Here is a 57,671-nt window from a genome sequence, read left to right as displayed (position 1 = left end):
CGGCCCTTCGCACGACGGCGCTTGACAATACGACGTCCAGCGGGAGTGGACATACGATTCATGAATCCGTGCTTTCTGGATCGTTTAAGGTTGCTTGGCTGAAAAGTTCGTTTCATATGTGAATACCCCTATTTTACGTTTGATTTCACACTTTTGTGACGTTAAAATAAACCCGGTAACTTAATCATAAATTGCGACACGTGTCAACAGCCATATTTTACTTGAATTTCTCGGTGAGTTCAAACTCTTCCCGATGAAAACGGCGGATGGGGTAGATTTCGATTTTCTTCCCCAGCCGGTACTCTATGGCGCTGATGGTGCTGATCTCATCCCGATGCAGATAATCGGCCATCTCTTCACTCACCTTGAGGGTAAAAATATCCCCCATCATGTCCCGGGCGTGACGATGAATCTCCCGATATATTTTTTGGGAGATGGTGGTTTTCGAAATGGTGTATCCGTCGCCGTAACAGATGGGACACTCCTCGCAGAGCATCCGTGTCAGCGATTTTCTCACCCGTTTCCGGGTCATCTGCACCAGACCGATTTCGCTCATGGGCAGAATGTTCGTGCGGCATTTGTCCTGTTTAAACGACTCTTTCAAGGTCTCAAAGACCCGCTCCCGGTTCTCCAGGTTCTCCATGTCGATAAAATCGAGGATGATGATCCCCCCGATATTCCGGAGGCGCACCTGGGCGGAAATTTCCCGGATCGCCTCCAGGTTGGTTTTGAAGATGGTCTCTTCAAAATTGTGCTTGCCCACGTAGCGACCGGTGTTGACATCAATGGAGGTCAGGGCCTCGGTCTGCTCGATGACGATGTACCCGCCGCACTTGAGCCACACCTTCTTTTTCAGGGCCCGGGAGATGTCCCCTTCCAGGCTGAAGGCCTCAAAGATCGGCTCGGAGCGGTCGTAATACTCCACCTTCACCTTGAGCTCCGGCATGATCTTCCGGATAAAGTTGTTCACCGAATCAAAGCCGAACTTGTTGTCGATGGTAAGGCGATCCGCCTCATGGGTCAACAGGTCCCGGATGGCCCGGAAGGTCACCGTCAGGTCCCGGTGGAGCCGGTACGGGGCGGAAAAACTCCGGTACCGTTTCTTGATGTTTTCCCAGGAGTTGACCAGAAGGTCCATCTCCCGCTTGAGCTGTTCTTCGGCGATCCCCTCCCCTGCGGTACGGAAGATATACCCGTAAGGGATCTCCCGCTTGTCGCTGATCAGGTCCCGCAGGCGGGTGCGCTCGTCCTCACTGGCGATGCGCTTGGAGATGCCGATGTGATCCACGTTGGGCATGAGCACCAGGTAGCGGCCCGGCAGGGAGATATAGGTGGTGATGCGGGCCCCCTTGGTGCCGATGGGGGACTTGACCACCTGGACCATGATCTCCTGGCCTTCGCGAAGCAGCTCTTCGATGGGAATCTGGCGACCGGTGTTGTCCGGGGCAAACTCCTTGTTGCCGTTTTCGCTGTAAGGGGCCTCGTTTTCCCCGATATTCTGCTTCTTCTGGACGTCGTCCACATAGATGAAGGCCGCCTGGTTGAGGCCGATATCCACAAACGCAGCCTGCATGCCCGGAAGGACACGCTGCACACGGCCTTTGTAAATATTGCCGTTGATATTGGTATCATCGCCTCGCTCCACAAAGAGTTCAACAATGTTCCCATCTTCCAGGAGGGCCACACGGGTCTCCTGTTCTGTTACGTTAACAACCAGTTCCTTGTACATATATTAGGGACCACGATTCGTTTATCGGGTTAAGAGACTTCGTCAATCCGGCAGGTTTTTACCAGACCCAGGTGAGCAGCGGCGTCATCGGTAAGGGAGAAAATATGCTTCACTGCGAGATCAGGACGGATGACCACGCCATCAATCCCTTTCAGATCGATGGTCAACTGAGAGGGTGAGTGAATCTCCACCCCTCTGACAAACAGCTTTAAATCAACCTCTTTTATATTTCCTTTTTTGCCCTTTTTTTCAATTATAAAATTATTTAATTCCATAAATTTACTTAAACAATGGGCATCAAAGAGATCGGATCGAGCTTGAACCTTGTATCTGAACGTATCGTCTTTCGGGCCTTTTATTTTAACAAAAGGCTTGATGTCACGAATTTCTATTCCTTCAACAAGATGTTGGTTCAGTTTATCTTTTATCTCACCGGCAGACAGTTCCGACGCCACGGAGACCACGAACTGCTCCTCCATACTCTCCATGCCCAGGGGCATGGGATCGGAAAAGGTAAGACGGGGCCGGGGATTGTAACCATGGGATTTTTCGATGGTCAGCCCCGCACGCCGAAAGGCTTTGGTGACGATGTTAACCAACTCCAGGTGACCAAAATAGCGAGCATTCCCCAGCTTGGTGTAGGCCAGGCTGTACTTGATAAAGGGGCCCGGTGCGGGGGGCTGCGGCTTTGCCGCCAGGGCGTCCCCGGCAAGGGAATCGCAGATCACGGGCCGAATGGTTTTAAAATCGCAAATCCCGCACCCGGAGCAGTCTCCGTAACGGCAATCGGGCGTCAGAGACGCGGCTAGGGCTCTGGCCCGCTCTTTTTTCAGGTACCCCTTGGAGACCCCGGAGTCGATATGATCCCAGGCCAAAGGCTCGTCCAGACCGCGCTCGCGGCGACACAGAAGATCCCAGTCGAGTCCTTCTTCTTCCACGGCCTCGCGCCAGAGGGGAAGGTTCATGTATTCGCTCCAGCCGTCGAGGCGACACCCTTTTTCCCAGGCCCGGATTAACAGGGAGGTCAGGCGACGATCGCCCCGGGACCAGATCCCCTCAAGCCAGCTGATGTCCGTGCTTCCCCACTTCAGGGTCACACCGCGCATGCGCAGGCTCTCTTTGAGCCAGCAGATCTTCTCCCACGCCTCGTCCTTCGTGATCTGTCCCTCCCACTGAAATACCGAGTGGGGCTTAGGGATAAAGGTGGAGACACTCACGTTGATGGCCGCCCGCTTGTTTCGGGAGAGGCCGCGCAAGGTCTTCACCAGGTCCACAATGCCCTGGAGGTCTTCGTCGGTCTCCGTGGGAAGCCCGATCATGAAATAGAGCTTGATGGTGGTCCAGCCCAGCTCAAAGGCGCTCTTCACCGTGCCGATGATATCCTCTTCGGTGATCCCCTTGTTGATCACGTCCCGAAGGCGCTGGGTCCCCGCTTCAGGGGCAATGGTAAAACCGGTCTTGCGGACGTTCTTGATGATCTCCATGAGCTCGCCCGTCAGGCGCCCGGCACGGATGGAGGGAAGGGAAACCGCCACCTTCTCCCCGTCGGCGCAGCACCCCGAGGTGATGCCCCGCATGAGCTCGGCCAGCTGCTCGTAATCCCCTGTACTTAACGAGAGAAGGGAGATATCGTTATACCCGGTGGTGATGAGGGATTCGGTGCTTAACGAGAGAAGATCGTCCACGCTGCGCTCCCTCACCGGCCGATAGATCATGCTGGCCTGGCAGAAACGGCAGCCCCGGGTGCAGCCCCTTGAGATCTCAAGGCGCAGCCGGTCGTGGACGGGTTTGCCAAAGGGGATCACGGGCTTTTCCGGAAAAGAGTCCCTGGAAAGCTCCGGGACGATGGCCCGCTTCACCCGCGGGGCCGACGGGTTCTTTGCCGTGACAACCGGCACGGTGGCACCGCTGTCAGAAAGGGCCTCGTAGCTCACGTCAAATCGGGAGGGCACATAAACCCCCGCGATTTTTTCCACCTCACAGAACAACGCCTCTTTGTCCCCCCCGCCCTTGCGCCAGGCCGCGATGGCCTCAGCCACCTCTACCAGGGCCTCTTCCCCGTCACCGATAATCAGAAAATCAAAAATATCGGCCACGGGCTCGGGGTTGAAGGCACACGGTCCGCCTGCGATGACAAGGGGATGGGAGTCATCCCTGTCCTTGGCAAGAAAGGGGATACCGGACAAATCCAGCATGGTAAGGACGCTGGTGTAGTTCAGCTCATAGAGCAGGCTGAATCCCACCACATGAAAATCGGAAAGGGGGGTCCGCGTCTCAAGGGAGAAAAGGGGCTCCCCTTTCTCTTTCAGCAGGGCTTCCATGTCCGGAGCCGGGGCAAAAACACGCTCGGCATAAATGCCATCCCGCTTGTTAAGAAGGGCGTAAAGAATCTGTATCCCGAAATGGGAGGTGCCGATGTCGTACAGATCCGGAAAAGCCAGCACCATATGCAGATCCACGGTTGCCGGGTCCTTTACCACGCGGTTCACTTCAGTCCCCAGGTAACGGCTCGGCTGGGCCACCTCGGTGAGGAGGTCTTGAATCGTCGTATTGTCCATGATACTTTATTTTATAACCTTCTGAAATCTTAAGGATTTTATTCTTTATCACGTTGTAAACATTTCATAATAGACCACATTCGTATAAAACACCAAAGGTAAATCACCCCTGGTTGGGAAATATCCCCTCACCCGAACCCCGGGTTGTCACCTTTGCTTCCCTTGGCCCCGCAATCCGCCAAGCCATAGAAACGGTGGCTGCACAGATTTTAAACGCGATATTGAATGATTTAAACAGGTTTATCCTCCCACGGATTCGTCTTTCCGGATAAACAGGGGTCTTTCCTGTTGTCCCCCGGGAGCCAGGGTACTACACTGCAGTGTCAAAGCAGGTGCCATACCGATATCGCGTTGAAATGATCCAAAAAAAAGGTCACGGCAAGGTGTGCCACCTTGAAAACAGGTTGCGAATGCGATTTGGATTAAATTTAATCTGTTTTTTAAAACCTGTTTGTCAAACTTTTTAAAAGTTTGGCCCCCGGCAGGGCCGCCGGAGGCTGTTTTTTAAAAATTAAATCGTTACCCTTGATTTTAATATACCCCGGGATGGTCTGTGTATACCTGTCCCGACCCATTACACGAACCCTCCAACACACAGGTGTGTCATGAAACGAACCAAAATTAAGGCACTTCTGGCAAGAACTGCCCCCCTTGAAAAGGTCCTCATAAAAGGCTGGGTCCGAACCCGGCGAGACACCAAAGAGTTCTCGTTTATGGAAGTCAGCGACGGCTCCTGCCTCGCCTCCATCCAGGTGATCGTGGACGCTGGCAGCCCCGGATCCGAGCATCTTCCCGCCCTCTCCACGGGTGCCGCCGTCTCTGTCACCGGTGAGATGGTCCCCTCCCCCGGCAAGGGCCAGGCCTTTGAGATCCGCTCCCACACCCTTGAACTCGTGGGCACCGCAGGGGAGACCTATCCTCTGCAGAAAAAGCGGCACAGCGACGAGTTCCTGCGCACCATCGCCCACCTGCGTCCCCGCACCAACAAATACGGGGCCATCATGCGTATCCGCTCGCGCACCAGCCACCTGATCCACCGGTTCTTTGAAGAGGAGGGATTTTTTCTCATCCACACCCCTGTCATCACCGGATCGGACTGCGAAGGCGCAGGGGAGATGTTCCGCGTCACCACCGTGTCGGGCACCACCCCCGCCTCCGAGGATTTTTTCGGCCAGGAAACCAACCTCACCGTCTCCGGCCAGCTCTCCGCCGAGATGATGGCCCTGGCCCTGGGCGATGTGTACACCTTCGGCCCCACCTTCCGGGCGGAGAACTCCCATACCAGCCGCCACGCCGCCGAGTTCTGGATGCTGGAGCCGGAAATGGCCTTCTGCGACCTTACCGGCAACATGGACCTGGCCGAGGCCCTCATCAAATACGTGGTGGCAGGGGTCCTTGACACCTGCAGCGACGACATCGCCCTGTTTGCCAACTTTGTGGATAAATCCCTGATGAAAACCCTCACCTCCTTAAGGGACGACACCTACCTGCGCCTGCCCTACAGAGAGGCCGTGGAGATCCTTCAAAAAACAAAGAAAAAATTCGAATACCCCGTCTCCTTCGGAACGGACCTCCAGTCGGAACACGAACGCTACCTGGCCGAAGAGCACTTTAAAAAACCGGTCTTCCTCTACGACTACCCCAAAGGCATCAAGCCTTTTTACATGCGGGTCAACGATGACGGCGAGACAGTAGCCGCCATGGACCTTCTGGTCCCGCGCATCGGGGAACTGGTGGGTGGCAGCCAAAGGGAGGAGCGGGAAGACGTCCTGCACCAACGCATGACCGAGATGAACCTGCCTGACAAGGAGTACTGGTGGTATATGGACTCCCGACGCTTCGGCTCAGTCCCCCACAGCGGCTTCGGCCTGGGCTTTGAACGCCTGCTCATGCTTTTGACCGGCATCACGAACATCCGCGACGTCATCGCCTTCCCCCGAACCCCGGGAAGCATTGATTTTTAAAAAGATATGCCTCCGGCGGCCCTGCCGGGGGCTAAACTTTAAAAAAGTTTAATAAACAGATTTTAGAGTACAGATTCAGGCCAATAAAAATAAAAGTCGAATGTGATTTTTCTCGAGAAACGGAGGGAAAGCGCGTTTGCAACCTGCTTTCAAGGTGGCACACCTTTTTGGATCTGAATCATTACAAAAAGTGACTCTTGTGAGGCTATCCCACGGTATATGGACTTGTGTCACACTCCGCACATCGGTATGCCCCGGGCGAATGCGGACGCATTTCAGCCCCAAAGGACGATATCCAAAGCGCATTCGCAAACCCGCTTTCGAGGTGGCACACCTCGCCGCCGGAGGCACAACTTAAAATGAGGAGAGTTATGGACGCCAGGAAACGGATTGCCCTTGTGGCACATGATGAGATGAAACCCAAGATGATGGCCTGGGCCACAACCCACAAGGCGGAATTGGAAAAGCATGAGCTCATCGGCACCGGGACCACCGGGGGGCTGTTGGCCTCGGAGGTGGGCCTTGAGGTGACCTGCCTGAAGAGCGGGCCCCTGGGCGGGGACCTGGAGCTTGGCAACCTCATCGTCAACGACGGCCTGGACATGCTCATCTTTTTCTGGGACCCCATGACCGCCCAGCCCCACGACGTGGACGTGAAAGCCCTTTTGCGGATCTCCGCCGTCCATAACATCCCCATCGCCTGCAACCAGGCCTCGGCTGATTTTTTTGTCACCAGCCGCTGGTTCAGCGCGCCCTATGAAACAGCCCAGCCCGATTATACCGCCCACATCAACCGGGCCGTCCAGGCCGACACATAATAAGCTAAAATAAGCCTCCGGCGGCCCTGCCGGGGGCTAACCTTTTAAAAAGGTTAATAAACAGCTTTTAAAAACAGATTCAGTAGAATCTGAATCCATAGCGAATGTGATTTTCCCTGAGAAACGAAGGGGAAAACGCATTCGGAACCTGCTTTCGAGGTGGCACACCTCACCGCCGGAGGCAGCCAGGTTAAAGATGCCTCCGTCGGCCCTTCCGGGAGCCAAACTTTTGAAAAGTTTGAAAAAACAGATTCAATTTAATCTAAACCAAAGGCGAATGTGATTTTCCCTGAGGAACGAAGGGGAAAGCGCATTCGCAACTGCTTTCGAGGTGGCTCACCTCGCCGCCGGAGGCAGGCTTTTCCATGCACTTTAACCATAGAAGGCTGCTGGTTACTGCCGTGCCTAAGAGGGACTCCGCAGGAGTTTGCGGACTTCATCGGAGAGGTGGGCGAGGCTGAAGGGTTTTTTGATAAACCCGGTGTTGGGTTCGGTAAGGAAGGTCTCCACCCGCTGGTCTTTTCGAAAACCGCTGGAGATAAGCACCTTGACCCCGGGGTCGATATCTTTGAGCAGGTGGTAGGTATCGATGCCGTCGATGCCCGGCATGATGAGATCCAGGATGACCAGATCGATGGTCCCCTTCTCTCGCTTGTAGAGTTCCACGGCGCTGGCCCCGTTCTCCGCGGTGATCACATCCAGGCCGATCTTGGCCAGCATCTGTCCCCCCACATCAAGGATCAGCGTCTCATCGTCCACAAGAAGGACCCGGTACTTCTCAGGGGAAGCCTGCCGGTAGATATCCATGCCGCGGCGCGCGCTGTTGGGTGGAATCGAGGGTTCCCTTTCCTCTGCAGGCGGTCCCAGGGAGAAGGATTTTCCTTCGGGCTCCACATTTTTCTCGACAAAATTGAGGAGTTTTTCGGTCAGGCGGGTCCCGCTTTTGATGTAGCGCTCCATGTTTTTGAGGCGCTCATGGGAGGGATCGTCCCGGTCTGTGTCGTGGAGCATGATGGAGATGTTGCCCTGGATGACCATCATGAGGTTGTTAAACTCATGGGCCACGCGACCGAAGATCCGGTTGCGCTCCTGGGAGATCTCTTTTTCGCGCAGGTCGTCAAGCTCCGCTTCCAGGGCGGCAATTTTCTTTTCAAGCTCTCGGTATGTGGGGGTCTCAGCCATGCTTGATCTCTTTGGTTAAAAAGTCCAATCCCACGCTGTGCCCAAAACACAAAAGGGCTCGAACAAAGCCAACCGTACAATAAAGAGACATCCCTTCATCATCGTACCCTGGTAAACTTGCGCGAGCCCTTTGCCTTATTTACCCTTTAGATATCCAAGGAGGATACTTCAAGGGCATTCTTCTGGATAAACGCCCGCCTGGGTTCCACCTCTTCTCCCATGAGGAGCGAGAAAATATCGTCTGCATTTTCCGCATCGTCAATGGTTACCTGAAGCAGGGTACGCCGCTCGGGGTCCATGGTGGTCTCCCAGAGCTGGTCGGGGTTCATCTCACCCAAGCCCTTGTAGCGCTGGATGTTGATCCCTCTCTTGCCCTCTTTCATGACGGCTTCAAAGAGATCGAAGGGATTCGAGGCGGTGTGAACCGTCTCGCCGCTTTCGCTGTTGGCAACCACCACATCGCCTTCCATGAGCATCTGGATCTTGGCAAGACTCGTCATGGCGGCGATGTACTCGGAAGAATAGAAGAGCACACGCCCCACCTCCATGGTGCCGCCCAGGTGCAGGGTCACCTCGTCGTCGTCGGCCTTGCTCTTTTTCTCCACATAGAAGCGGTAACGTTCCCGCTCCGGATTGTAGGCAAGATCGCCCACATCAAAGCCGCTTTCAACAATGCGCTGGCGAAATGCCTCCATCTTCTCCTGATCGGTGAGGTAGGCCTTGTCGATCATCCCCTCTTTGAGGATTTCCATCAAGAGCCTGCGATCGTAGCCCCGACGCTCCATGGTGCCCATGGCCTGGATAAAGGTGGAGAGGTCCACGAGGGTATTGAACAGGGCTTCTCCGGAAATCTTCGTATCCCCTGCGGTCAGGCTGCGATTTTCAAAGATACGCTTGAAGATGAAATCCCGGTACCCGGTTTCGTCCTTCAAGTAGACGCTGCTCTTGCCTTTGCCCACCTTGTAGAGGGGGGGCTGGGCGATATAGAGGTAGCCTCGTTCAATAAGGGCGGGCATCTGCCGGTAAAAGAAGGTCAGCAGAAGGGTCCGGATGTGGGACCCGTCCACGTCGGCATCGGTCATGATAACGACTTTGTGGTACTTGATCTTCTCGATGTCGTACTCTTCACTGCCCACGCCGGTGCCAAGAACGGTGATGATGTTCTTGATCTCATCGCTTCGAAGGATTTTATCGAAACGGGCCTTTTCCACGTTGAGGATCTTCCCCTTCAAGGGAAGGATGGCCTGGGAGCGTCGATCCCTGCCCATTTTGGCAGAGCCCCCTGCGGAGTCGCCCTCCACGAGAAACAGTTCGCGGAACTGGGGCTCCGAGTACTGGCATTCGGCCAGCTTACCCGGCAGGGTGGAATCGATAAGGGCGCCTTTGCTTCGGGCCAAATCGCGGGCTCGCTTGGCCGCATCCCGGGCACGGGCCGCTTCCACCGCCTTGGTGATCAGTTTTTTGGCCACCCCGGGATTCTCCTGGAGGAAGTCGGCAAACTTTTCATTGACCAGGGACTCCACGATGCCCTTGACCTCGCTGTTGCCCAGCTTGGTCTTGGTCTGCCCCTCAAACTGGGGCTCGGGCACCTTGACGCTGACAATGGCGGTGAGACCTTCCCGGGTGTCGTCCCCGGAGATTTTGCCCTGCATGTTCTTGGGCACGTTGTCGCTGGTGGCGTAGGTGTTCACCGTACGGGTCAGGGCCCCTTTGAACCCGGAGAGGTGAAATCCCCCCTCGTGGGTGTGGATGTTGTTGGCAAAGGAGTAGATCTTCTCGTTGAAGGTGTCGTTGTACTGAACCGCCACCTCCACCTGGATCCCGTCCCGATCACCTTTAAAATAAATGGGTTCGTGAAGGGCTGTCTGGGAACGGTTGAGGTACTCGACAAAGCTCCTCAGGCCCCCTTCGTAATGGAAGGCCTTTTTCTCATCGGTGCGTTCGTCTTCGATGGTAATACGGATCCCGCTGTTCAAAAACGCGAGTTCCCGAAGGCGCTTGGTGAGGATATCGAGGTTGAAGTTGTCGTCATTCATCACCTCGGTGTCGGCTTTAAAGTGGACCCGGGTTCCTTGTTTTTCCGTTTCCCCCACAACCTTGAGGTCGCTGGTCTTGTCCCCTTTGGCAAAGGCCATCTGGTAGATCTTGCCGTTCTGGTAAATCTCCAGGTTCAGGAAGACGGACAGGGCGTTGACCACAGAAATACCCACCCCGTGGAGGCCGCCGGAGACTTTGTAGGACTTGTCGTCAAACTTGCCCCCTGCATGAAGTTTGGTGAGAACCACCTCAGCCGCACTCATGTTCTCGGTCTCGTGCATGCCCGTGGGAATTCCACGCCCGTTGTCTTCAATGCTGATGGAGTTGTCCGGGTGGATCAGGATGGAAATGGTATCGCAGTAGCCGGCCATGGCTTCGTCGATGCTGTTGTCCACCACCTCGTAGACCAGGTGATGGAGCCCCTGGATATCCACGTTGCCGATATACATGGACGGTCTTTTCCGGACCGCTTCGAGTCCTTTCAAAACCGTGATACTGTCTTGGTTGTAGCTGTTGGTCTGTTCTTCTGTCATGCGTCTCTATAGCCTTTGACCCGATGTTGAGTTGATCCCTTTGCCCTCGCCATGAAGTTGCCGGGGGTCGGGATCAGATCTTCATGGGCATGATAATGCTCAAAAAGCGCTTTTCTTCCACCCCTTCCACAAGGCAGGGGTGGTGGTTGTCCCTGAGGTTTACCAGAATACGCTCATCGTTTATCACATTCAATGTATCGATTAAATATTTGGGGTTGAATGCTACCTCCACCTCATCGCGTTCAAAGGCGATGGCCATGTCCTCCTTGGACTCCCCGAGGTCGGGGTTGGTGGCGGTCACCTCAAGCCGGTTGTCGGCAAAATTGAAGATGACGCTGTTGTAGCTGTCGGAGGAGAGGATGGACATGCGCTTGAGCATCATGGAAAAGAGCTTTCTGTCCACCTCGATGTCATAGGTGTCGTCTTTTTCGATGACCTGCTCGTATTCAGGGAAATCCCCTTCCAGGAGGCCGATGATCACGGTCTCTTTCGTCATCTTGAAGATAAGGTAGTTGTCCTTGACCCCCACCTCCACATGTTCCTCTTCCTTGTCGAGGATCTTGGCCGCTTCCATCAGCCCCTTTTTGGGAACGATGACGCTCTCCCCGGGAACGAAGTTGGCGTCTTCCCCGATCTCCACATCCACTTTGCACAAACGCCTTCCGTCCGTGGAGACCATGCGCATCAGGTTCTGACCGTCTTTTTGGATCCGTTCAAAACAGACCCCGGTGATGTGGGCGCGTTTCTCGTCGGAGGGAGCCTGGATCATCACCGTCTTTTCGATCATTTCACGCACGCCGCCTGTGGCAACGCGGGTAAAGGTCACCTCGTCCACCCTGGGGACATCGGGGAAGTCGTCCGGGCTCATGCCGACGATGTGGTAGACGATGTTGTTGTTCTTGATTTCGATCCACTGGCGCTCGATCTCTTCGATGAGGACCTCTTCTCCCGGAAAATTCTGGACAATCTCAAAAAGCTTTTTGGCGTTGATGGTGATGGCGCCTTCCCGTTCCACATCCGCCGTATAGTGTCCTTCAAACCCTGTCTCAAGGTCCGTAGCCACAAAGGAGATACCTTGGCCTTCGCCTTTGATCAGAACATTGGCGGTAATGGCCAGGTTGCTTTTACGTCCTGTAATCCCCTGTACCCGTCCCAGAATGGTGGAGATATCTTTTTTGGCTATTTTGAATTTCATGAGGTTTTCCATGTTCCATGCTGAATCCGTGGTTCGATGGTCGGTGCAACCGGAGCGCGTCGCCCTGGTGTACAACCCGGGGTGTGGTCGAGATTTGGATCAGGCCGTTCAATCAAGCGCTTTGGATTCAACAATTCGGTTTGTCAATGAAGGGGGCCAGGACCTGATCATCCCCTATGTCATAGTAAGTTATACCGAAATTATCAATATAAAAAAAAGTAATTTACCCCTTTTTTAAAGGGGTCCCGGGAGGTTTTTTCATCTGTTTGTGGAAAGTGGTCTAACTTTTTAAAAATTCTTTCCCCTCCGTCTGGCGGAAGGGAAGCGGATCTTTTTCTGTGGCCTGTGTGCCTTCTCTTTTTGTGGGTTTTACAAGAAACGAAGAAGGTGGGTTCTTTCTTATTTATTCTCTAATTTTTTATAAGATCATCATAATAAAGGGTGTTGATAAGTGAAACAAGTGAGCTATGGCACTGTTATCCTTAAGGATAAAAATGTCAAAAACGCGTCTCCGTCGGTCAAAAGCGTTGTTGATAACTCCGGAGTTTTGGACAGGTTTGAAGTTGTTGTTCATAACCCTATGAGTTTTGAACAATCCATGAACCGGTTGTGGACAATAAAAAAGGGGTGCGGCAGGCCGCACCCCTTGGGATATCCTTTAAAACCCCCTGAAAAAACAGGGGGTTTTGAGTATGAACAAGTTATGAACAATAGAAAAAAGACCTTTTTTGTCAGGCGGTTAGCCAGCGCTTGATGGCAGGTACCGTCTCTTTTTTCCAGGTTTCGGAGATCCGCTGCCGCACAAAGGAACGGAAGAGTCCCCCGGTAAGGTCCACCACCTCCCGCGAGAGAAAGAGCTTGTCGATGACGGCCCCTTCGGTTTCGTCACCGGACTCCACGGGCGGGGTTTCCGGGGTTTTCAGGCCCGTGATGTTGAAATTTTCCCCTTTAAGGGTGAAGGTCCAGCCCAGGTCCCCTTTTTTATAGGAGAGGGAGATCTCCGTTACCAGGGCCCCTTTTCGGATGGCGACGATCCCTTCCGTCAAGTCTGCGTTGTCCCCTTTGATGGTCACGCTCTCCACGGTGCTTTCGTCCCGGATCACCTCCAGGACGATGCGGTTGCCCACCGAAAGGAGCACAGGCATCCCCTCTTCGTCCTTCAGGCTCTCGGGGTCGTTTTCCAGGGTGAACCAGAGCCAGGTGAGGAACTCATGGCCGAGGAATTTGTACTTGTTGTATAACACTGCGATATCGAGCATGGGTTACTCCGTAAAATCTTCAGGGGTGATGGCTGAGAGGCGATCCCTGTCCGTGTCGGAGAGGGCAAGGGTCAAATCGGCCTGGGTGTACGGGAAGAGGCGAATGAGTTTGATGCCTGAAAAGCTTTTGTTGAAAAGTGTTTCAAACTCTTCGTTGGCGGCCTTCTGGGTGGAGTAGAGCCACACCTCCTGCTCCTCATACTGCCAGACCACGTCAAAGACGTTGGGGGTGGGCGGGATGCGGATGGTGAGGACGTTCATGACGTGTTCTTTGATCTCGCTCTTCTCGTTTTTCGAGAGAAACTCCCGGTCGCTTTCGGCAAGGCGCTTGGCCGAGGCAATGGCCACCTGCTGCTTCACCACCTTGGTGGGGATGGATTTTTTGTCGATGCGCATGCCAAAGACGTAGTGGGTGCCGATTTGAAAGGTGGTGTCATCGAAATCGGGGGTAAAGGGCGCCTCAAAGGAGGTCCAGCCCACGGCCATGTCCTGGGCTTCGTTGTCGATGTCGGTGATGATCTGCTTTTTTAGCCCTTTTCGAACCTGCTCGGTGGGGTTCTCCGAGAAGCTTCCCTCCACCCGGTAGCGGGCGATGGTCTGGGTGGCTGATAACAATCCCATATGGTAGTCCTTCGTGGTGTCGGTTGGTTTTGTTGGAAACCCGGCTTAACCTGCCCGGAAAGGCCCATGGCCTTGGGGCGATCTCCATGCATGCCGATGGAAAGAGAAAGGGGCCGGGTTGATGAAAGGGGACCGGGAAAAGGGTGCGTTCCGGTTGTCCCGATGGAATTTTATATCGTGATTAATGAAGGCAAACAAGCCATATTTCTATTGATTTTTTTATGTTCACCCCCGTATACCTCGTGCATTGACTGTTTATTAAACCGTATGGTTTAAGGCAAAGCCAATCCGTATTTTTCTACGAATAACAAGGCGTGCCACGGGTACCGGCCTTGAGGGATGCATGAAAATGGAGTTTAATAATGACGAAAAACTGTGTAAAATCAATAAAACTCGATAACGGCCTTACCTTAACGCTTGAAGACATCTCCCGCCGGATCAGTGAGGATGCCTTTGTGGTCAAGGCCCTTTTTTCCATAGAGTTTAAGGTGACGGAGGCTGACGCCGCCTACGCGGGCCTTTCCCTTCCCGAGGTGATCAAGGTGTTGGGATCGGAAACGGCGCGGTTCGAAAAACTCCTGGAGCGTAATTTCATCTCCGAGGATCAAAAAGAACAGGTGTTCGAGGAGGTGAGTTCCTCATTTCTTGCCACCGGCCTCACCTACCTGTCGCATCCCTCCTTTACCCGGGGGGTGGTTCGAAAAATCCTTGTTGAAAAGCGGGGGCGGTACGGATCCCTTCCGGTGTGACCGGATGACTTGTCAGGGGGCTTGGCCGTTACAGGCCGGAAAAGAGAAACAGAAAGAGAAAGTAACTATTCAGCTCAAAAAAAACAGCCTCCGGCGGCAAGCTGTGCCACCTTGAAAGCAGGTTGCGGATGCGTTTTGCCCCTCGTTCCTCGGGTCAAATCACATCCGTCTTTAAAGTAAAAATTCACTCAAAAAGATTTTTTAAAACCTGTTTGTTAAACTTTTTAAAAGTTTAGCCCCCGGCAGGGCCGCCGGAGGCATAAGCTGAATAGTTACAAGAGAAAAAACTCACATCACGGACGGGGGACGCATGGCGCGGAGGGGATGGCTGCTTTTTTTCGGGGTGATGATGGCATGGGCCACGGCAGGTGCCGATATCTATATCTACAGGGATGCCTCGGGCACCCTGTGCTATACCGACTCCCCCGACGCCCGTCAGATCGACATGATGGGAGCCCGTCCCATGGCGACGGGGAAAAAGAAATCCTCCAAGAAGATGTGGAGCTCCTCGGCTTACGATGCCATCATCGTCAGGGCCGCAGAGGCCAACAGCCTCTCTTTTGCCCTGGTCAAGGCGGTGATCCATGCGGAGTCGGGGTTCAACCCCAGGGCCCTTTCCCCCAAAGGGGCCAAGGGCCTCATGCAGCTGATGCCGGAAAACGTCGCCTTTTACAACATCAAGGATCCCTATGATCCGTATGAGAACATCATGGGGGGCACCGCCTACCTCAAACGCCTGCTCACCGACTTCAAGGGCAACCGTCAGCTGGCCCTTGCCGCCTACAACGCAGGTCCCACCAAAGTCAGGCGTCACAAGGGGATTCCCCCCATTGCCGAGACACGGGCTTACGTGGCCAAGGTTGAGCGGTTCAACACCTACTACAGTGCCCGTTGAACCGCGCCTTGACCCAAAAAAATCGGGACCGCGATGCATTGCAGATTTTCGTCCCTGACGGCTGTGCCGCAACGGGGGATCAGTTGAGAAGGGTCTGGAGGTAGGATGTGAGGCGGTCTTTGATCTCCGGGTTGTCCATGGCGTAGGCGATATTGGCCATCTGGAACCCTGCCTTGTCCCCGCAGTCGAAGCGGGTGCCTTCAAACAAGAATCCGTATATATCCTGGGTGGTCAAAAGTTTTTCCATGGCATCGGTGATCTGGATCTCACCGCCCGCACCGGTCTCTTTGGCTTCCAGGAGGTCGAATATTTCCGGGGTGAGGATGTAGCGTCCGATGATGGCCTGGTTGGAGGGGGCCGACTCCGGGGCGGGTTTTTCCACAAGCCCCTGCACTCGGATGAGGCTGCCGTTTTCCCTTGCGCCGTCCACAATGCCGTATTTGTCCGTCTGGCTCGGGTCCACTTCCATCACCGCCACCATGGAGGACTGGGTGGTCTCAAAGGCGTTCATCATCTGAGAGAGGACCGGGGCCTGGGCCTTGACCAGGTCGTCGGCCAAAAGCACGGCAAAGGGTTCGTTTCCCACCACGTCCCGGGCGCACCAGATGGCATGGCCCAGCCCCAGGGGCTTGTTCTGGCGGGTGTAGATAATGGTTCCGGTTTCAGGCACCAGGGCCTCCATGAGCTCCAGGGTCTGGTCCTTGCCCCTCTCTTTTAAAATGGATTCCAGTTCGTGGGAGTGGTCAAAGTGGTCTTCCAGGGCCTCTTTGCCCCGGCCGGTGACAAAGATGATCTGTTCGATGCCGGCTGCAAGGGCCTCTTCCACGGCGTATTGAATGAGGGGCTTGTCCACAACGGGGAGCATCTCTTTGGGAAGGGCTTTGGTGGCCGGAAGGAACCGTGTCCCGAGACCGGCGACAGGAAACACCGCTTTTCGAATTTTCATAGAGTCGAATCCTGATTGTTTGGTGTTATGGGGTATGGGTCGACGACGGTGGGCAGTGAGACTTTTTTGTTGTGATATACGGTGAATGGCGTCTGAAATCAAGGGGGATCGGTAAATTTTTATTGTAAAACCGGAGTGAAATTATTATGTTACTCCTTTTTTGGGAACTTAAAACACATATGGGACGTGTTTTTACCATAGAAGGAGTGAGGAGCGATCAATATGAGTGACTCTGAAAAAAAGGCAGACATCGTACCGGTGCGGTTGGGACGCAGCTCCGGTTTTCAATTTGAATGCCACAAAGGTGTCAGCTGTTTCACCAAATGCTGCCGGGGGATCGATATCATCCTGACCCCCTACGACATCATTCGCCTGAAAGACAAGCTGGAGCTCTCGTCCGAAGAGTTTCTGGCCATCTACACCGAGCCCCAGCTGTATGAAAAAACCGACCTGCCCGTGGTGACCTTAAAGCTTCTCGATGACGAGATCAGGTCCTGCCCCTTTGTGCGGGACGAAGGCTGCCTGGTGTATGACGCCCGTCCCACCACCTGTCGGTACTACCCCCTGGGGGTCGGTAACCTCAGCCACGGCGAAGAGGGAGGAGACGACGACAAGGATTTCTTCTTTTTCGTCAACGAACCCCACTGCAAAGGTTTTGAAGAGAAGAAGGAGTGGACCGTCGAATCCTGGCGCAAGGACCAGGGCGTGGACATTCACGATGAGATCAACGCGGGATGGGCCGACCTCATTGTCCGGAAACGAAGCTTTCCCCCCAATGTCCAGTGGACCCCCAAGGCCAAAGAGATGTTTTTTATGGCCTGTTACAACATCGACGCCTTCAAGCGGTTTGTTTTTGAGAGCCCCTTTCTCACCAAGTTTGACGTGGACGAGGCCATGATCGAAAAGATCAAGACCGATGATCTTGCCATGCTGGAGTTCGGTTTTCTGTGGTTGAAGGACGTTTTTTTCTTGAAAGAAGACGAAAACAAGACGTTCAAGCTCAAGAATCAGGAGTAAGGCGGGGTAACTCAGGTCGTTATGGGTGATTGTCCGATGGAAGCGGCCAATTGTTCATAACTTTCTGTGAAAAACCTTTCGCATCCCGGAAAATGTTTATAAAAAAAGCCGGTCCCCAAAAGGGGCCGGCTTTTTTTGTGTTCGGCGTGTGCCCCGGTGAGGGGCACGGGACGGCGATCTAATAGGTCTCGGTATAGACCAGGCTTTCAAGGAGGGATTCGTCGGCAAGGCGCGCCTTGATATCCACCCCGAAGAACGCTTCCACCGGAGCGAGCAGTTCGGGGTTGTTCTCCATGACCTCGGTGAGGTAGCCCACCACCACATCCAGGCCTTTGCGGGTCATTTTGCCCAGGGGCTTTCGGCAGTTGCCGGAAGGCATCCCTATGAGCTGCATGGCGGTTTTAACGGCCAGGGGGTTCCGGGCCAGGCATTTGACCTCACCGAAGGGGGTCTCTTCCATGGTCACCACGCTGGTGAGCTTGAACAGCGGGGTAAGGGCCTTGTGCAGGGCCTCGGCCTCTTCCAGCTTTCCTTCGGCAACGAGCCGGATCAGGCGGGAAGCCGGGCCGGGAACGATGTTGGAGGCAACGGAGATCACCCCTGAAGCGGCAATATCCGGGTCGGTCATCATGGCGACCACCAGGGCGTCGTCTCCTGAGAATATGGAAAACTCCGGGCCGCAGACCTCACGGGTTCGTTTCATGTTGTCCAGGTTGCCGGTGGCTTCCTTGACGGCCGAAACGTTGGGGCACTCGCGGTTGAGCAGGGCGATGTCTTCGGGAAGCATCTGGGCACCTGTACGACCGGGGATGATGTAGGGGATCACCGTGATATCGGGAAAGGTCCGGGCCACAGGGGTGATATACTCTTTCCTGATTTCAAGGGAGCTGGGCCCGTTGTAGTAGGGGTCCACAAGCAGGACCGCGTCCACCCCGGCCTCAACGGCGTGTCGTGTTGCCGACAGCGCTTCGTTGGTGTTGTTGCTTCCGGTGCCTGCGATACAGAAACATTTCCCCTTGGTCTGTTTGGAAATAATCTCTATCAGGCTGTTGTGTTCGTCCCAGGCGAGGGTGGGGCTCTCGCCGGTGGTTCCGACGGCCAGGATTCCTGTGATGTCGTTTTCAATCTGAAAACGGCACAGTTTTTCGAGGCCCTCGTAGTCCACAAGATCATTTCTAAAGGGGGTGATCAATGCTGTGTAGCAGCCTTTTTTCATTGTCTTACCTCTGGCTTCGCAAATGTGACTGTAAGGTGGCTATTTTTGACAAACGCTTGGAAAAATATAAAAAAAATTAACCATGTGTCAATACCAAAGGCACTCGGCTCCATGAACCCCGGGGTGTTTTTTTTATGGGGGTGGCCACTTTTCTCCCTTTTCAAAGGAAACCGAAAGGGCCCTTCGATTTGATTTGACAACCATCAAACGGCAGTATAGTTTGTGAATTTATTAAAAAAAAGGAACCGAAGAGGCGGGTTGCACCTTTATAATAAGAGGGTGTCCCCACTTTTTTCTGGCCGTGACATAAAAAAAATACCCGACAACAAAGAGAGGCGCCCGGTTTCGGGTTTCTTCTCTTTTTAGATGGGTTACCAGACAAAGAGGGATCATGCAAAAGCCGAAGAACGCGCAAGAACATATTGCTCAACTGAGGGATGCCATTGCCGGAAATCCCGATTGCGGAAACAGCCACTACAACCTGGCGGTGGCTCTGATGGGACTGAAAAAATACGACGAGGCCGAAGCCAGCCTCAACGACGCGGTGGGTTGCAGTCCCACCCTGGCAGAAGGGTACGTGATGCTTGGCAGCATCGCCCTTCAGCGTGAAGACGTGGAGGGGTGCCTCTATTATAACAAGCTGGCCACCAAGTCCCGGGCCGGGTTTGCCGTCGGTTACGGCAACATCGGGTTCATCGAGCTGCAGCGCGGCAACGTGGACGAGGCCATCAAGAACCTGCAGAAGGCCATTGTGCATAACTCCAAGTTTGTCCAGGCGTACACCACCCTGGCCAACGCCTACCTGATGAAAGGCCTGCTGGACGAGAGCATCGCCACCAGTCAAAAAGCCCTTCAGGTTCAGCCGGACTTTCCCATCCCCCACCACAACCTTGGAATCGCCTACCTTGAAAAAGAAGAGTACGCCAAGGCCATCGAGCACTTTGACACGGCCCAGTCCATGGGATACGAGGTGCCGGAAGCTCTTTTAAAAGAGGTGGAACCCCATCGCGGGTAAGACGACTACTTTGTAAGCCCCCTGCAACGCCTGCAGGGGGCTTTTTTTTTGATCAAACGTAATGCTTCAGCTCCAAAAAGCAGCCCCCGCCGGCAAGGTGTGCCACCTTGAAAGCAGGTCGAAAACGAAGCTTCTTTAAGCAGATTTTTTTAAGACCTGTTTGTCGTTTCGAACCCGGCAGGGCCGTCGGAGGCATACGATGAAGCGTAACGAACCCAAGCATAAAGACAACTCTTATGAACATTACCTGGAGCCTGCCCGGTCACAGCCGCTGCGGGCAGATTGATGACGCGGTTCTAAAAACCCCCCTGCCCGCGGACAGGGCTTACGGCGAGGCCGGTCTCTGTTACGGCCACTATGTCCGTGCCGTGGAGGCCGTTCTAGAAAAAGAGGCGCAGGGCACCGGGAAAGGGCTTGCCCGGGCCCTTTTTCCAGACGCCCCGTGCCGGCTGCTTTCAGCCCACGTGGAGATCCTGAAGCACGGCCATTTTTATCACCCTGCCCGCATGACCCTAAAAACCGATGCCGGCACGATTCCCCTGGTGATTAACCTGGCCGTGACCCCGGAAGGGAACGCCTGTGCGGAGGGGGAATTTACCCTGCTGGAGGCACTGGGCCATAAGAGCACGACCCTTCCCAGGGTCTATGCCCTGGACGCCGTTTCCGTGGACGAGCATCGGGTGGTCCTTTTTTTCGGGGAGTGGTTTGAAGGGTTCCATGAGTTTCACCAGACGGAAAAAGACGGGGAGAACCGGGTGGTGGTGTGGGCCGGCCAAGACCACCATCATTTATCGCGAAGCCGGGAGATCTCGGTGTACCGCCAGGCAGCCGGGATCCTGACCCGCCTGTACAACCCCCTCACCTTTGAACTGGTCCAGCCGTGGCACCATGCGGCCGGTGATTTTGTGGTGAATATCAAGGAGGATGACCCGAAGGTTCGCCTTATCACCGTGCGGCAGTATACACCCATGGCCGAGGTGCAGGAGCCGGAGGCCGAAGAGATCATGGAGGGGGCCCTGTACTTCCTGATGCTCCTGACCTTGCGGAACCGCCTGGACCGATACGACGGCATCGGCGAGGTGGCCTGGGTGGGGGACCACTGCGTGGGGGCCAGCCTGGACGGGTTCTTTGACGGGGTGGCCGACCTGGTGGATGTGGGGCCCCTCGACGGCCCCTTCGGTGTCTGGGTGGCCCGCTACCTGGCCATGCACAGCCAGGAGGATTTTCTCGAGACCGCCCGTGGGGTGGTCTCCTCCTTCAACCCCGGTGCGTCGGAGATGGGGGTGGTCGCCGGGAAGGTGGCCGAGCATGCCGCTTCTTTTTATCGTGCGGTGCAGGCGCGGAGCCCGGCGCATGAGATAAAATAATTCTGATTTATTTGTTCATTTAAATTGAATAAAACTAGACATATGTTCAACGGCGGACCCTTTTCAGGGTCCGCTTTTTTTATTCAAAAAGAGCGATATTGTACTGAATAATCAATAGTGTATCTGCCTTGGCTGTTTCAATATAATAGTGCGGATTGTGTAAAAAGAGGGGGAGAGCATCCCTGAAAGGTGTTATTCGCGGGATTCTTCTGTTTTTTATTCTGTTTTATGATTGCGTTGGGGATATGATTAAGTCTCAATATGTTAACTACCATTTAATTTAATTGAGGACTTGATGCGGGGGCGTGACGCCTTGAAGTGCCCATGGAATGTAAAGCCTTAATAACCACGGAAAAAAGCTTTTTTATTGACAATAAAAGGCAATAACTTTATACCATGGAGTTTGATAATAGGGTCATTGTAATTTTTTAATGGAAATTGCATAGACAATAGCAGCCGGAACGGTTTGTTTTGGCTGTTATTTTATGTGGTTTAAGGTTTAAGGTTTGAGTGACTTGGCAACGCAGGGTCAAATGGAGCTCATTTGATTTTGTTTTGTTGAGTTAAAATTATTTATTCAATGGAGGTAAGGCAATGGCAAAGCATGAAACCCCTTTGTTGGACGAGCTGGAATCCGGGCCGTGGCCAAGCTTTGTGTCCGACATCAAGCAAGAAGCTGAAGTCAGGGCAAAAAACGAAAAAGGAATCGATTTTCAGATTCCTGCTGAAGCTTGCGACGATCTGCTCGGTCTTCTGGAACTCTCCTACAAGGACGGCACCACTCACTGGAAGCACGGCGGCATCGTCGGCGTTTTCGGTTACGGCGGCGGCATCATCGGCCGTTACAGCGATAAGCCCGCAGAATTTCCCGGTTGTGCATCATTCCATACCGTTCGTGTGGCTCAGCCCGGTGCAAAATACTACACCACCAAGTATCTGCGTGAGCTGATGGACCTGTGGCAGTTCCGTGGTTCCGGTCTTACCAACATGCACGGATCCACCGGTGACATCGTACTGCTCGGTACCACCACTCCCCAGCTGGAAGAGATTTTCTACACCCTGACCCACGAGATGGATCAGGACCTCGGCGGTTCCGGGTCCAACCTGCGAACCCCCGCTGACTGTATCGGTCAGTCCCGCTGCGAATATGCCTGCTACGACACTCAGGAGCTCTGCTACTTCCTGACCATGATGTACCAGGACGAACTGCACCGTCCCGCTTTCCCCTACAAGTTCAAGTTCAAGTTCGACGGTTGCCCCAACGGCTGCGTGGCCTCCATGGCCCGTTCCGACCTCTCCTTCATCGGTACCTGGAAAGACCAGATCCAGGTGGACCAGGCTGAAGTGGCCAAGTACGTTGACGGCACCAACCCCGCCAACGCCGGTTCCCACAAAGGCCGTGACTGGGGTGCGTTCGACATCCAGGCAGAAGTTGTGGACCTGTGCCCCACCGACTGCATGGCTTACGAAAACGGCGAACTCAAGATTTACGACAAAGAGTGTACCCGTTGCATGCACTGCATCAACGTCATGCCCAAGGCTCTGAAAGTCGGCAAGCAGCGTGGTGTTTCCATCCTCGCCGGTGCCAAGGCCCCCATCGTTGACGGCGCTCAGATGGGTACCCTCGTGGTTCCCTTCCTCGAAATCGACCAGACCATGAACAAGCAGCTGGCTGACTTCGACTCTGAAGAAGAGTGGATGGAATACCTGGAAGAGAAGTACGAAGCTCTCACCGAAGTCATCGAATCTGTCTGGGATTACTGGATGGAAGAAGGCAAGAACCGTGAGCGTCTCGGCGAGCTGATGATCCGTCAGGGTCTCCAGAAATTCCTTGAGAAGATCAACGTGGAGCCCCAGGCCGTACACGTCGATCATCCCCGTACCAACCCCTACATCTTCTGGAAAGAAGACGAAGTTGAAGGTGGCTGGGACCGTGACATCAACGAATACAGAAAGCATCACGCACGCTAGGAGGGGTATACCATGGCTTTTATTTCATCAGGATACGATCCCGAAAAACCGATGGAAGGTCGTATTACGGACATTGGCCCGAAGCATTACGACCAGTTCTATCCCGAAGTTATCAAGAAGAACAAAGGCAAGTGGAGCCACCACGAGATCCTCGAGCCCGGCGTTCTGGTTCACGTTGCTGAAAACGGTGACGAAGTCTTCACCGTACGTTGCGGCGGCGCCCGTCTCATGAGCTCCACCCACGTCCAGGAGATCTGCGACATTGCCGACAAGCACTGCGACGGCAAGCTGCGTTTCACCACCCGTAACAACATCGAGTTCATGACCGACTCCAAGGACAAGATGGAAGCCCTCAAGGCTGATCTTGCCCAGCGCAAGTTCCCCGGTGGTTCCTACAAGTTCCCCATCGGCGGTACCGGTGCCGGTATCTCCAACATCGTCCACACCCAGGGTTGGATTCACTGCCACACCCCCGCCACCGATGCCTCCGGCACCGTAAAGGCCACCATGGACGAAGTGTTCTCTGATTTCCAGGACATGAGACTGCCTGCCAAGCTCAAGATCTCCATGGCTTGCTGCCTCAACATGTGCGGCGCGGTTCACTGCTCCGACATCGCGATCCTCGGGTATCACCGAAAGCCTCCCATCTTGGATCACGAGTACCTTGACAAGGTGTGCGAAGTGCCCCTGGCTGTTGCTTCCTGCCCCACCGCGGCCATCAAGCCCGCCAAGGTAGAGCTCCCCAGCGGCGATACCGTCAGCTCTGTAGCCGTTCGTAACGAGCGTTGCATGTACTGCGGTAACTGCTACACCATGTGCCCCTCCATGCCCCTTTCTGACAAAGAAGGTGACGGCATCGTTCTGATGGCTGGTGGTAAGGTTTCCAACCGTATCAGCGCACCCAAGTTCTCCAAGGTTGTTGTGGCCTTCCTGCCCAACGAAACCCCGAGATGGCCTTCCATGACCAACGCCATCAACAAGATGATCGAAGAGTACGCCAAAGGCGCCCGCAAGTACGAGCGTTTCGGCGACTGGACCGATCGTATTGGTTGGGAGCGTTTCTTTGATGTGTGTGAACTCGACTTTACTCACCACCTCATCGACGACTTCCGTGACGCCGCTTACCAGTCATGGCGTCAGACCACTCAGTTCAAGTTCTAATTCAAGCTGAGCACGCATCCATTTCGTATGGAAATGGATAACCTGCAGGGGACCTGGTCTCCAGGTCCCCTGCCCTATAAATTGGAGGTCCCCAATGGCTTTAGAAAAAGAAGCAGCCAAAGAGGTCATCGTTGAGAAACTGACCAAGAAATCCAAGTCCAAGTCCAAGTTTTACTTGAAGGATTTCTATGCGTTCTTTCCCGATGAGAAGCCCCGCGCCGTAAAGAATATCGTGAACGCCCTCGTAAAAGATGAGGTTCTCGAGTACTGGTCCAGTGGTTCCACCACCATGATCGGTCTCAAGGGAATGGGCAAGCAGGCCGGCGCAGAAGGCGAAGAGTAATCGTCTTTTTTAGCTGACAGGCTTTCCAGCGTATTTGTCTAAGACTCCCAAGTGCAGTGATTGATGAAATCTGAAAGAATCAGCAGTATCCCCGGACTTTTTATATCCGCCCTTCGCGGTGGGTCAGGGAAAACCATTCTGACCATCGGTATCACCGCTGCACTGAGGAGTCTTGGCAAACAGGTTGCCCCCTTTAAAAAGGGGCCCGACTACATTGATGCCGGCTGGCTCTCCCTGGCTGCCGGAAACCCCTGCTACAACCTCGATACCTACCTCATCGACCACGACACCGTGGTCTCATCCTACCTTGCAAACTCTGCCAAACTGGGCGCGGACATCGCCATTGTGGAAGGCAACCGTGGCCTGTTCGACGGCATTGATATCGACGGCAAGACCAGCACCGCTGAAACAGCAAAACTCCTTGAAGCCCCGGTGGTCCTCGTTCTGGACTGTTCCAAAAGCACCCGCACCATGGCCGCAGCCGTATTGGGGTGCCTTCACTTTGACCCGGAGCTTACCATCGGCGGGGTGATCTTGAACCGCATCGCAGGGCCGAGGCACAAAAACAACCTCATCAACAACATCGAATACCACACCGGTGTTCCGGTGATCGGGGCGGTGCCGAAACTAAGGAGCCACGATTTTCCCGAGCGTCACATGGGTCTTGTGCCCACCCCCGAACATGACTGGGCCTTTGAGTCCGTACGCAATGCCGAGACCATTATCCGCGAGCACGTGGATGTTCCCCGCATCATCGCCCTGTCTGAGACCGCGGCCTCCTTTGAGCGAAACGTAAGGGTTCCCGAAGCCGGTTCCGCGGCGACCACCACCGACAAGCCTGTCATCGGGGTGATCCGGGATGCCTCCTTTCAGTTTTATTACCCGGAGAACATCGAAGCCCTTGAAGCCGAAGGCGCACAGGTGGTGATGATCAGCCCCTTGCGGGACACAGAGCTTCCCGAAGAGCTCGACGGGGTGTATATCGGCGGGGGATTCCCCGAAACCCATGCCCGGGAGTTGGGCGAGAACGTCAGCTTCAGGGAGAGCCTCCTTGCCCGCATCAAAGAGGGCATGCCCCTGTACGCCGAGTGCGGCGGCCTCATCTACATGGGGGAAGAGCTTGAAGTGGACGGGGTGGTTCATCCCATGACCGGCCTGTTTCCCCTCTCCTTTTCCGTCTCCAAGCGGCCCCAGGGGCACGGGTACGTGGTGGCCGAGATCACCGGTGAGAACCCCTTTTACGAGGTGGGAACCCAAATCAAAGGCCATGAGTTCCGCTACTCCAAAATCACCCGATGGGATCGGGAAGAAAACGACGCCGCCTTTACCATGGCCCGGGGTACCGGCATGGCCGACAAAGCCGACGGTATCACCAAATACAACGCCCTGGCCACCTACACCCATATCCACGCCCTGGGAACCCCTGCCTGGGCTCCCTCCTTCGTTTCAAAAGCCCTGGAATACAAAAACCACGAATAACTGCCTGCCCCAACGAGCCCTGCGGCCCTGCGCCACGGGATCACCTTATGCCTCCCGCTGCCCTGCCGGGGGCAAAATTTTTGCCTGATCTTAAAACGACGGGTTTAATAAACAGGCTCAGACCAATCGAAAATCATTTGCAACCTGCTTTCGAGGTGGCACACCTCGCCGCCGGAGGCATTGCTTTTGTTTTTTCCTGAGCCCTCTTGCCCCTGTGATTCATCAGACGTTAACCATAGAAGGCTGTTTGTTGGCGTTACAAATAGAGATGTTGAAATACATGGGAATGGGTGGTGAGGAAGGGGGCAGAAAGAGGCCTTTCATAAAAGGCCGGTGGCAGGCATCACGCCAGAAGGTGCGGAAGCCGCACCTTCTGGCGTTTAAAGCACAAAGGGATGGGATGCATCCTCGTCCGCAGGGTTAAATCTGCTTGAAGATGTCGCCCACCATGCGGGGGTTCCAGGTCCCCCTGCCGGAGCGCGTTGGTACTTTCTCCTTTAAGAAGACCGTGGCAATGCGGGTCTGGGTGATCCCTTCTGCTTTGAGGGTGTTCATCACCTCCATGAGCCGGTCTTTGTAGGCAGTCTTGTCCCCCGGGTCCATGGCGGCCAGTTCCCGTGCCGCAGTGTCGAGGCAGCTCTCGTCGGCGGTGCCTGCTTCCGTGGAAGGAGCGGGCTGAACCGGTTGAGCCGGTGGGGTCACCGCCTCGGGCTTGTTCATTGTTTCAGCGGTCGCCTTGGGTTCCGGTGCCACAGGAGGTGTGGGCGGAGTCACGGGCCTGGGAGCGGTGGGGCGGGCCGGAGCCGGTTTGTCCTGCATGGCTGCGTCACGCTTCTTCTTCTGCTTAAGCAGCCACTGGGTCACCTGCTTGGCTTTGCGGGTGGTCACGGCTTTAAGCTTCATCTCTTTTCTGTACATCCCGGCATCCATGACAAGGACCCCGTGGGGGTCGGTCAGGACGGAACCGGGAATGTCGGTGCTTTCCACCGCCCATCCGTCGCTTTCCAGCCAGTAATGGGTCTGTCCTTTCATGGGGCCCTTGCCGATGACGCCCTTGATCCATACCCACCCTTTGTCGCAGCGGTTCTGGATCAGGCCGCTCATCAGGGCCACGCTGCGGTTCTGGCTCTTCTCATGGATATGGTAGAGGTTCTCGGCCATGATGGACTGGACGGCCAGTTCCATGCGCTCGGATTCAATGAGGTCTCCCAGGAGGGAGAGGGGCTTGCACGTTCTTTTTGATTTACCGGGTTTGAAATGAACCCTGATCTTTACATCCTTCTTCAACGGTCTCACTTCCTGTCATGACTTGCTGTGCGTTAGCTGTGACGGCTTTGGTTCAGGAGCGGCTCATACAAAAAACATAAGGGCTCGCCCCGCCATGGGCGGGGATGGCAACTGCCTTAACCCGCGGTTGATATCAATCAATACCCAGGCGGCTCGCAGTGATGAACGGCATGAATATGTTTTGCATGGCCCTAAAAGCCGCACCGAAGGAAATCATTTGGCGGTATCACGGGTGAGACCCTTGTCTCCCCTACCGAAGAAAAATGCTTTCACTTCAAGATGATGGGTTTGAGGCATCCATACCATAAATTCCCCTGTGAGACAAAAAAAATGGGGGACCAAAGCCCCCCATATTCAAAAAAAGGCCACTTTTTTAATTTCAGACCTTAAAACGGGATACCAGAGCGCTCACCTCCCCGGAAAGGGTGGTCAGATTTTCAGCATCGGATTGAACCCGTGAGCTGTTTTCAGCCAGGAACTGAGCCTTGTGGTTGACCTCTTCCATCTCCAGGGTGATGCCGTGGGTCTCTTCACTGCTCTGGGAGATGGTTCGGGTGACCTCATCAATGCCCATGGAGGTCTGGGCCACGTTGTCCGCAATCTCCCGGGTGGTGACGGACTGCTCTTCCACGGCGGCGGCAATCCCGGCGACAATTTCACTGACATTGGAGATGATGGTGTCAATCTCTGCGATGTCGGTGCTCGCCGTGTCCGTTGAACTCTGGATTCCCCGGATCCGTTCGGTGATCTCCCCGGTGGCTTCGGCCGTCTGCCGGGCCAGCTCCTTGATCTCCCCTGCCACCACAGCAAATCCCTTGCCCGCTTCACCGGCCCGAGCCGCTTCGATGGTGGCGTTTAAGGCCAGAAGGTTGGTCTGGTCCGATATTTCGGAGATGGTCTCCGTTACCACCCCGATGTCCCGGGCTGCTGACGCCAGCTGCTCCACCCCTTTGGCCACCCCGCTGGCCTTGCTGGCCGCCTGGGTGGAGATCTCACGGGCACGTCCGGAGTTGCCGGCAATTTCCGTGATGGTGGCGGTCATCTCTTCGGCGGCCGAGGCGATCATCCCGGCTCCGGCGGAGGATTGATTCATGGCAGCGGCGACATCGGCCATGTGGGTGTTGAGCTCTCCCCCGGAGGAGGTGACGGAAAGGGCCTTTTCACTCATGTCCCCGGAGGCGGTTTTCATCTGGTGGGTGACACCGGAAAGGTCGGTGGTGGCACCATCGATGACCTGTGTTTTCCCTGCAATCTGGGTGATGAGCTCCTGGAGGTTGCCCACAAAGGTGTTGAACCATCGGGCCAGCTCACCGATTTCGTCTTCGGACTGGATGCGGATGCGCATGGTCAGGTCCCCCTCCCCTTCGGAGATATCCTTCATGCGGGAGGCGATGTGCTTGATGCGATTGACCACCATGGCCTGGGTGAGGGTTCGCACCACCAGCCAGATCACCACCATGGTGATGGTGGCAATGGCGATCAACCGGTTGCGAAGGGTGACGGCAGCGGCAAAGACCTCATCAGAAGGCGCATTGATGACGGTGATCCAGCCGGACAACTCCTCCTGCTTGAAGACGGAAATTTTCTCCTGGCCCTTGAAATCATAGGTCCGCAGTCCGTTTTTCAGCTTCAAAATTTCTTTGCTGAAATCAAACATGTTGCCGTTGAGGGTCAGGATCTTGGTCTTGTCCGGATAGGCAATGACCGCACCGTTTTCTTCCATGACAAAGGCGTAACCCGTCTCTCCCACCTTGATGGGGTCGATGAAGAGTTCCGTGACGGTGTTCATTTTGATCACCAGGCTCATGATGCAGACAATGGTGCTGCCCTGGGTCAAGGGGAGGGATTCCACGTAGACGGGCTCTCCGCTCACCTTGCTTTTAAGGACACGTGACGTGACGGGCTGCCCCTTGAGGGATTCTTTAAAATAGGGCCGGTCGGAAATGTTGAGGGAGTTCTCTACCCCCGGAACCCCTGAAGCAATGATGGTGCCGTCCGGCAGGGTGATGATGAGGTTCTCGATGCTGGGGAAGGTCTCGAGGATGCGGGAGAGCTTTTCGTGGACGGCCTTGCGCCGGATGGAACTCCTGTCCCGGGCGAAGCGCTTGTACAAGGGATCCGATCCCCAGTAGTGGAGCAGGGATCGGTTGTCTCGGATGAACTTTCCGAGGACCTCGGAGGTGGCTTCGGTGAGGGAGGTCAGCTGGGTATGGACGCTTTGTTTTAAAGCGTTTTTGGAGCTGACATACCCCAGGGTGGTGATGGCCACAAGGCCGGTGAGAATGATTACAAGGACCGGTATGAGGAATTTTAATCGTAACTTCATTTGGTATTCTCCGTGCCAACGTTGATATATATGTCATGAAGAGGAGCTCTTCATATGCTGCCCTGGAACAGTGCCCCCCCAGGTGATGAAGGGGGTAACAACGCATTAAAAACAGGCGGGTTTCTGGTGTGGAAATGTAATTTTACATACGGTTAATTTCCACTAATATAGTTTTAACGGCACAGAACTATGTTTACTTAAGGCTTAAATTGATTAAATTCGATACCTATTTTAATTTGTGGGGCCATGGTGCCCGAATAAGTTATGTATTCAGCGGTATAAATCGCATGGGGAAAGCAAAGGGAAAGCGTGATCTGTTTTTCCAGCGGTGAAGGGAAGATCGAGGGTGGGGAACCACAGGCCCCATCCAGAGGAGCCTGAGTCCGGCCATAAAAAAAGGCGCCTTTCCCTTCTCTGGGAAAAGCGCCTTTGATGGCATCGCATGATTCAGGGGCGATTACTTCTTGATCTTGCCCTCGGTGTGACACTTTTTGCAACTGGTGGGTGCCGGTCCCTTGGCTTTTTTGTCTTTGGCCTTCTTCTTAAATTCTTTGTTGAAGGCTTTGTGGCAGGTGATGCAGTTGTCGTGAACGGCTTCGGCGTGATACTGGCGCTTTTCCTTGCCCTTGAGTTTTTTCTTGCCTTTGCCCTTGGGAGCCTTGCCGAGCTTGTCGTGGCACTCAATGCAGCGCTGGACGTCGTCACCCATGGTGAGTTCCAGGGCTTTGCCGTTTTCATCGTGGTGGCACTCACCACAGGTGATCTTGTAGTCTTCGTGGTGCTTTTTGTGAGTAAACGGAACCGGGCTGTACTTGTGTCCGCCGGCTTCGGTGTACTCCTTGGTTTTCATGTCGAAGGTGTCTTCAACGGTGGTCCCTGCCCAGAGAAGACTCACCGCTGCAAGCGAGACCACCAGGGCGGACAGCAGCGTAATAATACGGGTTTTGTTCATGTTTTGTTTCCTTTCCTCTCCCAGTCGATGACGGTCGGCATGAAGGTGCAAACCTTGATGTTTCGCCAGCTCCGCTGCGGCCGTCCCGGTTTATTAAGTGATTCCCCTAAAATCACCACATATAGAAATATAAAACGGGGTTGATCTTATCAGGGGGAACTTTCAATGTCAATTGCTTCTCAGAGGATTTGATTGATGAAAAAAGTTTGATTTTTACAGTGTTTATAAAAGGTTACCTTTGGCGACTTTCCTTGGGGTCCGGGCGGGGTACCGGGGTGGGAACCGGGATGTCCCGGGGATCGGAGACGCCGGATGCAAAGTAGCGATCGGCCTGGTACATCATGGTGTTGAGGCGCTCATCCAGCAGTTGGCGGGCTTCTTCACAGCATTCCCTTGAGGCGTCCTCGTCCACGTGGATGGGGTCGGCGTACATCAGCATGATACGGGAAAAGGGCTTGGGGATGATGGTGCGGTCCCAGCTTCTTAAGGTCCAGTAGTTGTCGCAGCTCCACATACCGGCCTGGATGGGACGCCCGGATTTCTGGGCCAGGGCGACGATGCCGATCTTGGAGATGTAGGCCGGACCGGTGGGGGCGTCGCAGGCCAGGGCGGCGGGGTGGCCTTTTTTGACGTAGGGCACCATCTCCAAAAGGGCCTCACGTCCCCTTTTCTTGGATGATCCCCGCACGGAGATCCAGCCAAAGGCCTCGACATAGCGCGAGGCGAGTTCTCCGTCCCGGCTCATGCTGGCCATCACCACCACCTCTTTGAAGCGGTAGTACCAGATATAAGGAATCAGTCGCTGGTGCCAGGTGACATACAGGACGTTGCCGTGGGTCTGGCGCCGTTTGTGGGCAGCGCCGGTGTCCTTGCCGAAAATTTCCAGCCGGCAGGTGGCAAAGAGAAGGGAAAAAAGAACCCGTGAAAGAAGTCCGGTCAATAAGGACAGGTGGGTGCTGAGCTGCTTCAATGATCGTCTCCATAGGTTAATCTGCGGGGCGATCCCCGGATGGTAAAAGGGCCTGGGTCGCTATTTTAACGTTGGGACCGGAATTGATCAATTGAAAAAGCCTGTTGGAAATTTGTCGGCGTTCGGGGTACACTCATGGGCTTGGGGCCCTGCGGAGACTGGATCGAAGCCGGTCCGGCACATAAAATCCGTTGCAGTTTTATTTAGATATGCTATTGCAACGGGTGGCACGGCCGGTGCCGTTATTTTTTGTATCCACAGGATAAACCGGTAGGTTAGATCGCCCCGGCAGTGAGCCCTGGTGACAGCCATGGCCCTGGCCTCACAAGAGAGAAAGCCGCCCCTCAGGTGGGCCCGGTGTCCACGCTTTTATCGGGGCCTTGCCCCTTCATGGGTGGGGATCATTCCTTATTCCAAGGGGTGTTCGGAAGCCCGGGGGGTGATGTGGGAGACTTTTTTTGCAGGAGGCATCGGTGAAGGTCAGGCAGCTTGCCCGTCAAATTGTGGAATTTTACGAAAAGATTTCCTCCTGGGAAAACTCGGTGGTCAAAGGGAGCGGGCTGACCCCCTCCCAGATGCATACCATAGAGATCGTGGGGCATGAGGGCCGCCTTCGCATGCGGGAGCTTGCCGAAAAAAAAGGGGTCACCACAGGAACGGTGACCGTGACGGTGGATCGCCTTGAAAAAGAGGGCTACCTCAGGCGGGAGGCCCATGAAAAAGATCGCCGCTCCTATGAAATTGTGTTGACGGACAAAGGCGAGGAGCTGTTCAAGCGCCACCATGAGTATCATGTGAGCTTAACCGAAGAGATGGCAGCTGCCCTGACTGAGGAGGAGATGGCCCTCTTTTCCGGTATATTATCGAAGGTCAACGGAGTATTTTAATCATGGATCATCACGAGCAGAATTTTCTGGAGCAGCATTCCGACGAGTATATTGAAATGGCCTACAGCTATGAAAGGCTGGAGCGCGTGGAGAACCCCGACGGCTACGGCAAGCGCGTGGGGGACTGCGGAGACACGGTGGAGATGTTTCTTACCATTGAAGAAGAGACCATCAAGCACGTTTCCATTCAGATCGACGGGTGCATGAACACCATCGCCTGTGCCAACACCGTGGCCTCCATGACCGAGGGCCGGTCCCTGGACGAGGCCTGGGAGGTGACCCCTGAAAAAGTCGCAGGCTACTTAAAGACCTTGGAAGAAGATCACTTTCACTGTGCGGAACTCTCCGTGGGGGCCTTTTTTCTCGCCCTGAACGACCATCGGCAGAAGACCCGAAACGGATGGAAAAAGACCTATACCCATTGAGGCGCCATGGACGATACACCGGACAGCCGTATTTTTTTTCTCATCAACCGCAGCCGTCACGTGTTGTTGAAATGGGCCGATGCCATCCTGGCGGAGAAGCTCTCTGTCACCTCGGCCCAACTTGCCGCCCTGTTTCTCCTTGAAAAAGAGGACGGCTGCCTTCTAAAGGAGCTGAGCCGAGGGCTGGGGTTGAACAATTCAGCCATTACAGGTCTTGTGGCCCGCATGGAGAAGGCAGGGCTCATCGAAAAGCGCAGCTGCCTTGCGGACGGCAGAGCCTTTCAGGTGTACATCACGGCCAAAGGCTCTCAAACCGCGGCCGATGCCCTGCCCCTGGTGGATCGGTTCAACGAACTCGCCGCCGAGGGGTTCACAAAAGAGGAGATGGAGACGGTGTGCCGTTTTCTCGGCTCCGTGATCCAGAAAATCTCCCGCGCCGATACCCCCCTTCCCTGACCTGACATCTTCCCGTGATCCTTTTTTGTTTGCAAAGATTGCCCTTGTCGGGTCACTCCCGGCTTTTTTTGGGGTGTCGTTTCGCGGTTTGGGATGATAGGGCTGTGTAATTGGGCTGAAACTTGACCCTTTTTCCCTGAAAAACCCCGTTGAGGTTGTTCAAACGGGGCGATTGTTGAAAAGTCTTCCTGGGGAGTCTTCGTGAATCCCCGGATTGTTCATAACTTTTTAAGATTTTTCTCACCTGAACCCAGCCGCAGGACACGATGACCTTTCCCTTGTTTACAGAATGGACCCTTTGGTTGGCCGTGATCCTGGTGCCCCTTGTGGTTCTGGCAGCCACCAGGGCCCTGCGCGTGGTGGGCTGGGCCCTCTCCCTTTCCCGTGAGGTACGAACCCTTGAAGCGCGGGCCCAAGTCGCCCCGGACGATGAGGCCGCAGCCCTTGCCGTGGTGGTGACCCGCTGCAAAGGGACCCTGCGCTCTTTTTCCCCCGATCTGCCAACCCTTGAAGGGCTCCACGACTACCTCACCGAAGTGGCGGCAGCCTTTCACCCGGAAGCAACCCGTCCTGAACTGAAGGTGTCCGTCGGTCACCTCATCCGAACCCTGAACCGCTCCCTGGATCGGTTCGATACCGTGCTCGAACGGCCCGGCCTGAGCCGCATCAGGCGGGTACGCATCCGCACGGTCAAGACCAACACCCGCCGGCTCAAAAAGATCACCGGGTTTCCTCCGGTGCGCTGGTACCTCCGATTCAGGCAGTGGGTCTCCGGCATGAACGTGCTTCGTCTCCTTCTTCTGCCTGACCCCGTCTCCTGGCTCATCACCCTTTCCGGAAACCTTTCCATGATGGTCCTTGGAAAGTGCCTCCTGGCGGACCTTCATCTCTTTGTGGGCAAAACCGCCCTGGAACTCTACGGCGTATCGGACCCTGAAGGGGAAGACCCGGAGGAACCCCCCGAGACCATGGAAGAAGCCCTCAAGGAGCTGGAGGACCTGGACGATGCCCCCCCAGCGGCCATGGACCCCGCCCTTGCCCCCCTTCGAAAGCGGATCACCGGGGTGTCGGCGCTTCTTCACCCTACCCCCAGCCTATCCACCTTTGGGGAGACCGTGGCAGAGTCCGCCGAGATCCTTGCCCAGTGCCATTTTCCTGAATCCGATCACCCCCTGGACGAAACCCGCATCGGCCCCATCCTGGAATCCACCCGCCACCTTTTGGCTCACCTTGGCAAAGGCGAATCCCTGCCCGTGGCCGGGCGTCTCTACCGCCTTCGCCTGGACACCCTGGCGTCTGCCCGCCGGTATGCCGAAGAGACCCTCCCTAAAAGCGTCAAAGATGCTTTCTCCCATGGGAAAAAAGCTTACGGCTGGCTCAAGTGGCCCCTTACCGCCTACCGCCTTACCGCAAGGGGCGGCCTCATCAAGGTGGCCGCGAGCCTGGGCTGGCGCACCGCCGGAAAAGGGATCACCCTTTTTATGTACGGGCGACTCTACGATTACGCCATGGAAGAGGCCGACAAGGTGTTGAGGCGCTCGAAAGAGATGTAAGAAAAGGCGTTTTTGGTACCCCTTCAGCCTATGCCTCCGGCGGCCCTGCCGGGGGGATAACCTTTTTAAAAACAGATCCAGTTTAATCTGAATTAACAGCGATTGTGATTTTCCCTGAGGAACGAAGGGGAAAGCGCAGTCGCAACCTGCTTTCAAGGTGGCACACCTTGCCGCCGGAGGCAGCCAGGTTAAAGACGCCTCCGGCGGCCCTGCCGGGGGCCAAACTTTTGAAAAGTTTGACAAACAGGTTTTGTTCAATTTAACAGAAACCTTCGCGGAAGCCCTCACCCTGAGGAACGAAGGGGGAGGGCTTTCGCAACCTGGGGTCCAGGGGATCATCCCCTGGCCGCCGGAGGCGGTTCTCCCTGCCCACTTTAACCATAGAAGGCATCGCTTTTTTTCCAGAGGAGTGGGCAAAGCCTGCTCCCGGAAGGGGACAACCCGGGAGCAGGCAACGGCGATGGTTCTTACATCTTGGGTACGGGCCGTGTGGTGGCCTGGAAGTCCTTCATGAACAGTTCGGGAATGCTCTGGCCTTCAAAGGTCTCCTGTCCCTCTTTCATGCCGAACAGGGAGAAACAAAAGCCGATGGCTGCCGCGCCGTTAAAGACAACCCGCGCGGCACTGACGGATTGAAGGGCCGGGGTGGACACGAAGCTCCAGAGGGCCGGATCCAGTGAGACGCCGGAGTCTGTGGCCTGGCCGCTGATGGTTGCAAGGCCTGTCTGGGTGTTGATGCGGCCGCTGAGCTGGAAGGTATAGCTCATAAACGAGAGCTGGCTCGTGGGCTGGAGGACCTCATCGCTTCCTTCAGTCGCTGTGGAAATGGTCATGGTCTCCGTCATGGACTGGTAGCTGCCGCGTTCCGGAATAAAGATCGTTACGTTGTACGTGCCGTCAAATTTTTGCTGTGACATGGTGGGTCTCCTTTGAATCGGTAAAACATGGGGGTTAAAGAACGGCCGTGCCCATGGGACGACATCCGCGCAACCGCTGGTGCGGTAACCGAAAAGAGATGGGTCTGTGGCGGAGAAGGAGACGATGGAACGTGCAGGATGGAAGATGGATACAAAGGGTCCCATGGGGATGAATGATTTGTATAAATCTTGTAATTTATAGGGGTTGGTGGGGTGCTCTGTCAATGTTTATAATGTGTTGATTTTTTGATGTCAGATGGGGCGTGAAGGGGAATCCTGTTCGGTATGTCAAATTCAGCCGGAAAACCAGTGTAGCGTGATTCCAAGGGCGAGGCCCGGCAGCGAATGTGATTGACCCGAGGAACGAAGGCCGGGAGCATTCGCGATCTTGTAACTATTCAGATCAAACAAGCCTCCGGCGGCCCTGCCGGGGGCCAAGCAACCGGAAAGTTTTTGCGGAGCTTTTTTCAAAAAGCGACCCGCCGGAGGCAAGCTGAATAGCATTCACGATCCTTATGTATACCGCAGGGCCTCCACGGGCGTGATGCGGGCCGCTTTGGTGGCCGGATAGAGACTCACGGCCAGGCCCAGGGTGACGATGACCCCGTTGGCGGTGAGGATGTCGGTGGGGGTGAGAAGGGGGATGATGATGCGGGGCATGCCCCACATCTCCGTGCCCGCGGCAAGGGCGGAGAGGTCGATGCCGTGGATGGCGATGAGGGAGACCGTGGCGATGCCCAGAAGGTTGCCGGCAGCAAGGCCCATGAGCAGCAGGAAAAGGGATTCCAGGATGACCCCTCGGACGATGCCCGAAGGGCTCATGCCCAGGGCCCGCACAAGGCCGAACTCCCGGATGCGCTCGAAGACGGCCATGAGGGTGGTGTTGACGATGCCGAAACCCATGGCGATGAAGACCACCCCGTACCAGATATAGATGAAGGAGTCCGAGAGTTTCAGGTAGGCGGCGAGCATGGGCAGGCGTTCCTGCCAGGTGGTGACGGTCAGGGTCTCATCGCCAAGGGCTGCCGTGAGGATATCGGCTGTGGCCCTCTCCCCTTCCATGGCGGGCAGCAGGATGGAGACCTCCGAGAGTTTGTCGCCCAGCCCCAGCATCTGCTGGGCAGCTTCTAAGGGGACAAAGAGGTAGGTTTTCTCCGTGGCCTCCATGTCTGCGTCGAAGATGCCGACGATGCGAAAGGCCTTGGAGGCGATTTCACCGGTGGCATCCTGGCTCATGAGGATGAGCTTGTGGCCGATCCTGGCTTCGTAGGTGGTGAGCAGGGCCCGGCCCACCACCACCTTGTTGCGGTCCGATGCCGTCAAGGGGCGCCCTTCGGTCACGGCCCCGCCGATAAAGGAGACGGACGGCTCACGCATGGGGTCCATCCCCACAAGGGTGACCCCGCCGGAGTGGCGGGCGTTGGCGGCCACGGCCCCCACACGGATGCGTCCGGTCCAGTGGCTTCCCGCGGGCAGGTCCGTAAAAAGGGTTTCAGCCTTAAAGGGCTGCGCGTCCAGGACGTAGTCCACCACCGGGTCGTCGATATACCTGGGATTTTGAATCTGGATATGGCCGGTGAGGGTCTTGATGCCGTTGGCCAGCATCTCCCGCTGCATGCCCCGGGTCAGGGCGCTCAAGAGGATGATGCTCCAGATCCCGATGACCACGGCCGTTGTGATCACCAGGGTGCGCCTCGGGTTGCGCCAGATGTTGCGCCAGGCCAGTTCGCTATGCATGGTGCATCGCCTCCACGGGTTTCATGTGCCGGATTTTCAGGGCGGGAAAAAGAGCGGAAAAAAGGGTGATGGCAAGGACCGCCACAGGGCCGATGGTGGCGGAGAGCAGCGAGAGCTTCGGGTAGAGACGCCCGCTGATGCCGTAGGCCTTCATGATCTGGTCGCTTCCCGGGATGAGGATGCCGTGGGTCTCAAACCAGAGGGTCAGGGCCGCTCCGAAGACGATGCCCACCGCAAGGCCCGTTGCCGTCATGAAAAAGGATTCGGTGAGTACCAGCCCCATGAGGCGTCCCGGTGTGGTGCCGATGGCCATCATCACCCCGAACTCCCGTGTGCGCTCGAAGATGGCCATGACAAAGGTGTTTAAAATGCTGAAGGCCACCACGATGATGAGGATCAGGTACATGATGATCCCGCTCACCAGGTCCATCTGGATGCTCTGGAGAAGACCGGGGATCAGGTCCATCCAGTCCAGGGCCACAGGGGGTGGTCCGTCGTGGGGCAGTTTCGCCAGCCTGGTGTTCAGCGCTGCTTTTAACGGTGCCACCTCCGAGAGGCTGCTGGCCCGGATGGCCACCTCGTGGACCCCGCCCTCCATGGAGAAGAGGTCCTGGAAAAAGGCCAGGGGCAAGAGCACCACGTTGCGGTCGTAGGCGTCCAGCCCCGATTCGAAAACGCCTTGAACCAATACCACCGTGGCCGCCACCGAACCGTCCCGGCCCTGGCCCAGAAGGGTCAGCTCATCGCCTACCCCCACCTTGAGATTCCGGGCCAGGGTCTCCCCCACCAGGGCGCCGTCGTCCCCTGAAAAGTAACTCCCCTGCCTGATGATGGCTGCCAGGGTGGAGACCTTTTTCTCGCGCTCCGGATCCACCCCCGTGACCATGCACCCGTAGGTTCTGCTGCCGCTGGTGACCAGGGCAAACCCGTTGGCCCTCGGCGCCGCAGCCACCACCCGGGCATCCCCTTCCAGAAGCGCGGCTTCCGTCTCCTGGCTCCAGTTCAAGGCCAGACGCACCTCCCGGTCCTTTTGGTACCCCGCCGCCTGCACCTGCAGATGCCCCGTGCGCAACGAGACCGAGGCGTTGATCATCGTCTCGTAGGTCCCGAACTGAAACGATAGCATAAACACCAGCAAAAGCGCGGCAAAGGCAATGGCGGCAACCGTCAGCAGCGTGCGCCTCGGGTTCCGCCAGATGTTCCGCCATGCCAATGGGATGTCGTGGATCATGTGTTGCCTCGTTGGGTATAGGGTAAGGGCAAAAAAGCGAAAAACCTGCCTCCGGCGGCGAGGTGAGCCACCTCGAAAGCTGATGGCCCCTGCGCTTTTCCCTTCGTGCCTCAGGGAAAAGCGCAGGGGCGTTCGCCGCGGGCTGCGCCCGCAATCAACGCTGGTGGCTACTCGGGCATTGCCACACGTTCGGCCGGGTGTGGGTGCGATGTCGTTACGCCTGTGGTTATCATGAAATCAGATCTACCAACGGCATTCGTTGCGTACCCTGCCCCCAAGCGAGTCACGGAGCGGGTGTCGATTTGGGGGTTTTAGGGATAATCCCCTTCGTGCTGGCGTAGTTTCGAGAGGAGTCAACAAACCATGAATTGAAATTGCAGCACAGGCAACTCACGCACTTGTTATGCACGGTGCAGGCCCTCGTACATCACGCGAATGCGGACGCGAGACAGGCTGAGTAACGACATCCGAATCGCATTCGCAAACCAGCTTTCAAGGTGGCTCACCTTGCCACCTTGATGAGGTTGGCCCGGGTAAAGGTGTTGGGGTTGAGCTCCTGTTTGAAGGTGAGGGCGTCGTAGACCATGAGGGTGTACTCGTCCTGTGTGTCTGTTTTGGCCATTCTCCAGGTCATGGGAAAGGGCTTGCCGTCCACGGGTTGGATGTCCGAGGCGGTCATCTCCTTGACCGGTTCCAGCTCTTCGTCGAAGAAGGTTTCCTTTAAAAGGATGTGGTCGTCCCGGATTTCAAGGGTGATCATGCCCCAGATGACCGGGGCGTCGGGCTTGGGGTCGGAGCGGATGCTGTAGACGGTGTGGCCGTGTTGCGTGGTCTGCCCCGTCAGGCTGTGGGTGTAGTCGTAGATAAGGCTGTCGGTCTTGGCCAGGTCGTTGTTGGAAAAATCCGAGCCCTGCCAGCTTTGGCTCATCATGGACGGGGGCAGCTTGATGATTTTGTTGACCTTGGGGTTGTAGACCCACATGGTGCGCCCTTTTTTCAAGGTGCCGTTGCCCCTGTCCTTGGCCGGGGCCTTGATGACAAAAAGGCTCTCGGACTCCCCTTGTGTCCATGCGTCGATGGAGACGGTGCGCTGCCAGCTGGGGCGGTGGATGGTCATGGTGAGCCGGGAGACGGAGGCTTCCCCGCGCCAGTAGTCAAAGGCATCCCGGACGATGGTTTCAGCGGATTCCCCGGTGCAGGGGGCGGGCATGAGAAACAGCACCGGAAGGAGAAGGGCAGCCAGGGCGCGTGTGAACAAAAGCACGCCGCGTGGGGTGTGGTGGATTTTTTGAAAGGTTCGGTGGGGGAAAAGCATCTTCATCACGGGCTCCTGGGGTGGTGGGTTGCCGCAGGCGGTGGCAAGGAAAACGCAGCCATCTTCCCCATGTTCTTGCACAGCAACAGATGGATTTCAATGGGTAAACACAGGGGCTATATAAAATCTTCCCCGGGCCGGGGGGCCTTGGAATCGAGCCCTTGAAGGCTTACGGGCAGGGTGTAGAACTCCACCCTCAGCTTCACGGGGCCGGTGATCACAACGTGGTGGTAGCGCTCCGGGAAGATGACCACGGGGTGCTCGGGGTCGCAGTCGATGGGGTGGGCCTGATCGTCTTCCCAGACGAACTGGCAGGCACCCTCTTCCACCACGAGAAGCCCGCACTTGCCCTTGGGGGCCATGTGCTTTGCCAGGATGCCCGGTGCGATGGTGGTTTCGTTCATGGTGGGGGTGGCACCGGCACGTTCTGCGCCGGGGGGCAACTGGGCGTTTTGGAAGTTCATGGGTACCTCCTTGGGTTGGGGATACATGGGGGCTGAAAGCCGGGGACCGGGCTTTCGGCTGCTAGGAAGTAAGATAAGCACCCCTGCAGGAGGTGCGAGGGGGATGGGCTTTTTTTTCAAAAATAAAAGCGTTTATGACCTCATGCATAAAGAAAAAACAGCCTCCGGTGGCCCTGCCGGGGGCCAACCTTTTGAAAAGTTTGACAAACAGGTCTTAAGCAATCCTTTCCAGGCTCCGCCGAAATACTTTTGACTTTTTCTCACCCGCGCTTCGTTTTGATCGCCCTGAAGGGCGACCAAAACGAAGCGCGGGTGTATTAGGAACGTTTTTTGCGGAGCTTTTTTCCAAAAAAGCGACCCGCCGGAGGCAGGCTTTTCCATGCACTTTGACCATAAGAAGGCCAAACCCTTATAACCTGTGATCCGCTATAACCTCCGGTATTTGATGTATGTAACTGTTTTTTTTGATTGAATGAGAGTCCGAAGGGCCTTTGGGGTGTCAACAGGTTATATCCCTTTCGGGGGCATGCAAAGGGAATTCTTGTTGTAAAATTTTATGTGATATCAAGGTGTCATGCAGTTTGATTCCGGGTTGGCACTGTCTGTGCTCATGTCTTGGTTAATCAAATAAATTTGGATTGTATTTAAGTTTTATTCATCACGGATGGGGAATAGACATGACACAGAATAGCAGTGAAAAAAAATCGGGACTGTTTGGTTGGTATTTTAACACAAACCTGTTGCTACGTATCTTGATCGGTCTGGTGCTCGGTGCGGTGGCCGGCCTGATCTTCGGGCCCAAGATTGCCAGCGTTGCTCCGCTGGGTACGGCCTTTGTACGGCTCCTGAAGATGATCGTGATGCCCGTGGTGATTTTCACCCTGGTGGTGGGCGCCGCCAGCGTGCACCCCTCGCGCCTGGGCCGCATCGGCGTCAAGGCGCTGGTACTCTATCTGTTGACCTCGGCCTTTGCCGTGGCCATCGGCCTTCTCTTTGCCAACCTCTTCAACCCCGGCTCGGGCATGGAGCTGGTGGGGATTGCCGGCGCCAAGGGCAAGTCCATTACCCCGCCCTCCATGGTGGATACCCTGCTCAACATCATTCCCACCAACCCCTTTGGGGCCATCACCTCCGGCAAGATGCTGCCCACCATTTTCTTCTCCATTTTCTTCGGCATCGGCCTGTCCCATCTGCGTGAAAGCAACGACGAGCGGATTCAGAACGCCGCCCAGACGATGTTTGCCTTCTTTGAAGGCGGCGCCGAGGTGATGTACAAGGTGGTTGGCTGGATCCTTGAGGTGGCCCCCATCGGTGTGTTTGCCCTCATCGCCGTTGTCTTCGGCAAGCAGGGAGCCCAGGCCTTCGGTCCCCTGGCCCTGGTGACCCTCACCGTCTACGCCTCCTTCATCTGCCATGCGGTGTTTGTGTACGGCGGCCTGCTTACCCTTTACGGCATCAACTTCTTTGAGTTTCTCTCCCGCTCCCGCGCAGCCATCATCACCTCCTTTGTGACCCGCAGCAGCGGCGGCACCCTTCCCGTGAGCATGGAAGTGGCCGAGAAGAACCTGGGGGTTTCCCGTGGGGTCTACTCCTTTTCCCTGCCCCTGGGGGCCACCTTGAACATGGACGGTGCCGCCATCTACCAGGGTGTCTGTGCCATTTTCGTTAGCCTTGCCATCGGCGCTCCCCTGGCCCTTGACATGCAGCTGACGGTGATCGCCACAGCGGTTCTTATCTCCATCGGTTCTGCCGGCGTCCCCGGTGCCGGTGCCATCATGCTGCTCATGGTTCTTGAATCCGTGGGCCTCAAGGTCGAGCCCGGCTCTGCCGTTGCCGCGGCCTATGCCATGATTTTCGGCATCGACGCCCTGCTGGACATGGGGCGAACCTCCCTGAACGTCACCGGCGACCTCGCCGTGACCTGTGCGGTGGCCAAGTCCGAAGGCGAGCTCGACCAGGAGATCTGGGACAACGGCGCCATGGTCGAAATGTAACCAACGCGGGGCTGCTGTCCCTTAAAGGTTTTCTCCGTGACGGGCCGGACGCTTTTCTCCCAGAAGAGAGAGGGTATCCGGCCCGTTTTTTTTCATGCAAACCCGTATTGACAGAACAGCCCCCGGGGGTCATAACCATGACAGGGTTCGATGGGTGTGGTTTCATTTAAGAATAGGTCGGTTATGAGAACGTGTTTTATATTCATGGGGAGCGCCGGGTCGGCTCAGCAGCGGGCTGTAAAGCTCGCGGGCATGGTGCTTCTTCTGCTGGTCTCCCTTGTTTCTCAGGCCTTCCTGCCCGAACCCGCACGGGCCCTTACCCCCGTGGATTCCAACAAAACCTACATCGTGGGCGGCGACTACTATTACCCTCCCTACGAGTACCTGGATGAGGAGGGCAACCCCGCAGGTTACAACGTGGAGCTCACCCGGGCCATTGCCGAGGTCATGGGCCTCAACATCGAGATCCGTCTTGGCAACTGGAGCGAGATGCGCACCGCCCTTGAAAAAGGGGAGGTGGACGTGTTGCCCGGCACGGTGTTCACCGAAGAGCGGCAGTCCGTGTTTGATTTCGTTCCCCACGCCCTGATCCATCAATCCATTTTTTACCGCAAAGGCTCCCCCAGCGCCAAGAGCGTCGATGACCTTGTGGGCTTTGAGGCCATCGTCCAGGAGGCCGGTTCCATGCACGACAACCTCGTCAAGCATGGGGGCATCACGGTGATCCTCACCGATACCCACGCCAACGCCCTGCGGCTCCTGGCCTCGGGCAAGCACGATTACGCCGTGGTGGCCAACCTGCCGGGGCTCTATCTGGGCCGGAAACACCGCCTCTCCAACATCGTCACCTCGGGCAAGACCGCGGTGAGCTTCAAGTATTGTTACGCCGTGAAAAAAGGGAATGCAGAGCTTCAGGCCCGGCTCAACGAGGGGCTCTCCATCCTGAAGAACACGGGCCGGTACCAGGAGATCTACGACAAGTGGCTCGGGGTCCTGGAGCCGCGGACCCCGTCGTGGACGCGCATCGTGAAGATCAGCATGGTGGTGGTGGTTCCCCTGGTGCTGATGATGGGCGCGATCCTCATGTGGAACCGCACCCTGAAACGGGAGGTGGCTAACCGCACCCGGGAGCTTCACCTCCAGCAGCAGCAGCTCATCCAGGCGGACAAGATGGCCTCTCTGGGGATCCTCGTCTCGGGGGTGGCCCATGAGATCAACAATCCCAACAGCCTGGTCCTCTTAAATACCCCCGTGATCATGGACTCCTTTGAAGACCTGTGGCCCATTCTGGAGGGGTACTACGAACAGCACGGGGACTTTCTGGTGGGGGGCCTCGAATACACCCGCATGCGGGAAGAGATTCCCCACATGCTCTCCGAGATGCAGGCCGGGGGCAAGCGCATCAAGCACATCGTGGAAGACCTGAAAGACTTTTCCCGCATCGACAACTCCCGGCAGATGGAGGTCATGGATTTAAACGAGGTGGTCCGCGCCGCCGCGCGGCTGGTGGACAACTCCATCAAAAAGGCCACCCACTGCTTTTCGGTCTCCTGCAGCGACAGCCTGTGCAAGGTGCGCGGCAACCCCCAGCGCATCGAGCAGGTGGTGGTGAACCTGATCTTAAATGCCTGCCAGGCCCTGTCGGCACCGGACCAGTGCATCGCCCTTAAGACCTTCAACAGCCCGGACCGCAAAGGGGTCGTCCTGGAGGTTCGCGATGAGGGCACCGGCATCGACCCCGACCACCTGCCCCACCTCACCGATCCTTTTTTTACCACCAAGCGGGACACCGGAGGCACCGGCCTCGGCCTCTCCGTTTCCACCACCATTGTCAACGAGCATGGCGGCGTGCTGGATTTTGTCTCCGAACCCGGAGAAGGCACCACCGCTTCCCTTAGACTTCCAATGTTCAGAAGGACTCGCCCGTGATTCCGCGCAAATCCCTTTACCCCTCGTTCAAGGTGCTGATCGTCGACGATGAAGAGCCGTTTATCCGAAGCCTCTCCATCGCCCTGGAGCGATCGGCCGGCATCAACAACCTCACCCGCTGTCAGGACAGCCGGGAGGTGATGGGGATCCTGGCCCAGGGCGGCTTCGGCCTGGTGCTGCTGGACCTGAACATGCCCTGGCTCTCCGGGGACAAGCTCCTTTCGTCCATCATCGAGGAGCACCCCGAGGTGGGGGTGATCATCATCAGCGGAATCAACCAGATCGAGCCGGCCGTCCGGTGCATGAAGCTGGGTGCCTACGACTACTTCGTCAAGACCAACGAAGAGGATCGCCTGGTCCTGGGTGTCAACCGTGCCATTCAGATGGTGGAGATGTCCAAGGAACACAAGGAGATCAGAAGCCGCCTTCTCCATGACCGCCTGGAAAACCCGGAGGCCTTTGAAGAGATTTTAACCGGCGACAAGGCCATGCGCGCCGTGTTTCAATACCTGGAGTCTGTTGCCAAAAGCGCCATGCCCATCCTCATCACCGGGGAGAGCGGCGTGGGAAAAGAGCTTTTTGCCCACACCGCCCATCGCCTCAGCGGAGTGGAGGGCCCCCTGGTCTCCATCAACGTGGCGGGCCTGGACGACAATGTCTTTTCCGATACCCTCTTCGGCCACGCCCCGGGGGCCTTTACCAGCGCCCACGGGGTGCGCAAGGGGATGGTTGAGCAGGCAGCCCAGGGAACCCTCTTTCTCGATGAGATCGGGGACCTGAGTGTCACCTCCCAGGTGAAGCTGCTTCGCCTGATCCAGAACGGGGAGTACTATCCCCTGGGGAACGATCGCCCCAAGCGCATGAACGCCCGCATCGTGGTGGCCACCAACCAGGATCTGGACAAGAAACAGGCCAAGGGAGAGTTCCGGAAGGACCTCTACTACCGCCTCTGTGCCCACCACGTGCATATCCCCCCTTTGCGGGAGCGCAAAGGGGATATTCCCCTTCTCCTCAACCACTTCCTCGGCGAAGCCGCCGACGCCCTGGGCAAAAAGCGGCCCACCTACCCCCGGGAGCTGGAGACCCTTCTTGCCAACTACCCCTTCCCCGGCAACGTCCGGGAACTCCAGGCCATGGCCCATGACGCCGTCAGCACCCACAAGGCGAAGATGCTTTCCCTGGACGCCTTCAAACGCAAGATCGGCTCCATGACCCTGCCCGCCCATGACCACGACGCCCGTGACGTCCCTGAGGACGAGAGCGTCTTTGTCTCCTCAAAATCCCTGCCTTCCGTCCATGACGTGACGGATCTTCTGGTGACAGAAGCCATGAAGCGCGCCGACGGCAACCAGTCCATCGCCAGTCGCCTCATCGGCATCTCCCAGCCCGCCCTGAGCAAACGGCTCAAAAAAATGAAGCAGGGCGACTGAGGACTCGGGCCAAAAAAGCCTCCGGCGGCCCTGCCGGGGGCTAACCTTTTAAAAAGTTTAACAAACAGGTTTTAAAAACAGATTCCGTTTAATCTGAACCCAAGGCGAATGTGATTTTCCCTGAGGATGCCTCCGGCGGCCCTGCCGGGGGCCAAACTTTTGAAAAGTTTGATAAACAGTTTTTAAAAACAGGCTCCGTTTAATTTAATCTAAACCCAAGACAATTGTGATTTTCCCTGAGGATGCCTCCGGCGGCCCTGCCGGGGACCAAATTTTTGAAAAGTTTGATAAACAGCTTTTAAAAACAGACTCCGTTTAATCTGAACCAAAGGCGAGTGCGATTTTCCCTGAGGAACGAAGGGGAAAGCGCATTCGCAATTTGCTTTCAAGGTGGCACACCTTGCCGCCGGAGGCTTTTTTTTGTTTTTTCTGAGCCCTCTGTGGTTGCATAGAAGGTTTTCCGCATCTTTTTTGCGGGGTGGAAAACAACAAAACTGCAATGAATGCGCTTTATGAATTACATAAATGTTATTTTGCTTGCGCTGCTGTTGTGTGCGGGCATGAATATAACTGGTTGAATTGCTGACCCATATATCCGTATGTCACGAGATGGCACGGATATTGATTAGAGATATCCCCGAAATCATGAGGAAATTTGCCGTAAGGGCTTTTTTGTGAACTTTCTGATGGGGATAAATGATGCGAAACAGGTTTCGAACAGCGATGATGACGGCAGGGGCATGGGTGGTGCTGAAGGGGTCGGCCTTTGCCCTCTCCGGTGACGGGGTGGACACGGGCAGCACGAGCTGGATGCTTATCTCAACGGCCCTGGTGCTTCTGATGGTACCGGGCCTGGCCATGTTTTACGGCGGATTGGTGCGGACCAAGAACGTGCTCTCCACCATGATGCACACCTTCGTGGCCCTGGCCGTCATCGGGGTGCTCTGGGTGGTGTGCGGATACAGCCTCACCTTCGGGAAGAGTATCCTGGGCGGGTTCTGGGGCTGGAATCCCGATTATTTTCTGCTTTCCGGCATCGACTCGACAGTAACCGACGGGATCCCCGAGTACATCATCGCCATGTTCCAGGGAAAATTTGCCATCATCACCCCGGCTCTTATCAGTGGGGCCATTGCCGAACGGGTCCAGTTCAGGGGGTACATTGCCTTTATCGCCCTGTGGTTTCTCTTTGTCTACGCCCCCTTGTGCCACTGGGTCTGGGCGCCGGACGGGTGGCTTTTGAACATCGGGGCCGCAGGGGTTATCGACCTTGCCGGGGGGCTGGTGATTCACGTCTCTGCAGGGATCAGCGCCCTGGTGGCCGCCCTTTACCTCGGGCCGCGCAAGGGGTTTCCCAGGACCGCTTTTCATCCCAACAACCTTGTCATGACCATGATGGGCGCAGGCCTTCTCTGGGTTGGGTGGTTCGGGTTCAACGCCGGCTCCACCCTGGGCAGCGGCCTGGACACGGCCCGGGCCCTGGCCATGACTCAGATCTCCGCCGCCTCAGGCGCCCTCACCTGGCTGGTCATTGAGGCGTGGATTTTCAAAAAGGCCACCGCCCTGGGGTTTGTCTCGGGGATCCTGGCAGGCCTTGTGGTCATCACCCCGGCCGCCGGTGTGGTGCTGCCCGGCGGGGCCCTGGTTTTAGGGGCTCTCTCCTCGTGCCTTTGCTATTGGGCCCTGACCCTGAAAACCCGGTTCGGCTACGACGACTCCCTGGATTGCTTCGGCATCCACGGCGTGGGCAGCGGCCTGGGCGTTCTTATGCTCTCCTTTTTTATCCGGGACAGCTGGATGGCCGAGGCCTCGGCCGCTGCGGGAAAAGCCTGGGGCCCCTTTGACCAGCTCCTCGTCCAGGCCACGGGCATGGGGGTAACCATCCTTCTGGCCTCCAGCGTCACCCTTCTCCTGTGCTTCGTCATCGAAAAAACCCTGGGCTTCCGCGTCGACGAAGAGTCCGAGCTCATCGGTCTCGATCAAGTCCTCCACGGAGAAACGGGCTACGGTTTGGTGAAATCATGAGAAACAAACAGATGCCTCCGGCGGCAAGGGGCTAAAGCCCCTTGACCCCAGGTTCGCGAATGCTCCCGACCTTCGTTCCTCAGGTCGATCACATTCGCTGACGGGCTTCGCCCGGAAATGATGGTCGGTTTTTGGGCTGGCTTGAGCGTTGAAATAAAAGAGGCCGTGTGCCGCCCATGGGGTGACACACGGCCTCTTTTTTTTAGTCTGTGTAGAGTTGCCTCTGGCAACCTGCTTTCAAGGTGGCTCACCTTGCCGCCGGAGGCGCTTTTTGGTTTTAAAACACGCTGATGAGCATGCGGGTGGCCACCACGTAGAGGAGGATGGCGAAGATGCGTTTGAGTTTGTCCACGGGGAGGCTGTGGGCGAGTTTTGCGCCCAAGGGGGCGGTGAGGACGCTGAAGCAGATGATGCCGATAAGGGCCGGGAGGTAGACGTAGCCCAGGGAGAGGTCGGGGAGGTTGGGTGTGCCCAGGCCGTTGAGCATGTAGCCGAAGGCACCGGCCAGGGCGATGGGCAGGCCGATGGCAGATGAGGTGCCGATGGCGTGGTGGACGGGGATGTTGCACCAGGTGAGGAAGGGGACCGACAGGGTCCCGCCTCCGATGCCCACCAGGCTGGAAAAGGAGCCGATGACGCCCCCTGCCCCGAAGATGCCGGTGGTGCCGGGGACCTGCCGTGTGGCGGCCGGTTTTTTCCCGAGGATCATCTGGGTGGCCACGTAGTAGAGGAAGGCCACAAAGATCCCTTTGAGGATGTGGGTGGGGAGTCGCGACGCCACGCAGGAGCCGGCAAAGGTACCCACAAGGATCCCCGGGGTGATTCGCTTGAACACGTCCCAGCGCACGGCGCCGCGTTTGTGGTGGGCCCGGAAGCTGGAGACGGAGGTGAAGATGATGCTGGCCAGGGAGGTGCCCAGGGCCAGGTGCATCATGAGCTCCTGGGGGATGTGCTGAAGGGTGAAGCTGAAGACCAGCATGGGAACAATGACCAGGCCGCCCCCGATGCCGAGGAGTCCTGCCAGGACGCCTGCAATGGCGCCCACAACCGCATAAATCATAAACGATGTCAGCATATCTTGATTCCGTCCTATTCTGGGTTCAAAAGCAGCCTCCGATGGTCAGGCTTTTGACACGTTGGATAAACAGATGTTGGGAACGATTTTGGTCAAATAAATAGGCTGTTGGGGTGGCTTACTTTGCGGGCGGAGGCCATGTTGATTCCCCTCCTTCAAACACTGCCTGCTCCACGGTTTCAAGGTGACGGCGCATGGCGGCTTCGGCGGCGGCGCTGTCTCCCCGTTCCAGGGCGTCGATGACCGCCACGTGGGAGGTGACGGACAGGCGGCTTCGTTCCGGGGTCTGGAGGGCCTCGGTGCGGGATTCCGTCAGGATGGTGGTGAGGTTTTTCACCACATTTAAAAGGATGGTGTTTCCCGAGGCTTCGGCCAGGCAGAGGTGGAAGGCCTGGTCCAGGTCTTCGGTGGTCTCTCCGGCCAGGGCCCGTTTTTCCTGTTCATAGACCAGGAGTTTGAGGCGGACGAGCTGGTCTTCGGAGATGTGTTGGGCTGCCCGTGCGGCGAGCTGGGGCTCGATGATGCGCCGGACATCGAAGATCTCGGCAAGGCGTTCGGTTTTCAAGGGGACCACCCGGGCGAGGTGGGCGGACAGGGCCGAGTCGTCCGGTTCGGAGACAAAGGTTCCCGCCCCCCTTCGTGTCTCCACGATCTGCTGTTCGGAGAGGGTCCGGATGGCCTCCCGGATGCAGCTTCGGGAGACGGCAAAGTGTTCGGCCAGGCTTCGCTCGGAGGGAAGTCGCGTTCCCGGGGGCCACTCGTCGCTCTCGATGCGGTCGGCGATGGCGCGGGCCACGGTGTGGAAGAGGCGGCCCTCCGTCTCTATTTTGGTCATACCAATACTCCAGATTGATGTTTTTTGGTAAGACCAATACCACGGTGCAACGGGCACTGCAACCGGAAAAAGACGACAGAGATGCTTTGGGATCAGAAAGTTATGAACAATGGGTGGGGTTTTGCCTGGGAAATGGAGCTTGGATTGGGAAAAACAGATAAATATTTTGTTTTGGTGTGTTTGAAATTGGTTTGGATGTGTTTTTGGTATGATTTTTTGAGGTAGTGATGACTTTAAAGGTGTTCTGCCTTATTTAATGTGCCTCTTTGGTAGAATTTTATGGTGTATTAACTCCTTTGCGTTCAGCTCGTGGTTTTTAAGGGGGGACAGGTCGGGAACCAGGCTGTTTGGGGCTCTTTTTTGCGGTTTCAGGGCTGAAAACGAAAAAGAGAGCACGGTCTTTGATCCATGCCGTCCAAGGCATGGGTGGCTGAGCCTGCCCGGTGTGTCTTCGGCGGGGTCGCACCCTTACACGGTGTCGTCGGGGGTATCGGAGAGATCCGAGAGGTCGAGGTCGGGGTAGAGGCGCCGGGCGCACTCGGCGCAGATGCCGTGGGTAAAACCCAACTCCGAGTGGGTGGAGAGGTATTTTTCGATCTGGTGCCAGTAGCCGTCGTCGTCGCGCACTTTTTTGCAGGCGGCGCAGATGGGGAGGAGCCCGCGCAGGGTTTTGACATGGGAGAGGGCCTCCTGGAGCTCCTCGATGAGCCGTGCCTGTTTGGCGATCAAAAGGCGCACCTGTACGTGGGTGCGGACCCGGGAGAGGACCTCTTCCCGTCGGAAGGGCTTGGGGATGTAATCCTGGCCACCGCAACGGAACCCCTCCACGATGGCTGTGGTTTCGCCCTTGGCCGTGACAAAGACCACGGGGATATCGGTGGTGAGGGGGTCGGCCTTGAGCTGGGTGCAGGTTGCAAATCCGTCTGGCCCCGGGGGCATCATGACATCCATGAGGATGAGGTCCGGGATAAAGTGGCGCGCCACCTCAAGGGCCTTGGTGCCGTTGGTGGCAAAGGCGAGGTTGTACCCCTCCGGTTCCAGGATCTTCATGATGAGGTCGATGTTCTCTGGTTTGTCGTCCACGATGAGAATTTTCGGCGGGGTGGGGGTGTGCTCGTCAGGGGTCTGCATGGGGATCTCCTTGGGGGGATGCATTCATCAGGGCGATGATGCCGTCCATGTCGTATTTTCGAAGCAGCCGGGCCATGGCCTCTTTGGTGTCGCCGTGGGTCACCTGGCCCATGAGCTCCTTGAGTTCACTGACCTTGCCGAATTGCGCGGCCTCCCGTATGGCGCGGCGAAGGTCCGGGGAGAGGTCGGCGGCCATGGGGGGTGGCGGGGCCTGCCGATGCTCAACGGGTTTGAAGGTTACGGGGAGGAGGGCCTCCACGGCATGGGTTACGTCGTCGATGCGAAGGGGTTTGGGGATGCAGTGGTCAATGCCTTTTTCGGCGGAGAGTTGCCCTTTGAGGTCAAAGACGTCGGCTGTGACAAGGACCGTGGGAATGGGGGGAGAGGTTCCGCGGCTCCTGGCCTCCCGGGCCATGTCAAGGCCGGTGAGGCCGGGCATGTGATAGTCCACAAAGAGGATATCCGTTGCCTGGGTCTCCAGCTGTGCCAGCGCGTCCCGGCCATTGTCCACCGTGGTGACGGCAAAGCCCAGGCCCTTGAGGATGGTGGCAAGGACGTCCCGGTTGTTCCGGTTGTCGTCCACCACCATGGCCGTCAGGTTGCCGTTTTTATCCAGCTGCCTGGGCGCGGGGACGGTGCCTTGGGCGGGCAGGCTTTCTAAGGGGACCTGGGGAAGCCGCACGGTGAAGTGAAACCGGCTGCCCAGCCCTTCGCCGGAGGTCAGCTCCAGGGTGCCCCCCATGAGTCGGACATAGCTGCTGGAGATGGGCAGGCCCAGGCCGGTGCCCTCCTCCCGGGCATCACTGTGGCCCTGCCGGAAGGGGAGAAAGATGGTGTCCACGGATGCTTTGGGGATACCGGCTCCGGTGTCACGGACCTCAAAGTGAAACAGGTCCGGGGCGGTCTCTTTGACCCGGAGGCGGATGGCCCCGGACCCGGTGAATTTTACGGCGTTGTTGAGCAGGTTGATGAGCACCTGGCGAAGCTTTCCCTCATCCCCTTCCACGGGAAGGCAGGTGCGGTCCGCAGGGCCGGTGACCTCCCAGGAGAGATTTTTGTGTCTGCACCTGAGGGCAAAAAGGGTGTCCAGGTTGGCCAACAGGGCCACCAGGTCAAAGGGGGCCATGCGCAGGTCCATTTTTCCCGCTTCGATTTTGGAAAAATCGAGGATGTCGTTGATGACCCCCAGCAGGTGGCTCCCGCTCTTTTCAATGGTGTCCACGGCGTGGGTGATGTCCGGGTCTCCCAACTCCTTTTGCTGGAGGATCTGGGCGTATCCGAGGATGGCGTTTAAGGGGGTGCGGATTTCATGGCTCATGTTGGCCACAAAAAGGCTCTTGTACCGGTTGGCCTCCTCGGCGTCCTCCTTGGCTTTGTGCAGGGCTTTTTCCATGGCTTCCTTCTCTTTGATTTCTGTCTGCAGGAGGCGGTTGGCCCCCTCCAGCTCTCCGGTGCGCTCGGCGACCTCTTTTTCAAGGTGGGCGTAAAGGTGCTGGAGGCTGCTGCTCATCTCCTGAAAGGCCTGGCAGAGGTGGCCGATTTCATCGGTGCGCACGTCCAGGTCGGGCTTGACGAATTCCCCCCGGGAGAGGGCTTTGGCCATGGTGGAGAGGGTGACCACCGGGGTGACGATGCTTTTTGCCAGGAAGAGGTGGAGGCACACAGCCACCAGCCCCAGGATGAGAAAGCTGCCCACGCTTAGCGTTATGGCGTCCATGCGGAGCTGGGCAATGGCGGTGTCGGTGAAGGTCCCGATTTCAACCTCGCCCAAGGAGGTGCCGGTGTCTGAGGTGATGGCCCGGGAGGCGATGAGGATGTTGTTGCCGGTACGGCGCTGTTTTTTTGTGACATCTTTCCCGTGGATGGTGGCCTCGATATTGATCAGGGAGTTTCCGGAGGTGTCGTAGATTTCACAAAACGCCACCTGAGAAAACTGCTCCACGCTCAGGGCCACCTCTTCCAGGACAAAGTAGTTGTACCTTTCGATGGGCTGCACGCTGAACTCTGCAACCAGGGCGGTGAGCCGTTCGGTCTGCCGGGTGAGGTCCCCGATGAGCTGGTGCCGCTGTTTGTCCAGGATCAACGCCCCCGACAGGATAAGGGCCGCCAGAAGGATCAGGAGGGTCCCCGTGGTAATTTTTCGTTGAAGTGTCCAGGCAAAGGTCATGGCGCTCCTTTGGGGGGAAGGCCGGTTTGGGGAAAACGGATCTCACCGGCGATGATCTTCAAGCGCACCTCCTCCAGGCGGTCGAGCAGGGCCTGGGGGATCTTCTTTCGCGTGTAGGTCATGGGGGACAGCCCCACCCCGTCTTCCAGGAGGCCGTAGTGGCGGATGCCGGGACGGAAGCGGCCCATGGCGATTTTGGCCACCTCTTTGTAGGTGGCGATATCAAGGCGCTTCATCATGCTGGTGAGGACATGGCCGACGGCAAGGTGGTCCTGGTCGGAGTCCACGCCGATGACAAAGCGGTCGGCGGCCCGGGCCGCCTGAATCACACCGTTTCCCGTGAGGCCGGCCACTGAAAAGATGGTGGTGGCTCCGCGTTCATACATCTCGGTGGCCACGGCATGTCCTTTTGCCGGGTCGTTGAACCCGCTGTAATCCGGGGCCTCGGAGATATAGGCCACCTCCAGGGGAATGCCAGGAGAGGCGTACCGGATCCCCGCGCGGAACCCGGTGAGAAAGGGGGCCATCACGGGGATGTCCACGGCACCGATGTACCCGATTTTTCGGGCCCCGGGCATGGACGCGGCAAGGAGCCCGGCGAGAAAGGCCCCCTCTTCCACGGCAAATACCGTGGATACCACGTTGTCCAGGCCCTTGATGGGCACATCGTGCATGATGAAGTAAGTCTCGGGATGGCGCCTGGCGTAGGCGGTCACCAGCTCTTTGAACTCAAAGCCGTTGGCCACGATGACCTGGACCTGTCGCTTGAGAAGTCGCTGCATGGCTTCTTCTGCCGCGGCCTGGGATTTTTCCATGTCCTCGACGATGACGCCGATGCCCAGGTCCTGTTTGGCCTTGATGAGGCCGGCGTAGGTCATGTCGTTGAAGGACTGGTCCCCGATACCCGAGTAGCCCACCAGAAAGCCCACGGTGAGGGGCTTGCCCGACACCGGGCCCAGGGGAATCAGGAGACAGGCCAGCAGAAGGATGATGGTTTTCATGGGGGGGCCTCCTCGCACCGGTGGACGGTGAGTTCACCGGCGATGATGTCGGACTCCGCCAGCTTCAGTTGTCGGTGGATCGCCTCGGGGATCATCTCCCGGGTGTACCGCATGGGACTGAGACTCACCCCTCCGTTTTCAAGGTTGTAAGGGCTCTCCCCGGGCTGGAACCGGTGGGTGAGGATTTTTTCCACCTCCATGAGGGAGGCGCGGTCCAGCCGCTTCATCATGCTGGTGAGGACGAGCCCTCGGGCCATGTGGTCCTGGTCTGCGTCCACGCCGATGACATACCGGCTGTGGGCCCGGGCAGCCTGGATGACCCCGTTTCCGGACAGGCCGGCCACGGCGTAGATGATGTCCGTGCCTTCCCGGTAAAGGGTGTCGGCCAGGGCGTAGCCGGCATCGGGGTTGCTGAAGCCTGAGTAGTCTCCCTTCTCGGCGATGAAGCGCGTGATGACGGTTGCGTCGGGGTTGGCAAACCGGACCCCTTGGGTGAAGCCCATGTGAAAGGAGCGGATGGCGCACATGCGGACCCCGCCGATAAATCCGATGCGTCGTGTTTTGGTCATGGCTCCCGCCAGGACCCCTGCCAGGAAAGAGCCCTCGTGATTTGCAAAGGTGGTGGAGACGATGTTGGCGAACCCCTGGACGAGGTGGTCGTTGATGATGAAGGTGATCTCCGGGCGTTGGGTTGCCACGGCCTTCACCACCGGGATCAGCCCCGCCCCGTTGCAAACCACCACCGTGGCCCCGCCGGTAAGGAGGGTCTCAAGGGCCTGCCGCCTTGAGGCGTCGTTTTCTTCCGTGGGCGCGTAGGTGAGTCGGATTCCGTATTGCTTTCGGGCCTTGGCCAGCCCCACCCAGGTCATGTCGTTGTAAGACTGGTCCCCCAGACCCCCGCCACCGGCAAGGAAACCCACGGTGAGGGTCTCGGCCCGGCAGGTTCCCCAGAGGAGCAGGGGGAGGGCAAGGAGCATGAGTGCCCAGGCACGGGTGGCGCGGTGTGTGGGTGGCGGAGCTGGGGCCATGGTGTTGCCTTTCAAAAAAAAGGGTTGCTGCGTATCGGGCAAGCCATGTGTGGGGGAGACAGGGGCGAGAGGTCGGAAAGGGGAAGGGCTCCGGCATGCATTCAATACGCAGGCACCATGAGCTGCGTGGGGCTCGGCATCGTGGTTGAGACCGCCGACACCGCTCAATGGCATCAGGTCGTATGCGTGCGAGCCCTGATGGCTTCGATCATCTAAAAAATTATCACACCGTCCGGCAAATAAAAAGGTCGTTTTTCCATGAATCTCAGTGGGTTTTGCGGAAAAAAGCGACCCGGGATGGGCGGGGAGGTCCTGTGATGCCCCGGGTGGGGTCCATGGGCCGGAAGCTCGAGGAAAAGGGGCAGACTGAAAAAACCCGAAAAAGTTATGAACAATTTAAGATTTTACAAAGGATTTTGATGATATTTACGCGATTTTGGTTTGTTTTGGCGTGTTTGGATCGCTGTGGTAGGTATTTTTTAAGACATTATGGCGTAAATCGAAGGCTTTGTTGTTCGAATTTTTGAGATTGATGTGTTCTCTATGGGGACTATGGGCAAGGCTGGCATATGTATGCTTCGAAAAACGATGGGTTTTGGAAGAGAAAATGAGAGAAACTCTCTGGGGGTTACCGGCCCTGCTGTGGTATATACGCCCCATGGACATGACACTTGCATCTGTGGACTATCGTATTGCCGGCGACGCCTGGCTTCGCAGCATCAACCTGACCCTTTCTTCCGGGCAGGTGTGGGCCGTCACCGGTCCCAACGGCTCGGGAAAATCGGCCCTGGGAAGGCTCCTGGCCGGAAAGGCCGAGCCCTCATCGGGTTCTCTTACCGGCAGGCCCGGAGCTGTGGGCCATATCTCCTTTGAGGAGCACCTGGCCACCATTGAACGGGAACTCCGGGAAGACGACACCGATTACATGGACCGCATCGATCCAGGGCGCTCTGCCCTGGGCTTTATCATGGAGCAGGTGAAGGATGAGGCCAAGGCCCGCCTCTTGGGAGAGTCCTTTGGGCTGGCCCCCCTTTTTGACCGGGGCCTGCGCTTTCTCTCCACCGGGGAGATTCGAAAATCCCTGATCTGCAGGGCCCTGATGGCGGACCCATCCCTTCTTGTTCTGGACGATCCCTTTTGCGGGCTCGACAAAGGCGCCGCCGCCTCTTTAGGGGAGCGTATCCACAGCCTCTCCCGGGCAGGCATCACCCCGGTGCTGATCCTGGGGCGGGCAGGCGACGTGATGCCCTGGGTGACCCATGTGGCGGAGATGGACCAAGGACGCCTTGTCTCCTGCGGCCCGAAAGCGGCGTGGGCCAAGGCGCGACACGTGGAGAAAACCCCTTGCCCGGCGGAACTTCCGCAGGCCTGCTTTCTTCCCGGGGCAGAGACCCCCGAGTTCAGTACAGGGGATCCCCTGGTCCGGTTTTGCGATGTCTCCGTGGCCTACAACGGACGGCCCGTGGTGGACGGCGTCAGCTTTGCCCTTCGCAAAGGGGAGCACCTCATGATCACCGGCCCCAACGGCTCGGGAAAATCCACCCTGCTCTCCATGATCAACGGCGACAATCCCAAGGCCTACGGCAACGATATCTCGCTTTTCGGCCGCAGGCGAGGCACCGGGGAGAGCATCTGGGATATTAAAAAACAGATCGGGTACCTCTCCGCCGAGTTTCAGATCGGCTACCGCGCCGCCGCCACCCCCTTTTCCGCCATCCTCTCGGGCCTCTCCGATTCCATCGGCACCTACCGGAGGTTCTCCCTTCTGGAAAAAGAGGCCGCCTGTGCCTGGCTCGAAGTCATGGGCCTTTCCCACCGCAAGGAGAGCCCCCTTCGGAGCCTCTCCTCCGGTGAGCAGCGCATGGTCCTCATCGCCCGGTCCATGATCAAGGCCCCTCCCCTTCTGATCTTAGACGAGCCCTGCCAGGGCCTGGACGATGCCAACAGCCGATTTGTCCTGGATCTGGCCGACCGGGTGGGCATGAGCGGAAAAACCACCCTGATCTATGTCACCCACACCGAGACCGACACCCTCTCCTGCATCACCCACCACCTGCGCCTCTCCCCCAACCGGGAGACCGGCAGCACCGCGTGGGTGGAGCGTGCCTCCGGCGGCCCTGCCGGGGGCCAAACTTTTAAAAAGTTTGATAAACAGGTCTTAAGCAAGCCTTTCCAGGCTCCGCCGAAATAATTTCCACTTTTTCACATTAGAAACGTTTTTTGCGGAGCTTTTTTTCAAAAAAGCGACCCGCCGGAGGCAGCCAGGTTAAAGACGCCTCCGGCGGCCCTGCCGGGGGCCAAACGTTTGAAAAGTTTGACAAACAGGTTTTGCTCAATTTAACAGAAATCTTCGCGGAAGCCCTCACCCTGAGGAACGAAGGGGGAGGGCTTTCGCAACCTGGGGTTTAGGGGATCATCCCCTGGCCGCCGGAGGCAGGTTTTCCCTGCCCACTTTAACCATAGAAGGCATCGCTTTTGTTT

General features: G+C 56.7%; 46 protein-coding genes (1 of these 46 running past the window's edge). 21 read left to right on the top strand and 25 right to left on the bottom strand.

Annotation, left to right across the window (positions count from 1 at the left end):
• From rpmH to BLQ12_RS23795, 3 genes are all read right to left on the bottom strand, one after another.
• Positions 1 to 116, bottom strand: partial view of a 50S ribosomal protein L34 gene (gene rpmH, locus BLQ12_RS23805; RefSeq protein WP_092214931.1) — the 5' portion only. The gene continues 19 nt to the left of window position 1, outside the view; only the first 116 of its 135 coding nucleotides appear in the window; the start codon lies at positions 114 to 116; its stop codon lies off the left edge, out of view.
• A 101-nt stretch (positions 117 to 217) separates the two neighbouring features.
• Positions 218 to 1,729, bottom strand: coding sequence for an Rne/Rng family ribonuclease (locus BLQ12_RS23800; protein WP_092214928.1), 1,512 nt, complete (start codon positions 1,727 to 1,729; stop codon positions 218 to 220).
• Between the two features lie 29 nt (positions 1,730 to 1,758).
• Positions 1,759 to 4,287: a TIGR03960 family B12-binding radical SAM protein gene (locus BLQ12_RS23795; protein ID WP_092214926.1), complete on the bottom strand. Its 2,529-nt coding sequence runs from the start codon at positions 4,285 to 4,287 to the stop codon at positions 1,759 to 1,761.
• Positions 4,288 to 4,892: 605 nt separating this feature from the next.
• Here BLQ12_RS23795 and asnS point away from each other — a divergent pair.
• Both asnS and BLQ12_RS23785 read left to right on the top strand, forming a co-directional pair.
• Positions 4,893 to 6,251 carry an asparagine--tRNA ligase gene (gene asnS / locus BLQ12_RS23790; RefSeq protein ID WP_092214923.1) on the top strand — a complete coding sequence of 453 codons (1,359 nt, stop codon included), beginning with the start codon at positions 4,893 to 4,895 and terminating at the stop codon, positions 6,249 to 6,251.
• Between the two features lie 371 nt (positions 6,252 to 6,622).
• The gene (locus BLQ12_RS23785; protein WP_217640391.1) at positions 6,623 to 7,069 is read left to right on the top strand and encodes a methylglyoxal synthase; all 447 of its coding nucleotides are present in this window, start codon (positions 6,623 to 6,625) and stop codon (positions 7,067 to 7,069) included.
• A 405-nt stretch (positions 7,070 to 7,474) separates the two neighbouring features.
• Here the strand turns inward: BLQ12_RS23785 and BLQ12_RS23780 are convergent, their stop codons facing one another.
• The 3 genes from BLQ12_RS23780 to dnaN form a co-directional block, all read right to left on the bottom strand.
• The gene (locus BLQ12_RS23780) at positions 7,475 to 8,251 is read right to left on the bottom strand and encodes a response regulator (RefSeq protein ID WP_092214920.1); all 777 of its coding nucleotides are present in this window, start codon (positions 8,249 to 8,251) and stop codon (positions 7,475 to 7,477) included.
• A 146-nt stretch (positions 8,252 to 8,397) separates the two neighbouring features.
• Entirely contained in the window at positions 8,398 to 10,821 is a 2,424-nt protein-coding gene (gyrB, locus tag BLQ12_RS23775; RefSeq protein WP_092214917.1) for a DNA topoisomerase (ATP-hydrolyzing) subunit B, read from the bottom strand.
• Between the two features lie 73 nt (positions 10,822 to 10,894).
• Complete coding sequence (gene dnaN / locus BLQ12_RS23770) at positions 10,895 to 12,016, bottom strand: DNA polymerase III subunit beta (RefSeq protein ID WP_175470035.1); 1,122 nt, start codon at positions 12,014 to 12,016, stop codon at positions 10,895 to 10,897.
• A gap of 451 nt (positions 12,017 to 12,467) precedes the next feature.
• Here dnaN and BLQ12_RS27150 point away from each other — a divergent pair, with 451 nt between their 5' ends.
• On the top strand, positions 12,468 to 12,770 hold the full coding sequence (locus BLQ12_RS27150) for a hypothetical protein (protein ID WP_139164088.1): 303 nt from the start codon (positions 12,468 to 12,470) through the stop codon (positions 12,768 to 12,770).
• On the opposite strand, the gene BLQ12_RS23760 is transcribed toward BLQ12_RS27150, so the two are convergent.
• Together BLQ12_RS23760 and rdgC are read right to left on the bottom strand one after the other, a co-directional pair.
• Positions 12,748 to 13,275, bottom strand: coding sequence for a hypothetical protein (locus tag BLQ12_RS23760; protein ID WP_092214909.1), 528 nt, complete (start codon positions 13,273 to 13,275; stop codon positions 12,748 to 12,750). The genes BLQ12_RS27150 and BLQ12_RS23760 overlap by 23 nt on opposite strands.
• Before the next feature lie 3 nt (positions 13,276 to 13,278).
• The gene (rdgC, locus tag BLQ12_RS23755; RefSeq protein WP_092214907.1) at positions 13,279 to 13,896 is read right to left on the bottom strand and encodes a recombination-associated protein RdgC; all 618 of its coding nucleotides are present in this window, start codon (positions 13,894 to 13,896) and stop codon (positions 13,279 to 13,281) included.
• A 362-nt stretch (positions 13,897 to 14,258) separates the two neighbouring features.
• Between rdgC and BLQ12_RS23750 the strand changes: the two genes are divergently transcribed.
• Together BLQ12_RS23750 and BLQ12_RS28240 are read left to right on the top strand one after the other, a co-directional pair.
• On the top strand, positions 14,259 to 14,645 hold the full coding sequence (locus BLQ12_RS23750; RefSeq protein WP_092214905.1) for a hypothetical protein: 387 nt from the start codon (positions 14,259 to 14,261) through the stop codon (positions 14,643 to 14,645).
• Between the two features lie 310 nt (positions 14,646 to 14,955).
• A complete protein-coding gene (locus tag BLQ12_RS28240) occupies positions 14,956 to 15,540 on the top strand; it encodes a lytic transglycosylase domain-containing protein (protein WP_092214903.1) in 585 nt (194 codons plus the stop codon).
• 79 nt (positions 15,541 to 15,619) lie between these two features.
• Here BLQ12_RS28240 and galU read toward each other — a convergent pair whose 3' ends face one another.
• Positions 15,620 to 16,486, bottom strand: a complete 867-nt coding sequence (gene galU / locus BLQ12_RS23740; protein ID WP_092214901.1) for a UTP--glucose-1-phosphate uridylyltransferase GalU — start codon at positions 16,484 to 16,486, stop codon at positions 15,620 to 15,622.
• 222 nt (positions 16,487 to 16,708) lie between these two features.
• Here galU and BLQ12_RS23735 point away from each other — a divergent pair, with 222 nt between their 5' ends.
• Positions 16,709 to 17,503, top strand: a complete 795-nt coding sequence (locus BLQ12_RS23735) for a YkgJ family cysteine cluster protein (protein ID WP_092214899.1) — start codon at positions 16,709 to 16,711, stop codon at positions 17,501 to 17,503.
• A 178-nt stretch (positions 17,504 to 17,681) separates the two neighbouring features.
• On the opposite strand, the gene dapA is transcribed toward BLQ12_RS23735, so the two are convergent.
• Positions 17,682 to 18,719: a 4-hydroxy-tetrahydrodipicolinate synthase gene (dapA, locus tag BLQ12_RS23730; RefSeq protein WP_092214898.1), complete on the bottom strand. Its 1,038-nt coding sequence runs from the start codon at positions 18,717 to 18,719 to the stop codon at positions 17,682 to 17,684.
• A 391-nt stretch (positions 18,720 to 19,110) separates the two neighbouring features.
• Here dapA and BLQ12_RS23725 point away from each other — a divergent pair, with 391 nt between their 5' ends.
• The 6 genes from BLQ12_RS23725 to BLQ12_RS23700 all read left to right on the top strand — a co-directional run bounded on the left by BLQ12_RS23725 (position 19,111) and on the right by BLQ12_RS23700 (position 26,055).
• On the top strand, positions 19,111 to 19,734 hold the full coding sequence (locus tag BLQ12_RS23725) for a tetratricopeptide repeat protein (protein ID WP_092214896.1): 624 nt from the start codon (positions 19,111 to 19,113) through the stop codon (positions 19,732 to 19,734).
• Between the two features lie 236 nt (positions 19,735 to 19,970).
• On the top strand, positions 19,971 to 21,101 hold the full coding sequence (locus tag BLQ12_RS23720) for a hypothetical protein (protein ID WP_092214894.1): 1,131 nt from the start codon (positions 19,971 to 19,973) through the stop codon (positions 21,099 to 21,101).
• Positions 21,102 to 21,695: 594 nt separating this feature from the next.
• Positions 21,696 to 23,072: a dissimilatory-type sulfite reductase subunit alpha gene (gene dsrA, locus BLQ12_RS23715; RefSeq protein WP_092214891.1), complete on the top strand. Its 1,377-nt coding sequence runs from the start codon at positions 21,696 to 21,698 to the stop codon at positions 23,070 to 23,072.
• Between the two features lie 12 nt (positions 23,073 to 23,084).
• Positions 23,085 to 24,233 carry a dissimilatory-type sulfite reductase subunit beta gene (dsrB, locus tag BLQ12_RS23710; RefSeq protein ID WP_092214888.1) on the top strand — a complete coding sequence of 383 codons (1,149 nt, stop codon included), beginning with the start codon at positions 23,085 to 23,087 and terminating at the stop codon, positions 24,231 to 24,233.
• A gap of 94 nt (positions 24,234 to 24,327) precedes the next feature.
• The gene (locus BLQ12_RS23705) at positions 24,328 to 24,576 is read left to right on the top strand and encodes a dissimilatory sulfite reductase D family protein (RefSeq protein ID WP_092214885.1); all 249 of its coding nucleotides are present in this window, start codon (positions 24,328 to 24,330) and stop codon (positions 24,574 to 24,576) included.
• 63 nt (positions 24,577 to 24,639) lie between these two features.
• Entirely contained in the window at positions 24,640 to 26,055 is a 1,416-nt protein-coding gene (locus tag BLQ12_RS23700) for a cobyrinic acid a,c-diamide synthase CobB (protein ID WP_092214883.1), read from the top strand.
• A 420-nt stretch (positions 26,056 to 26,475) separates the two neighbouring features.
• On the opposite strand, the gene BLQ12_RS23695 is transcribed toward BLQ12_RS23700, so the two are convergent.
• The 4 genes from BLQ12_RS23695 to BLQ12_RS23680 form a co-directional block, all read right to left on the bottom strand.
• Positions 26,476 to 27,342, bottom strand: a complete 867-nt coding sequence (locus BLQ12_RS23695; protein ID WP_092214880.1) for a hypothetical protein — start codon at positions 27,340 to 27,342, stop codon at positions 26,476 to 26,478.
• A gap of 379 nt (positions 27,343 to 27,721) precedes the next feature.
• Positions 27,722 to 29,668 carry a methyl-accepting chemotaxis protein gene (locus tag BLQ12_RS23690; RefSeq protein ID WP_092214877.1) on the bottom strand — a complete coding sequence of 649 codons (1,947 nt, stop codon included), beginning with the start codon at positions 29,666 to 29,668 and terminating at the stop codon, positions 27,722 to 27,724.
• 457 nt (positions 29,669 to 30,125) lie between these two features.
• Positions 30,126 to 30,620: a cytochrome c3 family protein gene (locus tag BLQ12_RS23685; RefSeq protein WP_092214874.1), complete on the bottom strand. Its 495-nt coding sequence runs from the start codon at positions 30,618 to 30,620 to the stop codon at positions 30,126 to 30,128.
• A 232-nt stretch (positions 30,621 to 30,852) separates the two neighbouring features.
• Complete coding sequence (locus tag BLQ12_RS23680; RefSeq protein WP_092214871.1) at positions 30,853 to 31,590, bottom strand: lysophospholipid acyltransferase family protein; 738 nt, start codon at positions 31,588 to 31,590, stop codon at positions 30,853 to 30,855.
• A gap of 473 nt (positions 31,591 to 32,063) precedes the next feature.
• Between BLQ12_RS23680 and BLQ12_RS23675 the strand changes: the two genes are divergently transcribed.
• From BLQ12_RS23675 to BLQ12_RS23660, 4 genes are all read left to right on the top strand, one after another.
• Positions 32,064 to 32,477, top strand: a complete 414-nt coding sequence (locus BLQ12_RS23675) for a MarR family winged helix-turn-helix transcriptional regulator (protein WP_092214868.1) — start codon at positions 32,064 to 32,066, stop codon at positions 32,475 to 32,477.
• 2 nt (positions 32,478 to 32,479) lie between these two features.
• Positions 32,480 to 32,902 carry an iron-sulfur cluster assembly scaffold protein gene (locus BLQ12_RS23670; protein WP_092214866.1) on the top strand — a complete coding sequence of 141 codons (423 nt, stop codon included), beginning with the start codon at positions 32,480 to 32,482 and terminating at the stop codon, positions 32,900 to 32,902.
• Between the two features lie 6 nt (positions 32,903 to 32,908).
• Positions 32,909 to 33,358, top strand: coding sequence for a MarR family winged helix-turn-helix transcriptional regulator (locus BLQ12_RS23665; RefSeq protein WP_092214863.1), 450 nt, complete (start codon positions 32,909 to 32,911; stop codon positions 33,356 to 33,358).
• A 266-nt stretch (positions 33,359 to 33,624) separates the two neighbouring features.
• A complete protein-coding gene (locus BLQ12_RS23660; protein WP_092214861.1) occupies positions 33,625 to 34,911 on the top strand; it encodes a hypothetical protein in 1,287 nt (428 codons plus the stop codon).
• Positions 34,912 to 35,378: 467 nt separating this feature from the next.
• Here BLQ12_RS23660 and BLQ12_RS23655 read toward each other — a convergent pair whose 3' ends face one another.
• From BLQ12_RS23655 to BLQ12_RS23635, 5 genes are all read right to left on the bottom strand, one after another.
• Positions 35,379 to 35,828, bottom strand: a complete 450-nt coding sequence (locus BLQ12_RS23655; RefSeq protein ID WP_092214859.1) for a hypothetical protein — start codon at positions 35,826 to 35,828, stop codon at positions 35,379 to 35,381.
• A 513-nt stretch (positions 35,829 to 36,341) separates the two neighbouring features.
• Positions 36,342 to 37,565 carry an ABC transporter permease gene (locus tag BLQ12_RS23650; protein WP_092214856.1) on the bottom strand — a complete coding sequence of 408 codons (1,224 nt, stop codon included), beginning with the start codon at positions 37,563 to 37,565 and terminating at the stop codon, positions 36,342 to 36,344.
• Entirely contained in the window at positions 37,558 to 38,796 is a 1,239-nt protein-coding gene (locus BLQ12_RS23645; protein ID WP_092214853.1) for an ABC transporter permease, read from the bottom strand. The genes BLQ12_RS23650 and BLQ12_RS23645 overlap by 8 nt, the downstream gene beginning before the upstream one ends.
• Positions 38,797 to 39,298: 502 nt before the next feature.
• Positions 39,299 to 40,117, bottom strand: a complete 819-nt coding sequence (locus BLQ12_RS23640) for an outer membrane lipoprotein-sorting protein (RefSeq protein ID WP_254782105.1) — start codon at positions 40,115 to 40,117, stop codon at positions 39,299 to 39,301.
• A 110-nt stretch (positions 40,118 to 40,227) separates the two neighbouring features.
• Positions 40,228 to 40,575, bottom strand: a complete 348-nt coding sequence (locus BLQ12_RS23635; RefSeq protein ID WP_175470034.1) for a TehB-like domain-containing protein — start codon at positions 40,573 to 40,575, stop codon at positions 40,228 to 40,230.
• A 677-nt stretch (positions 40,576 to 41,252) separates the two neighbouring features.
• On the opposite strand from BLQ12_RS23635, the gene BLQ12_RS23630 reads away from it, so the two are divergent.
• From BLQ12_RS23630 to BLQ12_RS23615, 4 genes are all read left to right on the top strand, one after another.
• Positions 41,253 to 42,569 carry a dicarboxylate/amino acid:cation symporter gene (locus BLQ12_RS23630; RefSeq protein ID WP_092214847.1) on the top strand — a complete coding sequence of 439 codons (1,317 nt, stop codon included), beginning with the start codon at positions 41,253 to 41,255 and terminating at the stop codon, positions 42,567 to 42,569.
• 183 nt (positions 42,570 to 42,752) lie between these two features.
• The gene (locus BLQ12_RS23625) at positions 42,753 to 44,498 is read left to right on the top strand and encodes a transporter substrate-binding domain-containing protein (RefSeq protein WP_217640390.1); all 1,746 of its coding nucleotides are present in this window, start codon (positions 42,753 to 42,755) and stop codon (positions 44,496 to 44,498) included.
• Positions 44,495 to 45,928: a sigma-54-dependent transcriptional regulator gene (locus BLQ12_RS23620; RefSeq protein ID WP_254782104.1), complete on the top strand. Its 1,434-nt coding sequence runs from the start codon at positions 44,495 to 44,497 to the stop codon at positions 45,926 to 45,928. The genes BLQ12_RS23625 and BLQ12_RS23620 overlap by 4 nt, the downstream gene beginning before the upstream one ends.
• A 696-nt stretch (positions 45,929 to 46,624) precedes the next feature.
• Complete coding sequence (locus BLQ12_RS23615) at positions 46,625 to 47,953, top strand: ammonium transporter (protein ID WP_226860079.1); 1,329 nt, start codon at positions 46,625 to 46,627, stop codon at positions 47,951 to 47,953.
• 277 nt (positions 47,954 to 48,230) lie between these two features.
• Here BLQ12_RS23615 and BLQ12_RS23610 read toward each other — a convergent pair whose 3' ends face one another.
• From BLQ12_RS23610 to BLQ12_RS23585, 6 genes are all read right to left on the bottom strand, one after another.
• A complete protein-coding gene (locus BLQ12_RS23610) occupies positions 48,231 to 49,028 on the bottom strand; it encodes a sulfite exporter TauE/SafE family protein (protein ID WP_092214838.1) in 798 nt (265 codons plus the stop codon).
• Positions 49,029 to 49,146: 118 nt separating this feature from the next.
• Positions 49,147 to 49,863: a FadR/GntR family transcriptional regulator gene (locus BLQ12_RS23605; protein WP_092214835.1), complete on the bottom strand. Its 717-nt coding sequence runs from the start codon at positions 49,861 to 49,863 to the stop codon at positions 49,147 to 49,149.
• Between the two features lie 468 nt (positions 49,864 to 50,331).
• A complete protein-coding gene (locus tag BLQ12_RS23600; RefSeq protein WP_092214832.1) occupies positions 50,332 to 50,994 on the bottom strand; it encodes a response regulator in 663 nt (220 codons plus the stop codon).
• Positions 50,981 to 53,161 carry an ATP-binding protein gene (locus tag BLQ12_RS23595; RefSeq protein ID WP_092214829.1) on the bottom strand — a complete coding sequence of 727 codons (2,181 nt, stop codon included), beginning with the start codon at positions 53,159 to 53,161 and terminating at the stop codon, positions 50,981 to 50,983. The genes BLQ12_RS23600 and BLQ12_RS23595 overlap by 14 nt, the downstream gene beginning before the upstream one ends.
• Positions 53,158 to 54,162 carry a BMP family lipoprotein gene (locus BLQ12_RS23590; RefSeq protein WP_092214826.1) on the bottom strand — a complete coding sequence of 335 codons (1,005 nt, stop codon included), beginning with the start codon at positions 54,160 to 54,162 and terminating at the stop codon, positions 53,158 to 53,160. Before BLQ12_RS23590 ends, BLQ12_RS23595 begins: the two co-directional genes overlap by 4 nt.
• Positions 54,159 to 55,190 carry a BMP family lipoprotein gene (locus BLQ12_RS23585; RefSeq protein ID WP_175470033.1) on the bottom strand — a complete coding sequence of 344 codons (1,032 nt, stop codon included), beginning with the start codon at positions 55,188 to 55,190 and terminating at the stop codon, positions 54,159 to 54,161. Before BLQ12_RS23585 ends, BLQ12_RS23590 begins: the two co-directional genes overlap by 4 nt.
• Positions 55,191 to 55,797: 607 nt before the next feature.
• Between BLQ12_RS23585 and BLQ12_RS23580 the strand changes: the two genes are divergently transcribed.
• Positions 55,798 to 57,381 carry an ATP-binding cassette domain-containing protein gene (locus BLQ12_RS23580; protein ID WP_175470032.1) on the top strand — a complete coding sequence of 528 codons (1,584 nt, stop codon included), beginning with the start codon at positions 55,798 to 55,800 and terminating at the stop codon, positions 57,379 to 57,381.
• The last annotated feature ends 290 nt before the right edge of the window (positions 57,382 to 57,671 follow it).

It is taken from the genome of Desulfoluna spongiiphila (assembly GCF_900101345.1).
In the GTDB taxonomy this organism is placed as follows: Bacteria; Desulfobacterota; Desulfobacteria; order Desulfobacterales; family Desulfolunaceae; genus Desulfoluna; species Desulfoluna spongiiphila.
This window is presented reverse-complemented; position numbering and strand designations above follow the sequence as displayed.

What these genes read in the sequence shown, in the direction of transcription:
- BLQ12_RS23615 (WP_226860079.1), top strand. Translation starts at nt 46,625, where the DNA reads ATGATGCGAAACAGGTTTCGAACAGCGATGATGACGGCAGGGGCATGG.
- BLQ12_RS23700 (WP_092214883.1), top strand. Translation starts at nt 24,640, where the DNA reads ATGAAATCTGAAAGAATCAGCAGTATCCCCGGACTTTTTATATCCGCC.
- BLQ12_RS23640 (WP_254782105.1), bottom strand. Translation starts at nt 40,117, where the DNA reads ATGAAGATGCTTTTCCCCCACCGAACCTTTCAAAAAATCCACCACACC.
- BLQ12_RS23735 (WP_092214899.1), top strand. Translation starts at nt 16,709, where the DNA reads ATGAGTGACTCTGAAAAAAAGGCAGACATCGTACCGGTGCGGTTGGGA.
- BLQ12_RS23785 (WP_217640391.1), top strand. Translation starts at nt 6,623, where the DNA reads ATGGACGCCAGGAAACGGATTGCCCTTGTGGCACATGATGAGATGAAA.
- rdgC (WP_092214907.1), bottom strand. Translation starts at nt 13,896, where the DNA reads ATGGGATTGTTATCAGCCACCCAGACCATCGCCCGCTACCGGGTGGAG.
- BLQ12_RS23670 (WP_092214866.1), top strand. Translation starts at nt 32,480, where the DNA reads ATGGATCATCACGAGCAGAATTTTCTGGAGCAGCATTCCGACGAGTAT.
- BLQ12_RS23605 (WP_092214835.1), bottom strand. Translation starts at nt 49,863, where the DNA reads ATGACCAAAATAGAGACGGAGGGCCGCCTCTTCCACACCGTGGCCCGC.
- BLQ12_RS23655 (WP_092214859.1), bottom strand. Translation starts at nt 35,828, where the DNA reads ATGTCACAGCAAAAATTTGACGGCACGTACAACGTAACGATCTTTATT.
- BLQ12_RS23725 (WP_092214896.1), top strand. Translation starts at nt 19,111, where the DNA reads ATGCAAAAGCCGAAGAACGCGCAAGAACATATTGCTCAACTGAGGGAT.
- BLQ12_RS23720 (WP_092214894.1), top strand. Translation starts at nt 19,971, where the DNA reads ATGAACATTACCTGGAGCCTGCCCGGTCACAGCCGCTGCGGGCAGATT.
- BLQ12_RS28240 (WP_092214903.1), top strand. Translation starts at nt 14,956, where the DNA reads ATGGCGCGGAGGGGATGGCTGCTTTTTTTCGGGGTGATGATGGCATGG.
- BLQ12_RS23630 (WP_092214847.1), top strand. Translation starts at nt 41,253, where the DNA reads ATGACACAGAATAGCAGTGAAAAAAAATCGGGACTGTTTGGTTGGTAT.
- BLQ12_RS23585 (WP_175470033.1), bottom strand. Translation starts at nt 55,190, where the DNA reads ATGGCCCCAGCTCCGCCACCCACACACCGCGCCACCCGTGCCTGGGCA.
- gyrB (WP_092214917.1), bottom strand. Translation starts at nt 10,821, where the DNA reads ATGACAGAAGAACAGACCAACAGCTACAACCAAGACAGTATCACGGTT.
- BLQ12_RS23600 (WP_092214832.1), bottom strand. Translation starts at nt 50,994, where the DNA reads ATGCAGACCCCTGACGAGCACACCCCCACCCCGCCGAAAATTCTCATC.
- galU (WP_092214901.1), bottom strand. Translation starts at nt 16,486, where the DNA reads ATGAAAATTCGAAAAGCGGTGTTTCCTGTCGCCGGTCTCGGGACACGG.
- BLQ12_RS23635 (WP_175470034.1), bottom strand. Translation starts at nt 40,575, where the DNA reads ATGAACTTCCAAAACGCCCAGTTGCCCCCCGGCGCAGAACGTGCCGGT.
- BLQ12_RS23685 (WP_092214874.1), bottom strand. Translation starts at nt 30,620, where the DNA reads ATGAACAAAACCCGTATTATTACGCTGCTGTCCGCCCTGGTGGTCTCG.
- BLQ12_RS23760 (WP_092214909.1), bottom strand. Translation starts at nt 13,275, where the DNA reads ATGCTCGATATCGCAGTGTTATACAACAAGTACAAATTCCTCGGCCAT.
- dsrA (WP_092214891.1), top strand. Translation starts at nt 21,696, where the DNA reads ATGGCAAAGCATGAAACCCCTTTGTTGGACGAGCTGGAATCCGGGCCG.
- BLQ12_RS23690 (WP_092214877.1), bottom strand. Translation starts at nt 29,668, where the DNA reads ATGAAGTTACGATTAAAATTCCTCATACCGGTCCTTGTAATCATTCTC.
- BLQ12_RS23610 (WP_092214838.1), bottom strand. Translation starts at nt 49,028, where the DNA reads ATGCTGACATCGTTTATGATTTATGCGGTTGTGGGCGCCATTGCAGGC.
- BLQ12_RS23780 (WP_092214920.1), bottom strand. Translation starts at nt 8,251, where the DNA reads ATGGCTGAGACCCCCACATACCGAGAGCTTGAAAAGAAAATTGCCGCC.
- BLQ12_RS23705 (WP_092214885.1), top strand. Translation starts at nt 24,328, where the DNA reads ATGGCTTTAGAAAAAGAAGCAGCCAAAGAGGTCATCGTTGAGAAACTG.
- BLQ12_RS23750 (WP_092214905.1), top strand. Translation starts at nt 14,259, where the DNA reads ATGACGAAAAACTGTGTAAAATCAATAAAACTCGATAACGGCCTTACC.
- BLQ12_RS23660 (WP_092214861.1), top strand. Translation starts at nt 33,625, where the DNA reads ATGACCTTTCCCTTGTTTACAGAATGGACCCTTTGGTTGGCCGTGATC.
- dapA (WP_092214898.1), bottom strand. Translation starts at nt 18,719, where the DNA reads ATGAAAAAAGGCTGCTACACAGCATTGATCACCCCCTTTAGAAATGAT.
- BLQ12_RS23595 (WP_092214829.1), bottom strand. Translation starts at nt 53,161, where the DNA reads ATGACCTTTGCCTGGACACTTCAACGAAAAATTACCACGGGGACCCTC.
- asnS (WP_092214923.1), top strand. Translation starts at nt 4,893, where the DNA reads ATGAAACGAACCAAAATTAAGGCACTTCTGGCAAGAACTGCCCCCCTT.
- dsrB (WP_092214888.1), top strand. Translation starts at nt 23,085, where the DNA reads ATGGCTTTTATTTCATCAGGATACGATCCCGAAAAACCGATGGAAGGT.
- BLQ12_RS23665 (WP_092214863.1), top strand. Translation starts at nt 32,909, where the DNA reads ATGGACGATACACCGGACAGCCGTATTTTTTTTCTCATCAACCGCAGC.
- BLQ12_RS23580 (WP_175470032.1), top strand. Translation starts at nt 55,798, where the DNA reads ATGAGAGAAACTCTCTGGGGGTTACCGGCCCTGCTGTGGTATATACGC.
- BLQ12_RS23590 (WP_092214826.1), bottom strand. Translation starts at nt 54,162, where the DNA reads ATGAAAACCATCATCCTTCTGCTGGCCTGTCTCCTGATTCCCCTGGGC.
- BLQ12_RS23645 (WP_092214853.1), bottom strand. Translation starts at nt 38,796, where the DNA reads ATGATCCACGACATCCCATTGGCATGGCGGAACATCTGGCGGAACCCG.
- BLQ12_RS23795 (WP_092214926.1), bottom strand. Translation starts at nt 4,287, where the DNA reads ATGGACAATACGACGATTCAAGACCTCCTCACCGAGGTGGCCCAGCCG.
- BLQ12_RS23625 (WP_217640390.1), top strand. Translation starts at nt 42,753, where the DNA reads ATGAGAACGTGTTTTATATTCATGGGGAGCGCCGGGTCGGCTCAGCAG.
- BLQ12_RS23800 (WP_092214928.1), bottom strand. Translation starts at nt 1,729, where the DNA reads ATGTACAAGGAACTGGTTGTTAACGTAACAGAACAGGAGACCCGTGTG.
- BLQ12_RS23650 (WP_092214856.1), bottom strand. Translation starts at nt 37,565, where the DNA reads ATGCATAGCGAACTGGCCTGGCGCAACATCTGGCGCAACCCGAGGCGC.
- dnaN (WP_175470035.1), bottom strand. Translation starts at nt 12,016, where the DNA reads ATGAAATTCAAAATAGCCAAAAAAGATATCTCCACCATTCTGGGACGG.